The 50,395-nt window shown below is 59.3% G+C and carries 48 protein-coding genes, 2 rRNA genes and 1 riboswitch (2 of these 51 only partly in view); of the genes, 26 read left to right on the forward strand and 24 right to left on the reverse strand.

Annotated features, from left to right (window positions below; all coding sequences use genetic code 11):
- Positions 1 to 53, forward strand: partial view of a short chain dehydrogenase gene (locus I6L41_RS12790; RefSeq protein WP_216959277.1) — the 3' end only. It extends 550 nt beyond the left edge of the window; only the last 53 of its 603 coding nucleotides appear in the window; its start codon lies off the left edge, out of view; its stop codon occupies positions 51 to 53.
- A 127-nt stretch (positions 54 to 180) separates the two neighbouring features.
- Here the strand turns inward: I6L41_RS12790 and I6L41_RS12795 are convergent, their stop codons facing one another.
- From I6L41_RS12795 to dapA, 3 genes are all read right to left on the reverse strand, one after another.
- Positions 181 to 1,284, reverse strand: a complete 1,104-nt coding sequence (locus I6L41_RS12795) for a phosphoribosylaminoimidazolesuccinocarboxamide synthase (RefSeq protein ID WP_040065098.1) — start codon at positions 1,282 to 1,284, stop codon at positions 181 to 183.
- A gap of 167 nt (positions 1,285 to 1,451) precedes the next feature.
- Complete coding sequence (gene bamC / locus I6L41_RS12800; RefSeq protein WP_042080542.1) at positions 1,452 to 2,579, reverse strand: outer membrane protein assembly factor BamC; 1,128 nt, start codon at positions 2,577 to 2,579, stop codon at positions 1,452 to 1,454.
- Complete coding sequence (dapA, locus tag I6L41_RS12805) at positions 2,572 to 3,459, reverse strand: 4-hydroxy-tetrahydrodipicolinate synthase (RefSeq protein ID WP_005339106.1); 888 nt, start codon at positions 3,457 to 3,459, stop codon at positions 2,572 to 2,574. The genes bamC and dapA overlap by 8 nt, the downstream gene beginning before the upstream one ends.
- A gap of 205 nt (positions 3,460 to 3,664) precedes the next feature.
- Between dapA and I6L41_RS12810 the strand changes: the two genes are divergently transcribed.
- The 3 genes from I6L41_RS12810 (at position 3,665) to I6L41_RS12820 (ending at position 5,351) form a co-directional block, all read left to right on the forward strand.
- Entirely contained in the window at positions 3,665 to 4,198 is a 534-nt protein-coding gene (locus I6L41_RS12810) for a glycine cleavage system protein R (protein ID WP_064337273.1), read from the forward strand.
- Between the two features lie 24 nt (positions 4,199 to 4,222).
- Positions 4,223 to 4,687, forward strand: coding sequence for a thioredoxin-dependent thiol peroxidase (bcp, locus tag I6L41_RS12815; protein ID WP_216959280.1), 465 nt, complete (start codon positions 4,223 to 4,225; stop codon positions 4,685 to 4,687).
- A gap of 163 nt (positions 4,688 to 4,850) precedes the next feature.
- On the forward strand, positions 4,851 to 5,351 hold the full coding sequence (locus I6L41_RS12820) for a YfbU family protein (protein WP_216959284.1): 501 nt from the start codon (positions 4,851 to 4,853) through the stop codon (positions 5,349 to 5,351).
- Between the two features lie 58 nt (positions 5,352 to 5,409).
- Here I6L41_RS12820 and yfbV read toward each other — a convergent pair whose 3' ends face one another.
- Positions 5,410 to 5,850, reverse strand: coding sequence for a terminus macrodomain insulation protein YfbV (gene yfbV / locus I6L41_RS12825; protein WP_005339116.1), 441 nt, complete (start codon positions 5,848 to 5,850; stop codon positions 5,410 to 5,412).
- A 304-nt stretch (positions 5,851 to 6,154) separates the two neighbouring features.
- Here yfbV and I6L41_RS12830 point away from each other — a divergent pair, with 304 nt between their 5' ends.
- The 5 genes from I6L41_RS12830 to I6L41_RS12850 all read left to right on the forward strand — a co-directional run bounded on the left by I6L41_RS12830 (position 6,155) and on the right by I6L41_RS12850 (position 12,908).
- Entirely contained in the window at positions 6,155 to 7,357 is a 1,203-nt protein-coding gene (locus I6L41_RS12830; protein WP_216959287.1) for an acetate kinase, read from the forward strand.
- A 54-nt stretch (positions 7,358 to 7,411) separates the two neighbouring features.
- Positions 7,412 to 9,592 (forward strand): phosphate acetyltransferase, encoded by a 2,181-nt coding sequence (gene pta / locus I6L41_RS12835; protein ID WP_005339119.1) that lies wholly within the window; start codon positions 7,412 to 7,414, stop codon positions 9,590 to 9,592.
- Between the two features lie 377 nt (positions 9,593 to 9,969).
- Positions 9,970 to 10,290, forward strand: a complete 321-nt coding sequence (locus I6L41_RS12840) for a ComEA family DNA-binding protein (RefSeq protein WP_111900685.1) — start codon at positions 9,970 to 9,972, stop codon at positions 10,288 to 10,290.
- 95 nt (positions 10,291 to 10,385) lie between these two features.
- Complete coding sequence (gene galU / locus I6L41_RS12845; RefSeq protein ID WP_139405564.1) at positions 10,386 to 11,297, forward strand: UTP--glucose-1-phosphate uridylyltransferase GalU; 912 nt, start codon at positions 10,386 to 10,388, stop codon at positions 11,295 to 11,297.
- A 213-nt stretch (positions 11,298 to 11,510) separates the two neighbouring features.
- Positions 11,511 to 12,908 carry a peptide MFS transporter gene (locus tag I6L41_RS12850; RefSeq protein ID WP_040065012.1) on the forward strand — a complete coding sequence of 466 codons (1,398 nt, stop codon included), beginning with the start codon at positions 11,511 to 11,513 and terminating at the stop codon, positions 12,906 to 12,908.
- Positions 12,909 to 12,982: 74 nt separating this feature from the next.
- Here I6L41_RS12850 and I6L41_RS12855 read toward each other — a convergent pair whose 3' ends face one another.
- Positions 12,983 to 13,954 (reverse strand): response regulator, encoded by a 972-nt coding sequence (locus I6L41_RS12855; RefSeq protein ID WP_204484104.1) that lies wholly within the window; start codon positions 13,952 to 13,954, stop codon positions 12,983 to 12,985.
- A 240-nt stretch (positions 13,955 to 14,194) separates the two neighbouring features.
- Between I6L41_RS12855 and I6L41_RS12860 the strand changes: the two genes are divergently transcribed.
- The 3 genes from I6L41_RS12860 to I6L41_RS12870 all read left to right on the forward strand — a co-directional run bounded on the left by I6L41_RS12860 (position 14,195) and on the right by I6L41_RS12870 (position 16,590).
- On the forward strand, positions 14,195 to 14,893 hold the full coding sequence (locus I6L41_RS12860) for a DnaT-like ssDNA-binding domain-containing protein (RefSeq protein WP_216959290.1): 699 nt from the start codon (positions 14,195 to 14,197) through the stop codon (positions 14,891 to 14,893).
- Between the two features lie 71 nt (positions 14,894 to 14,964).
- Positions 14,965 to 15,819 (forward strand): DnaA/Hda family protein, encoded by an 855-nt coding sequence (locus I6L41_RS12865; RefSeq protein ID WP_216959293.1) that lies wholly within the window; start codon positions 14,965 to 14,967, stop codon positions 15,817 to 15,819.
- Between the two features lie 135 nt (positions 15,820 to 15,954).
- On the forward strand, positions 15,955 to 16,590 hold the full coding sequence (locus tag I6L41_RS12870) for an SDR family oxidoreductase (protein WP_216959297.1): 636 nt from the start codon (positions 15,955 to 15,957) through the stop codon (positions 16,588 to 16,590).
- A gap of 109 nt (positions 16,591 to 16,699) precedes the next feature.
- Here the strand turns inward: I6L41_RS12870 and I6L41_RS12875 are convergent, their stop codons facing one another.
- The 4 genes from I6L41_RS12875 to I6L41_RS12890 all read right to left on the reverse strand — a co-directional run bounded on the left by I6L41_RS12875 (position 16,700) and on the right by I6L41_RS12890 (position 21,525).
- Positions 16,700 to 17,896: an ABC transporter permease gene (locus I6L41_RS12875; protein WP_216959299.1), complete on the reverse strand. Its 1,197-nt coding sequence runs from the start codon at positions 17,894 to 17,896 to the stop codon at positions 16,700 to 16,702.
- On the reverse strand, positions 17,896 to 19,050 hold the full coding sequence (locus I6L41_RS12880) for an ABC transporter permease (RefSeq protein ID WP_216959303.1): 1,155 nt from the start codon (positions 19,048 to 19,050) through the stop codon (positions 17,896 to 17,898). The genes I6L41_RS12875 and I6L41_RS12880 overlap by 1 nt, the downstream gene beginning before the upstream one ends.
- Positions 19,050 to 20,054: an HlyD family secretion protein gene (locus I6L41_RS12885; RefSeq protein ID WP_081849386.1), complete on the reverse strand. Its 1,005-nt coding sequence runs from the start codon at positions 20,052 to 20,054 to the stop codon at positions 19,050 to 19,052. The genes I6L41_RS12880 and I6L41_RS12885 overlap by 1 nt, the downstream gene beginning before the upstream one ends.
- Before the next feature lie 73 nt (positions 20,055 to 20,127).
- A complete protein-coding gene (locus I6L41_RS12890) occupies positions 20,128 to 21,525 on the reverse strand; it encodes a TolC family protein (protein ID WP_216959306.1) in 1,398 nt (465 codons plus the stop codon).
- 290 nt (positions 21,526 to 21,815) lie between these two features.
- Between I6L41_RS12890 and dusB the strand changes: the two genes are divergently transcribed.
- The 6 genes from dusB to I6L41_RS12920 all read left to right on the forward strand — a co-directional run bounded on the left by dusB (position 21,816) and on the right by I6L41_RS12920 (position 26,800).
- Positions 21,816 to 22,781, forward strand: a complete 966-nt coding sequence (dusB, locus tag I6L41_RS12895) for a tRNA dihydrouridine synthase DusB (RefSeq protein WP_216959310.1) — start codon at positions 21,816 to 21,818, stop codon at positions 22,779 to 22,781.
- 25 nt (positions 22,782 to 22,806) lie between these two features.
- A complete protein-coding gene (fis, locus tag I6L41_RS12900; protein ID WP_005309538.1) occupies positions 22,807 to 23,103 on the forward strand; it encodes a DNA-binding transcriptional regulator Fis in 297 nt (98 codons plus the stop codon).
- A gap of 111 nt (positions 23,104 to 23,214) precedes the next feature.
- Positions 23,215 to 24,096, forward strand: coding sequence for a DMT family transporter (locus tag I6L41_RS12905; RefSeq protein WP_108572035.1), 882 nt, complete (start codon positions 23,215 to 23,217; stop codon positions 24,094 to 24,096).
- A gap of 258 nt (positions 24,097 to 24,354) precedes the next feature.
- Positions 24,355 to 25,173: a DUF3100 domain-containing protein gene (locus tag I6L41_RS12910; protein WP_104015728.1), complete on the forward strand. Its 819-nt coding sequence runs from the start codon at positions 24,355 to 24,357 to the stop codon at positions 25,171 to 25,173.
- The gene (locus I6L41_RS12915) at positions 25,170 to 25,619 is read left to right on the forward strand and encodes a hypothetical protein (protein ID WP_033114935.1); all 450 of its coding nucleotides are present in this window, start codon (positions 25,170 to 25,172) and stop codon (positions 25,617 to 25,619) included. The genes I6L41_RS12910 and I6L41_RS12915 overlap by 4 nt, the downstream gene beginning before the upstream one ends.
- Positions 25,619 to 26,800, forward strand: coding sequence for a M20 family metallopeptidase (locus I6L41_RS12920; RefSeq protein ID WP_041210385.1), 1,182 nt, complete (start codon positions 25,619 to 25,621; stop codon positions 26,798 to 26,800). Before I6L41_RS12915 ends, I6L41_RS12920 begins: the two co-directional genes overlap by 1 nt.
- A gap of 90 nt (positions 26,801 to 26,890) precedes the next feature.
- Here I6L41_RS12920 and I6L41_RS12925 read toward each other — a convergent pair whose 3' ends face one another.
- From I6L41_RS12925 to I6L41_RS12960, 8 genes are all read right to left on the reverse strand, one after another.
- Positions 26,891 to 27,850, reverse strand: coding sequence for a LysR substrate-binding domain-containing protein (locus tag I6L41_RS12925; protein WP_156852564.1), 960 nt, complete (start codon positions 27,848 to 27,850; stop codon positions 26,891 to 26,893).
- A 135-nt stretch (positions 27,851 to 27,985) separates the two neighbouring features.
- Entirely contained in the window at positions 27,986 to 28,612 is a 627-nt protein-coding gene (locus tag I6L41_RS12930) for a LysE family translocator (protein WP_216963959.1), read from the reverse strand.
- 104 nt (positions 28,613 to 28,716) lie between these two features.
- On the reverse strand, positions 28,717 to 29,211 hold the full coding sequence (gene ilvN / locus I6L41_RS12935) for an acetolactate synthase small subunit (protein ID WP_216959314.1): 495 nt from the start codon (positions 29,209 to 29,211) through the stop codon (positions 28,717 to 28,719).
- Positions 29,211 to 30,929 (reverse strand): acetolactate synthase 3 large subunit, encoded by a 1,719-nt coding sequence (locus tag I6L41_RS12940; protein WP_216959318.1) that lies wholly within the window; start codon positions 30,927 to 30,929, stop codon positions 29,211 to 29,213. The genes ilvN and I6L41_RS12940 overlap by 1 nt, the downstream gene beginning before the upstream one ends.
- A gap of 390 nt (positions 30,930 to 31,319) precedes the next feature.
- Positions 31,320 to 31,472 carry a hypothetical protein gene (locus tag I6L41_RS12945; RefSeq protein ID WP_005341188.1) on the reverse strand — a complete coding sequence of 51 codons (153 nt, stop codon included), beginning with the start codon at positions 31,470 to 31,472 and terminating at the stop codon, positions 31,320 to 31,322.
- 37 nt (positions 31,473 to 31,509) lie between these two features.
- Positions 31,510 to 32,619, reverse strand: a complete 1,110-nt coding sequence (locus I6L41_RS12950; RefSeq protein WP_005349173.1) for an MJ1255/VC2487 family glycosyltransferase — start codon at positions 32,617 to 32,619, stop codon at positions 31,510 to 31,512.
- Positions 32,616 to 33,119: a phosphatase PAP2 family protein gene (locus I6L41_RS12955; protein WP_005339149.1), complete on the reverse strand. Its 504-nt coding sequence runs from the start codon at positions 33,117 to 33,119 to the stop codon at positions 32,616 to 32,618. The genes I6L41_RS12950 and I6L41_RS12955 overlap by 4 nt, the downstream gene beginning before the upstream one ends.
- A gap of 126 nt (positions 33,120 to 33,245) precedes the next feature.
- Complete coding sequence (locus I6L41_RS12960) at positions 33,246 to 33,866, reverse strand: TetR/AcrR family transcriptional regulator (RefSeq protein ID WP_005349170.1); 621 nt, start codon at positions 33,864 to 33,866, stop codon at positions 33,246 to 33,248.
- Positions 33,867 to 34,274: 408 nt separating this feature from the next.
- On the opposite strand from I6L41_RS12960, the gene leuA reads away from it, so the two are divergent.
- From leuA to I6L41_RS12985, 5 genes are all read left to right on the forward strand, one after another.
- Positions 34,275 to 35,837 carry a 2-isopropylmalate synthase gene (gene leuA / locus I6L41_RS12965; protein WP_216959322.1) on the forward strand — a complete coding sequence of 521 codons (1,563 nt, stop codon included), beginning with the start codon at positions 34,275 to 34,277 and terminating at the stop codon, positions 35,835 to 35,837.
- 56 nt (positions 35,838 to 35,893) lie between these two features.
- Positions 35,894 to 36,979 carry a 3-isopropylmalate dehydrogenase gene (leuB, locus tag I6L41_RS12970; protein ID WP_216959325.1) on the forward strand — a complete coding sequence of 362 codons (1,086 nt, stop codon included), beginning with the start codon at positions 35,894 to 35,896 and terminating at the stop codon, positions 36,977 to 36,979.
- A 33-nt stretch (positions 36,980 to 37,012) separates the two neighbouring features.
- Positions 37,013 to 38,410: a 3-isopropylmalate dehydratase large subunit gene (gene leuC / locus I6L41_RS12975; RefSeq protein WP_167558462.1), complete on the forward strand. Its 1,398-nt coding sequence runs from the start codon at positions 37,013 to 37,015 to the stop codon at positions 38,408 to 38,410.
- Between the two features lie 12 nt (positions 38,411 to 38,422).
- The gene (leuD, locus tag I6L41_RS12980; RefSeq protein ID WP_128815263.1) at positions 38,423 to 39,022 is read left to right on the forward strand and encodes a 3-isopropylmalate dehydratase small subunit; all 600 of its coding nucleotides are present in this window, start codon (positions 38,423 to 38,425) and stop codon (positions 39,020 to 39,022) included.
- Positions 39,023 to 39,139: 117 nt separating this feature from the next.
- A complete protein-coding gene (locus I6L41_RS12985; protein ID WP_216963962.1) occupies positions 39,140 to 40,069 on the forward strand; it encodes a transglutaminase domain-containing protein in 930 nt (309 codons plus the stop codon).
- 30 nt (positions 40,070 to 40,099) lie between these two features.
- Here I6L41_RS12985 and I6L41_RS12990 read toward each other — a convergent pair whose 3' ends face one another.
- Positions 40,100 to 40,390 carry a PilZ domain-containing protein gene (locus I6L41_RS12990; protein WP_108540907.1) on the reverse strand — a complete coding sequence of 97 codons (291 nt, stop codon included), beginning with the start codon at positions 40,388 to 40,390 and terminating at the stop codon, positions 40,100 to 40,102.
- 89 nt (positions 40,391 to 40,479) lie between these two features.
- Positions 40,480 to 40,570, forward strand: a riboswitch (TPP riboswitch).
- A gap of 60 nt (positions 40,571 to 40,630) precedes the next feature.
- Here I6L41_RS12990 and thiB point away from each other — a divergent pair.
- Genes thiB through thiQ form a run of 3 tightly spaced genes read left to right on the forward strand, consistent with a single transcriptional unit; the run spans position 40,631 to position 43,909 of the window.
- Positions 40,631 to 41,611 (forward strand): thiamine ABC transporter substrate binding subunit, encoded by a 981-nt coding sequence (gene thiB / locus I6L41_RS12995; protein ID WP_216959331.1) that lies wholly within the window; start codon positions 40,631 to 40,633, stop codon positions 41,609 to 41,611.
- Positions 41,608 to 43,227: a thiamine/thiamine pyrophosphate ABC transporter permease gene (thiP, locus tag I6L41_RS13000; RefSeq protein ID WP_216959334.1), complete on the forward strand. Its 1,620-nt coding sequence runs from the start codon at positions 41,608 to 41,610 to the stop codon at positions 43,225 to 43,227. The genes thiB and thiP overlap by 4 nt, the downstream gene beginning before the upstream one ends.
- Positions 43,214 to 43,909 (forward strand): thiamine ABC transporter ATP-binding protein, encoded by a 696-nt coding sequence (gene thiQ / locus I6L41_RS13005; protein ID WP_216959337.1) that lies wholly within the window; start codon positions 43,214 to 43,216, stop codon positions 43,907 to 43,909. The genes thiP and thiQ overlap by 14 nt, the downstream gene beginning before the upstream one ends.
- 82 nt (positions 43,910 to 43,991) lie before the next feature.
- Here the strand turns inward: thiQ and I6L41_RS13010 are convergent, their stop codons facing one another.
- The 6 genes from I6L41_RS13010 to I6L41_RS13035 all read right to left on the reverse strand — a co-directional run.
- Positions 43,992 to 45,362, reverse strand: a complete 1,371-nt coding sequence (locus I6L41_RS13010) for a PhoH family protein (protein ID WP_005339173.1) — start codon at positions 45,360 to 45,362, stop codon at positions 43,992 to 43,994.
- A 220-nt stretch (positions 45,363 to 45,582) separates the two neighbouring features.
- Complete coding sequence (locus tag I6L41_RS13015) at positions 45,583 to 46,266, reverse strand: hypothetical protein (protein ID WP_064337293.1); 684 nt, start codon at positions 46,264 to 46,266, stop codon at positions 45,583 to 45,585.
- A gap of 10 nt (positions 46,267 to 46,276) precedes the next feature.
- Complete coding sequence (locus I6L41_RS13020; RefSeq protein ID WP_216959340.1) at positions 46,277 to 48,424, reverse strand: adenosylcobalamin-dependent ribonucleoside-diphosphate reductase; 2,148 nt, start codon at positions 48,422 to 48,424, stop codon at positions 46,277 to 46,279.
- Positions 48,425 to 48,635: 211 nt separating this feature from the next.
- Positions 48,636 to 49,088: a pullulanase gene (locus I6L41_RS13025; protein WP_123173750.1), complete on the reverse strand. Its 453-nt coding sequence runs from the start codon at positions 49,086 to 49,088 to the stop codon at positions 48,636 to 48,638.
- Positions 49,089 to 49,372: 284 nt separating this feature from the next.
- Positions 49,373 to 49,487: ribosomal RNA gene (rrf, locus tag I6L41_RS13030) — 5S ribosomal RNA — on the reverse strand.
- A 125-nt stretch (positions 49,488 to 49,612) separates the two neighbouring features.
- Positions 49,613 to 50,395: ribosomal RNA gene (locus I6L41_RS13035) — 23S ribosomal RNA — on the reverse strand (it continues 2,107 nt past the right edge of the window).

The raw sequence follows: 50,395 nt of genomic DNA on the forward strand, positions 1-50,395 counted from the left end.
AGAAGTCGGTGTTGGGCATCCAGACCGGTCAGGTGTTCAGAGTAAACGGTTGAGCGCAGCTCGCTTGCCGCCAGACCAGCAATAAAAACGGGCCCCGCAATGGGGCCCGTCTGTTTATTTGCTTCTATCTTCCGCCACCAGCAAACGTTTGTTTCTAGGCAACAAAAAAGAGAGCAACCCTTAGTCGATCAGACCGTACTGATCGCGCAGCACCTCGATGATCTCCTGCTTGGGATTGGCAGAACGCGCCAGCTTGTGGCCGATAATCTTTTCGGCGATCCCGACGTAGGTGTTGGAGATATCCATCATCACTTCGGTCGGCAGCTTGTTGTCGCGGGCCAGGGCGAAACGTTCCGGCATGCGGTTCTTGTTGAGCAGGATGTCCGGATCCGGGAAGTGGTTGAGCAGCCACTGACGGAAACCCTCTTTGGACTTCTCGACAATCTGGCCGTCGCGCAGGGCCGCGCCATCCCAGATACGGGAGCTGTCGGGGGTGCCCACTTCATCCATGTAGATCAGCTTTTCGTTGCCAGCGGCATCGTGGACATAGCCAAACTCGAACTTGGTATCGACGAAGATCTGATCCAGCCCGGCCAGCGCGTCGCTAATGACGTTGAAGCCCTCTTTGAGCAGCACTTCGTAGCGGTCGATGTCGGCCGGCTTGCTGAAGTTGAAGCCCTTATAATGGCGCTCGATATCGGCACGGGAGACGTTGACGTCATCGGCTTCCGGCACGCCATCCAGCCCTTTCAGCACGCCCTTGGTGGAAGGGGTGATGAGGATTTCCGGCAGCTTCTGATCCTTTTTAAGCCCTTCCGGCAGGGTGATGCCGCAGAACTCGCGCTCGCCATCCTTGTAGGCACGCCACATGGAGCCGGTGATGTATTGGCGGGCTATCGCCTCGATCATCACCGGACGGGCTTTTTGCACGATCCAGACGAAGGGGTGCGGAATATCCAGAATGTGGCTGTCGGCCAGTCCCTTCTCCTTGAACAGCTTGAACCAGTGGCTGGAGATGGCGTTGAGCGCCGCCCCTTTGCCCGGCACGCCGTTCAGGCCATCCACACCTTGCCAGATGCAATCAAAGGCCGAGATGCGATCGCTGATCACCATGAGGGCGAGGGGCGCATCGGCCGGCACATCATAGCCTTTCTCTTTTATGAGCCGGGCACTGTCTTCGGGGGTCAACCAGTAGACGCTGCGCACTTTGCCGGAATGGACAGGTTTATCGGTACGGATCGGCAAATCGTCATTCACCGCCAATACTTGATCTGCAAGACTCATGGCTAATAACACTTCCTGTTTGTGGGGGGTAAACATCGCGAGTTCCTCACCTGCGCGCTCTGTTTGCAAGCATGCTGGCAAGGGGCTCGCATCATCGAAAACCGCTCGGAATCCCCGCGTTTTCAGGGGGATTTTGATAACAAAACAGGGGCACAAGGCCCCTGTATTTATTCTGCTTTTGCTGCTGCCTGATCGGCCAGCCCCTTGGCGAACGCCTCGGACAGGCTGATATACATCTGGGAGATAACCCCGGACGATACCGGCTTCTTGTCCTTGTCGAACAGGGTGATGGAGGTCTTGCCTCCCGCCATTTCGCCAAGCTGGAAGCGGTATTTCTCCTCCTCCAGTTTGAACGGCTCGCTCCCTTTCGCCTTCCAGAACTCGGCGCCCGGCTCTTCGTATTCAACGTCGATCCAGCCCAGTGACTGCTGGGTATCCTTGATGGTGAAACCGTAAGCGGGCAGTACCTGGTTGAGGCGACGCCACACCTGATCAAAGGAGCCTTCGGCAATCCAGGCGCTCAGTTCGTTGTTGTCCAGACCCAGTTGCAGACCCATGCCATCGTTGGACTTGTGCTGCTCGCGGGCTTTCAGCTGGCTGTCGTAATAGAGAGAGAACTGGTTCAGCACTCGCGCGGCATAGCGCTGAGCATCGGCAGGGGTCAGCTTGTTGCTGGTCTCGCCGTCGATAGTCTCTTCGTGATCCAGCACCCGGACCGACATGTTGACGGCGTGGCGCTGGGCGTCGTTGCGCACGGTGAACTGGTAACGCTGACGGATTTTGAAGTCTTCGTCATCTTCACCCCAGCCATCGAGAGCGACCGTGTTGTCAAACCAGCCGGTCTGCAATACGCCATCCTGCTGATCCAGCTTCTCGGTGGTGACTTTGTACTTGGCCAGGAAGTTCATCAGGAACGACCAGGTATCGCGCTCCACGCTCTGGCTGGTGCTCAGGGCATAGAAGGCAACGGTCGGTTCGGTTGCGGTCTGCACCACCTGACTGCCCGGTACCACGGTCAGCAGCTGGGCGGGTGGGCGCACATCAACCTGGGCGCCGAGGGCACCTTCACGGCTGCTCTCAGGAAGCGGCGGAATATCGTACTGGCTGTTGAAGGTGGGGGCACTCAATCCTGCGGGGATCAAGAACGCGCGGCCCTCGAGGCGGGCATCTTCATAACCGAAGTCGCGGTTGGCCATTTTGCGATCCTGGGGGGTGCTGCAACCGGCCAAGACGGCCACAGTCGCAACGCTCAGCACCAGACGGGCTCTATTTCCCTTTCCATTAGATTTAAACACTCGCCATCAACTCCGCTGTGGTCAGTGCTCGCGCCATCAGCTGTTCGCCCTCGGGAGTGAGGTCAACCAACGGCAGGCGCAAGGTGGCTGTTGCAATCAACCCCAGTTGGGCACAGGCCCATTTCACCGGGGTGGGGCTCGGTTCGCAGAACAGAGTCTTGTGCAACGGCATCAAGAGATTGTTGATGTCATGCGCCTGTCCGGCATCACCGGCCAGCGCAGCACGACACATGTCGGCCATCTGGGCCGCTGCAATGTTGGTGGTGACCGAAATCACGCCATCGCCACCTTGCAGCATAAAATCACAACCAGTGGCATCGTCGCCACTGTAGAGAGCAAACTCCGGCCCGCACAGCTCGCGCAGCCGCGGGGTGCGGCTCAAATCGCCGGTTGCCTCTTTCAAACCGATAATGCCGGGAACCTTGGCCAGACGGGCCACGGTCTCCGGTTTGAGATCGCAACAGGTGCGACCGGGCACATTATAAAGAATTTGGGGCAGACCACTAGCCTCGGCGATCGCACAATAGTGGCGATAGAGACCTTCCTGAGTGGGCTTGTTGTAGTAAGGAGTCACCGAGAGGCCCGCCACCACGCCGGTTTTGGCCAGTCGCTTTGCCAATTCAATGGCATGGGCGGTATTGTTGGAGCCGCAACCGGCGATGACGGGAATGCGTCCGGCGGCATACTCAACGGTCTTTTCAACGACGGCGATATGCTCCTGCTCGCTCAGGGTCACCGATTCCCCTGTGGTACCCACCGCAACAATGGCGCTGGTCCCGGCGCTGACATGATAGTCGACCAGCTTGGCCAGACTGGCCCAATCGACTTCACCTGAAGCCAGCATGGGGGTAACGAGCGCAACAATACTACCGCGTAACATGGACTTTTCTCCCGATTTTCAGGGGCGTAATGGTAAAGCTGACCCCTTTGAAAAACAAGGGAGAGAGGGGGCAAGCCGTGATACCATCCGGAACAAAAAGTAATGGACGAAAGTCGGCAGCGTCCCTCAGGGAGTGGTCATCAGGGCCGGAGGGTTGGCTTGCCAGCGCGGCTTTCGCAACGAAATAACGGACGAGAGAAGATTTATGACTCACTACCTGGTCGTAACGGCCATCGGCACGGACAGGCCTGGCATCGTCAATGAAGTGACCCGCCACGTCAGTGGCTGTGGTTGCAACATTGTGGACAGCCGCCTTGGCATCTTCGGCAATGAATTTACCTTTATCATGCTGCTCTCGGGCGACTGGAACAGCATGATGCAACTCGAAATCAGCCTGCCCCTGCGTAGTCAGGAGTGGGATCTCATCACCATGATGAAACGCACCGAGCGCCACCAGTCCCTGCAGTATGACATCCGCGCTAGTGCCGACCTGTTGATCCGCGACGAGCCCGGCATCGTAAGCCAGTGCACCCAGTTCTTCAGCGAACATGGCTGGAACATTCAGGCGATGCAATCCATGACCCTGGAGCAACAGCCGTTCAACCTGCTGAAGATCAGTTTTCAGCTCAATCTGGCCAGAGAGGGTGAAGTGGAAGGTTCGCAAACCGCCTTCGCCGAATTCTGTCGTCAACTGGGTGCCGAATCGTTCGAGTTTATCGTCAATCGCAAACACGCCTGAGGGCGTTTTACCCGAGGAGACCCCATGCAACCACCACAAGCTGGCAGCCCCGCCCCCGATTTCTCCCTGCCCGACCAGAATGGCAATCAGGTCAGCCTCGCTGGCCTGCGCGGCAAGAAGGTGCTGGTCTATTTCTACCCCAAGGCGATGACTCCCGGCTGCACCACCCAGGCCTGCAGCCTGCGCGATGTGAACGCCGAGCTGGCCGCCCTCAATGTGGTGGTGCTTGGCATCAGTCCGGATCCGGCCAAACGTCTGAAAAAGTTCGAAGAGCGGGACCAGCTCAACTTCACCCTGCTGGCCGATGAAGACCACGCCGTCGCCGATGCCTTTGGCGTCTGGGGCCCGAAGAAGTTCATGGGCAAGGAGTATGACGGCATTCACCGTCAGAGCTTCCTGATCGATGAAGAGGGCAAGATTGCCCACCACTTCGACAAGTTCAAAACCAGCGATCACCATCAGGTGGTACTGGATTTCCTCAAGGGATAATCCTCCCCTGCGTCATTGAAAGGCCTGCCATGCAGGCCTTTTTCGTCTGCTCAGCCGCCCCTTGCCAGCGGATTTTTCTCACCAACTCCCCCGCCCAGATCAAAAAATTCATTTTATATATGGGTTAACGTGACCCCAGAATCATCTTCCAGCGAGATATCCCATGAACATGAGCAACACTGAGCGTTTGATCCTGAGCAACCAGTACGAAATTCTGGCGAAACTCAATCCGGAGAAAGCGGACGTCTACCAACGCGCCAGCACCATCATCGAGCGCGGCTACTGCCTGCAGATCCTCGAGCTGGAGAAGAGCTTCGGCCATCTGGATCTGGCGACTTGCCAGGAGGTAATCGACACCCTGGAGCTGCACCACGCACTGGCCATCTCATGGGGCAATTTGGATGTAGCCGATCAGGGCGAGATCAACGCCAGTCGGCTGGAGTTCAACGGCTACAGCCGCAGCCAGGAGCGTGAGCTGGCCGACTACGTCTGCTTCCTGCTGGAGGTGGACAAGCGCTTCCCCGAGCTCAAGTGCCCGTGCGACGAGCTCTCCAGCGACATCGCCATGCGTGACAAGTACCAGCGGATGCTGCAGGTGTGGCGTCAGTGCCCCCGTCAGTACAAGCTCTCCATCCAGGAGATCCGCAAAGTGCTGGCTGCCTGATGGCAGGGCACCAGACAACAAAAAGGCGCCACTGGCGCCTTTTTGCATCTGAAACGGGTTATTCGTAGAGAAAGGATTTATCGAGCTGCTGGAAGGCGGCCTTGAGGGTATCGGCCAGCTCTTCATAGCGCGGCTGAGACACCAGCTGACGACGGCCACCCTGCTCATTCATCTTGCCGTTGATCTCCCGATACCAGCTCGCCAGCGACGGGGGTAAACGGGTGTCGGCACGCTGGCCGAGCCAGTAGTAACCTTGCAGCGGCAAACTGAGCAGAAACAGCACCGAGGTGATGACGGAAGGCCAGTAGTGCAGCTCGCCAAACTGGAACTGCAGCATCACGCTCAACACCGCCAGCGCGGGGATCACCTTGAGGGCGAACTCGGTCGCCTTGATCACCCGATTTTCAGGAAACATCGAATTGAGCTCGGGACGGCGCGGCCAAAGCGTCATATAATGGCGGCCTTGCTGTAACTTAGTTCCAAAAATGTTCATGCTCATACTACCTCCGAGCGCTTTTTGAACGTACTAACGGCAAAACCTCGACAAAATTTGATGCAAAGTAACAAAGGTTGAGGATGACTTTGTTATTTTTCAACAATCGGGTTATCCTTTGTACGCCCATTTTTGCGTCAAAAGCTTCTTGCTATTGACCTGTCAGGGACGTCTGGATTTCGGGTCTTGTATCACTATACAAGGGGCAAGCAACAGATTGCCAACCCTCATAAGGATAAGTTGAAAGTTTTTGGCCGCACCGCGTCCAACGCATCCGCCTACACAACCCAATCTGCGATAGGATTTATTCATGAGTAAGCTGGTTCTTGTTCTTAACTGTGGCAGCTCTTCCCTGAAGTTTGCCGTCATTGACGCAACCACCGGTGATGACCTGCTGTCCGGCCTGGCCGAGTGCTTCAACCTCGACGACGCCCGCATCAAGTGGAAACTGAATGGCGAGAAAGGCAGTGCCGATCTGGGCGCGGGTGCCGCTCACCAGGAAGCGCTGGACTTCATCGTCAACAAGATCCTGCCGCTCAATCCGGAACTGTCCAAGAACCTGATCGCCATCGGTCACCGTGTTGTTCACGGCGGCGAGCGCTTCACCTCTTCCGTTGTCATCTGCGAAGACGTGATTGCTGGCATTGAAGCCGCTGTTCCGTACGCACCGCTGCACAACCCGGCTCACCTGATCGGTATCCGTGAAGCTCGCCGCGTATTCCCGGCGCTGGCTGACAAGAACGTGGCCGTATTCGATACCGCGTTCCACCAGACCATGCCGGAAGAAGCCTTCCTGTACGCCCTGCCGTACAAACTCTACAAAGAGAACGGCATCCGTCGCTACGGCGCTCACGGCACCAGCCACTACTACATCAGCCTGGAAGCTGCCAAGCAGCTGAACAAGCCGGTTGAAGAGCTGAACATCATCAACTGCCACCTGGGCAACGGCGGTTCCGTCTGCGCCATCAAGAACGGCAAATCCGTTGATACCTCCATGGGCCTGACTCCGCTGGAAGGTCTGGTGATGGGTACCCGTTCCGGCGATCTGGACCCGGCCATCATCTTCTTCCTGCACGACAAGCTGGGCATGAGCGTGGCCGATATCAACACCATGCTGACCAAAGAGTCCGGCCTGCTGGGTCTGACCGAAGTAACCTCCGACTGCCGTTTTGTTGAAGACAACTACGACAGCAAAGAAGAAGCCAAGCGTGCTATGGACGTTTACTGCTATCGCCTGGCCAAGTACATCGGCGCCTACGCTGCCGCCATGGACGGTCGTCTGGACGCCGTTGTTTTCACCGGTGGTATCGGTGAAAACTCTGCCCCGATCCGTGAAATCACCCTGAACAAGCTGGGTCTGCTGGGCTTTGACGTTGATCACGACGCCAACCTGAAGGCTCGTTTTGGCAAGGGTGGCGAGATCACCAAGGCTGGTTCTACCAAGGCCCTGGTTATCCCGACCAACGAAGAGTGGGTTATCGCCCACGACGCGCTGGAACTGGTCGGCGCTTAATTGACGCAGTAACTCGAGGCCGCCCACAGGGCGGCCTTTTCCTGATCCCAAAAAATGAACAAGGGGTATAAAGTGGCACGCACTATTATGCTTATCCCGGTCGGCACTGGTGTCGGCGTAACTTCCGTGAGTCTGGGCGTTGTTCGCGCCATGGAACGTCACGGTGTCAATGTCAGCTTCTTCAAACCGGTTGCCCAGCCGCGTCCGGGTGAAACCGGTGCCGAGCGCTCAACCGCCGTTATCCGCGCTGCTGCCAACATCAACCCGCCCGAGCCGTTCACCCTCTCCTACGCCGAGAACATGATCAGCTCCAGCAACACCGACATCCTGCTGGAAGAGATCGTTGCCCGCTTCGAAGAGCACGTGAAATCCAGTGGTGCCGAAGTGCTGGTTGTCGAAGGTATGGTGCCGACCGACAAGCAGCCCTTTGCCAACAAGCTGAACTACGACGTCGCTAAAGCTCTGGATGCCGACATGGTATTCGTGACCCATCCGGGCCATGACTCCAGCCAGAAGCTGAAAGAGCGCATCGAACTGGCTTGCTCCAACTTCGGTGGTGTCAACAACCCCCGTATCGTTGGCTGCGTGATCAACAAGGTTGGCGCGCCGGTTGACGAGCATGGCGTAACCCGCCCTGACCTGACCGAGATGTTCGAAGCCCATCACCACGCTTCCGACGCGGCTCACAACCTGGAAGTGCTGCAAGTGTTTGGCAAGAGCCCGCTGCGCATCCTGGGTTGCATCCCCTGGAACACCCAGCTGATCGCCCCGCGCGCCAAGGATCTCGCCAAGCATCTGGCCGCCAAGATCCTGCACAAGGGTGAGCTGGACAGCCGCCGTTTGCAGACCGTGACCTTCTGCGCCCGCTCCATCCACAACATGGTCGAGCACTTCCGTCCGGGCAGCCTGCTGGTGACCTCCGGCGACCGCTCTGACGTCATCGTCTCTGCCTGCCTCTCCGCCATGAACGGCGTCAAGCTGGGCGCCCTGCTGCTGACCGGTAACTATCATCCGGAGCCGCAGGTAATGGCGCTGTGCCAACAGGCCATGGCCACCGGCCTGCCGATCATGATGACCGGTACCAACACCTGGCAGACCGCCGTCAGCCTGCAGAACTTCAACGTCGACATTCCGGAAGATGACCGCGAGCGTATCGAGCTGGTACAGGACTACGTCGCTGGCCACATCGACAAGCACTGGATCGAGTCACTGACTGTCAGCTCTACCCGTTCCCGTCGCCTGAGCCCGCCGGCGTTCCGTTATCAGCTGACCGAGCTGGCCCGTCAGGCCAACAAGCGTGTCGTGCTGCCGGAAGGCGACGAGCCGCGCACCATCAAGGCTGCCGCCATCTGTGCCGAGCGTGGCATAGCCCGTCCGGTGCTGCTGGGTAACCCGGAAGAGATCCGTCGCGTTGCCGAGCAGCAGGGTGTAGTTCTGACCGATCGCGTCGAGATCATCGATCCGGCCGTTGTGCGCGAGCGCTATGTGCCGCGTCTGGTCGAGCTGCGCAAGAACAAGGGCATGACCGAAGTGGTTGCCCGCGAGCAGCTGGAAGACAACGTGGTACTGGGTACCATGATGCTGGAACGCAACGAAGTTGACGGCCTGGTATCCGGCGCGGTGCACACCACTGCCAACACCATCCGTCCGCCGATGCAGATCATCAAGACCGCTCCGGGCTCTTCCCTGATCTCCTCCATCTTCTTCATGCTGCTGCCTGACCAGGTGCTGGTCTACGGTGACTGCGCGATCAACCCGGATCCGACTGCCGAGCAGCTGGCCGAGATCGCCATCCAGTCCGCTGACTCCGCTGCCGCTTTCGGCATCGAGCCGCGCGTCGCCATGATCTCCTACTCCACCGGTACCTCTGGCGCCGGTGCCGATGTAGAGAAAGTGCGTGAAGCGACCGAGCTGGCCAAGGCCAAGCGCCCCGACCTCATCATCGACGGCCCCCTGCAGTACGACGCGGCCATCATGGAGAACGTGGCCAAGTCCAAGGCACCGAACTCACCGGTTGCCGGTAAAGCCACCGTGTTCGTGTTCCCGGATCTGAACACAGGTAACACCACCTACAAGGCGGTGCAGCGTTCCGCTGACCTGGTCTCCATCGGCCCGATGCTGCAAGGCATGCGCAAGCCGGTCAACGACCTCTCCCGTGGTGCCCTGGTTGACGACATCGTCTACACCATCGCCCTGACCGGTATCCAGGCTGCCCAGGCTGACGAACAAGCTTAATCAGCTCTAGCCTGAAAAAACCGATCACAAAGGCTGCTCACCCCAGGTGAGCAGCCTTTTTTCTTAGTTCTCTTTTGAAGACCAGTGAAACATGCCATCAGCGCAGTGTTGCACAGAATAATGCCATGTGATGTGCCAGAAATGTCTCGAGCGTAGCGCCGCGGGAAAGCGTGCCTGCCACCTTAAAGATGTATCTAAAATAGATTCAAGATCATAAGGTTGGATATATGAGGGCATTCATAGCTAAGCGCTTATAGCAAATTTTTCGCCATCGGCATGAGGATTTGACCTGTTAGAAATAACAGTGAAAAAGACCCGTTCGATACGCTATTCATCAATGTGCCACTCGGCAATATCCACATCATGGAGGAATGGAAATGCTGATGAAGAAGCTCTCTGCTGTCATGCTGCTGGCCTGCTTGCCCCTGTTCAGCCAACCTGTGCTGGCCGTAGATAAGGCAGCGCCCAAGCAAACAACCACGACCGCGGTTGCCAAGGAGTCCGGCAAGCTGAATATCAATACCGCCACCCTTGCCGAACTCACCAGCCTGAAAGGGATTGGCGACAAGAAGGCACAAGCCATCGTCGACTATCGGGAAAAACAGGGAAAGTTCACCTCGGTCGATCAGCTGGCAGATGTCAATGGCATTGGCCCGGCCACGCTGGAAGCCAACAGGGACATGATAATAGTCAAATAAAGTCGAATGGATCAGTTGCAAATGGGGCAGCCTGTGGCTGCCCCATTTTTCTTGGGGTATGATTGCCGCACTTTAATCCCGCTGGATAGTTTTCCATGAAAAAGACTCCTCTTGTTGTTCGTAAGGCCGTGCTCCCGGTAGCCGGTCTGGGTACCCGTATGCTGCCAGCCACCAAGGCCATCCCGAAAGAGATGTTGCCGGTGGTCGACAAACCACTGATCCAGTACGTAGTGCGCGAAGCCATCGCCGCCGGTATCAAAGAGATCGTGCTGGTCACCCACTCGAGCAAGAACTCCATCGAAAACCACTTCGACAAGAGTTTCGAATTGGAAGCGACCCTCGAGAAGCGAGTCAAGCGTCAGCTGCTGGAAGAGGTGCAACAGATCTGCCCGAAAGACGTCACCATCATGCACGTCCGTCAGGGGGAGGCCAAAGGTCTGGGCCACGCGGTGTTGTGTGCCCGTCCGCTGATCGGTGACAACCCCTTCGCCGTGCTGCTGCCGGATGTGCTGATCGACGACGTTGCCAGCAACCCCAAGCAGGACAACTTGGCCGAGATGGTGCACATGTACGAAGAGAACCAGATCAGCCAGATCATGGTGGAAGCGGTTCCCGAGAGCGAAGTGGACAAGTACGGCATCGCCGACATCAAGGGCGAGGCCCTGAGCGAGGGGATGTCCCTGCCGATGCAGGCCATTGTCGAGAAGCCGCCCCGTGACGAAGCCCCCTCCAATCTGGCGGTGGTGGGTCGTTACGTCCTCTCCTCCAATATCTGGCCGCTGCTGGAGAAGACCCCGGCCGGTGCCGGTGACGAGATCCAGCTGACTGACGCCATCGCCATGCTGATGGAGCAGGAGCAGGTCAACGCCTACTTCATGAAGGGCAAGAGCCACGATTGCGGCAGCAAGCTGGGCTACATGAAAGCCAATGTGGAATATGGTGTGCGCCATCACGAGCTGAATGGTGAATTCATCGGCTGGCTGAAGCAGTTCGTCAAGCAGTTGTAATCGCTGATAAATCTGTTTTTTATAGACGTATTCAAGGGGCATCAAATGATGCTCCTTTTTCATTTTTGCAACAAAAAATCAATCAAGAGTAAATAAACTCTCAGCAAATCATAATGTTGTAATTTATTCACACATGCTCTATAAGGATTGAGGCGTGTTTCTCGCCCTTGCATAAAAAACTCAAAAAAATATAAGACACAGGTGGAAGTTCCAATGAATAACCCGTCAAAAGGGACCTTTTTAGGTCACCCTAAAGGGCTTTTTTTGCTCTTTAGTACCGAACTGTGGGAGAGATTCTCCTATTACGGCATGCGTGCCGTGCTGGTGCTCTATCTGACCGACCTGACTGCCAACGGCGGTCTGGGCTGGAGTCAGGCAGATGCCCTCAAACTCTACGGTATCTATACCGGCCTGGTTTATATCACTCCGCTGATCGGCGGCTGGCTGGCTGACACCTTCTTGGGTCAACGTCGTGCCATCCTGATCGGTGCCGTGCTGATGGCCGCAGGTCAGTTCACTCTGGCACTGCCCCACGCCATGTTCCCGGATATGGTCAACACCATGTTCTACGCGGGCCTCGCGTTGCTGATCGTGGGTAACGGCCTGTTCAAACCGAACATCTCCACCATGGTGGGTGACCTCTATGAAGAGGGCGATCACCGCCGTGATGGTGCTTTCACCATCTTCTACATGGGTATCAACCTGGGCTCCCTGCTGGCAGGCGTGATCTGTGGTGCTGCTGCCACCGCCTACGGCTGGCAAGCCGCCTTCGTCGGCGCCGGTATCGGTATGCTGCTCTCTCTGGTAATCCAGGCCACCATGGCCCAGCGTTTCCTAGGTGACATCGGTCGCGTCACTGCCGCCCAGCGTGCAGCCGCCCTGCGTACTACCGAGCAGAAAGCACCGCTGACCAAGCAGGAAGTGGATCGCATCAAGGTTATTCTGGTACTGGGTCTGTTCACCATCATCTTCTGGGCCGGTTTCGAGCAGGCCGGTGGTCTGATGAACCTCTACACCCAGGAGTATACCGACCGCATGATCGGCAGCTTCGAAGTGCCGACCGCCTGGTTCCAGTCCCTGAACCCCTTCTTCATTATCACCCTGGCACCGGTCGTTGCGGCCATCTGGATCAAGCTCGGCAAGAAAGAGCCGAACTCTCCGGTGAAATTCGCCATGGGTCTGCTGTTCCTGGCTATCGGCTTCCTGTTCATGGTCGGTGCCGTGCTGCAGCAGGGTGGTGACAACACCGTCAAGACCTCCATGTTCTGGCTGGTAGGTGCTTACCTGTTCCACACCCTGGGCGAGCTCTGCCTCTCCCCGATCGGCCTCTCCATGGTGACCAAACTGGCTCCGCTGCGTCTGGCTTCCCTGATGATGGGTGCCTGGTTTGGCTTCGTTGCCCTGGCCAACTACGCTGCGGGCTTTATCGGCTCCTTCGTAGGTGAAGCCGGTCCGATCGCCATCTTCGGTGGCATCGCCCTGGCTGCGATACTGAGCGCCCTGATCCTGCTGACCATGGCCAACCGCCTGGTTTACTGGATGCACGGTGCCGAAGGCCCGGCCAAAGAGCCGCAAGCGCAAGAGAAGAAACTGCAATCCGCCACCGTCTAAACGGTCAGGATTGTAAACAACAAACAGGGCGCCCATCGGCGCCCTGTTTGTTTTGGCCTGTTTATCAGGCGGCATCAGTGATGACGAACCTGCACATCCAGTGAGCCGCCGCTGTCGCTGCGAAACTGCAGGGCGAACGGTTCATGCCAGCTACGTTTGTGCAGGGCGTAGTGGCTACTGCGCATCAGGCCAAGGGGCAAGCCACCGGAGCGCATCAGCCAGTGGGGAGAGGTGAGCCCTGCGTTGGCAAACACCAGTCCATCATGCTGATCAAACAGCAGCGCCGCCATGGCAAAAGAGTGGCGAAGCCCGGACGCCATCAACTGATGGTTGAGGTAGTCGAGCAACCGGTGCGGCTGGCTCAGCAACCGGCTCTCGTTCTGCTGAAACTGGCGGTAGGGGACATTCATCAAGGATCGCACCAGCGCACCACAAAATGCCGCATCCGTCCCCATGATCGGCAGCTCCATCACCAGCACCAGCAGCTTGTCTTCCACCTTGAAGGTATCGGGAATAAACAGCTGCCCCAGCCCCTTGAACGTGACCTGCCAGGGGCCCCACTCCTGCAAGCCCGGCGGCTTGAGCCCCGCCAGCAGACGGCTGGCCGCCTTGTCGTGGGCACTGAAATAGTCGATGTGATCCATCAGCTCCAGTTGCTGCGCCCGGCTGGCGCTGCCGTTGAGACACTGTTCGATGCTGCGCTCGACCAGCGCGTAATCCTCGAGGGGTTTGAGCAGATAGTCCCGCGCACCGGCACGCAAGGCGCTGGCGACTGCCTCCATGGTGCTCTGGGCCGAAATGACGATAACCGGAATATGGGGATAGCGTGCAGAGAGGCAGGCGATCACCTCGTGGCCATCCATATTGGGCATATTGAGATCGCAGAGCACCACATCGGGATGGTAGAGGGCCGCCGCCGATAGCCCCTCAATACCATCTTCGGCCTGAAACACCGTTGCCCCGTCCCGTGCGAGGTAACTCACTAACGAGTGGCGAAAAACGGCCTCGTCCTCCACCACCAGGATCCGTAGCCCGGCTTTTGACATCTTGATAAAGCTCTTATTAGTCAATTGGTTATTTAGGTATTAAGACTAGCTCAAAAGTACGGTCAGCGCGGAAACCCTGCGTCAAAAGTAGACCTCGATCATACGATGGCATCAAGAGAATCCTATCTGCCCGCGCAGCTCTATTCGCTCGGGTGGCCCCACGACTACGACCGCCATCCGAATTGTGCAAGTGGGCGCCATAAGGGATAATGCCCCCCACTCCAGCTCATAAAGAAGACCATGACCCCAGCCGAATACAGTGCCCTTGCCCACCCAAGATTGTCCCATCCGGCCCGCAGTCTCTATACCCTGCAGCTGCGCCGACTGGTGCTGGAAAATCAGGCGGCAAGGCTCAACTATCCCGAGCTAGGTCGGGCGCTGGCAGTGGTCGATCCGGGAGATCCCTGCGGCTTTTCGTTTCAGGTCAATGCCCGCCAGCTCACCGAGCTGTTTGATGAACTGATGGAGGCGGGCCTGCTGCAAGTCGAGGCTCAGCCCGAGAGTGAGCACTACCATCAGTGCCCGTTCCAGTTGCCGCTACTGACCCAGAAATTGCGCAGCCCGCTGCCGGAACGCCCCTTCCAGATGCATCTGCAATGGCGCCCGGACGAAGAGTTGCCCGCCCTCGCCCGTCTGTGCGGGGTGATCGATGCCAGCTATAGCGAAGAGGATCTGGGAGAATTTATCGCCTACTGGCTGGGGCGCCCCGAGGTATTCGACTCCCAGCATCAATGGATGCTCAAGTTTATTCGCGCCCTCAAGACCCGCCGCTATACCCGTCGCAAGCCGATGGAGGTGCAGGGCTACCAGCAGGTGACGCCGGCCCCGGCAGAGTCGGGCCCCAGCAAACGGGCCCAACAGATGATTGAAGAGGCCAAGCGACTGGCCCAACAGCAGACGCAAGAACCCGCAGCGCAGCAGGAGTCGGATAATGATTGATAGCGGCCCCCGCCTGCAGGCAGAATCAACCCCTTGTCTACCCATCCCTGATCGAGCAGAAGGAGCATTCCATGACTGACCCGCAAGATCCCCTGCGCCAGGAGCTGGAAGAGATCGAAGCCAAGCGCCAGAAGATCGCCAAGGCCAAGCAGGATCACCGTATTCACGACCCGGAATTGAGCCGTCATGTAGGTGGCCTGCTGGAGCGCATTCGTCGCCTGCAACAAGAGACCGGTGGCGGCCAGTATGACTACGAGACCCTGCGCAAGGAGTACGACGCCAAGGCCAACGCCGAAGTGCGCGAGCTACAGAAGGCGGCCCGTCAGGAGCGGATCCAGAAGCTGATCGCCCAGGCCGACCTCAACCCTGACTGGGTATTTGACAAGATGGATGCCGGTGACCCGGCGCTGCAATACCCCATCGAAACAGCCCGTTACTTTATCAGCGGTTTCGAGCACTGGGAGAAGAGTGGTGGCGGCTGCATGCTGATCTACGGCGACTACGGCACCGGCAAGTCAACGCTGGCTGGGGCGGTTGCGCACGAGCTGATCGAGCGTCACCAGAAATCGGTGATCTTCCAGCAGTGGGCCTCCATCGTCGATCGCCTCTTCTTCAACGTGATCCCCGATCAGGACGAGCGCAACCAGTACCGCCGCGCGCTGGAAGAGGTGGATCTGCTGATCATCGACGAGGTATCGGCCAACCGCGCCAAGATGGCGGAGAGCCAGTCCAGTTTCCTCGGCCACCTGCTGCGCCGCCGTCGCAACCTGTCAAAAAGCGTCATCATCATCACCAACCACACGCCCCAGACCCTGCATCAGGCGATCGGTGATTTCAGCTATGAGGCTATCAAGGCGTTCAATCCGGTGGATATCCACCTGAGCGGTCCAAGCCGGCGCCCCAGCATCGGCAACTACAACGGCTGATCCCCTCTCAAAAGAGTGCGAGTCACTGGCGGCTCGCACTTTCTCATCCTTGTCGACGCACAAATAGAAACAACTCTCATTTACAGCAGACAAACAAGCCACTAGGCTAGCCCCTTTTGCCAAGGGAGCTCAGCTATGCCAACCACACTGATTTTCGGAGCCAGCCGCGGGCTGGGCCGCGCCTTTACTCACCACGCCCTGAACAAGGGTCACCGGGTGGTTGCGCTGGTACGCAGCCCCGAGATGGCTACGGAACTGGAGGCGCTGGGAGTTGAGGTGATCGAGGGGGATGCGCTGGATCCGGCAGCGGTGCAGCAGGCCTGCATTGCTGCAGGGCAAGATGCCCAAGTCGTCTCTACCCTCGGTAGCTTCCGTCAGGCAGCTCCGGTGGACTATCAGGGCAACCGTCATGTGATCGATGCCATGGAGCAGGCAGGCCTGAAACGGCTGCTGCTGGTCACCTCTCTCGGCTGTGGCGACAGCTGGTCATATTTGCCGCAGCGGGCCCGCGCCGCCTTCGGCCACGAGGTGCGTCTCAAGAGTCTGGCGGAGAGCTGGCTGCAGACAAGCTCCCTCGCATGGACCATTCTTCGCCCGGCGGGCCTTCAGGATGGCGACGCCACCGGCCGCGCCGAACTGAGTCAGGGCAAGGAGGTGCACGGACTGGTACGCCGCGCTGATGTGGCCGCCCAAGGGCTGCGCCTGCTGGCGGATGATGCGGCGGTGGGGCAGATCTACGCCATCGGCGATCCCACGCTCCAGCGCGGCTAAAGCAGCAGTAAAACTGCTCATACCCACCACGTAGCAAAACGGTCAGCCCAAGGGCTGACCGCTTTCGCTATACCGCACAAGCTATCTCACGGGCGCTTGCACCATCCCGCTAACCGGCGGTCGTTTCACTCTGCACGACTGACGGGCGAGCAACCGGCAACGACTGCTGCCGCCAACGCAGCAGCAGGCAGGCCAGCACGCCGTAGAGCAGCGCCAATCCCCACAACTGCCACCAGTAGCGGGCAACCTGCGCAAAGTCGGCCCCCATCTGGTTGAGGCGCAGAAAACCCTCGATGGCGGGGATAGTGGGCACCCACTGAGCCAGCCAGTTGAGGGGGGCCGGGATCAGCTCGAGCGGCCAGATAAAGCCCGCCAGAAAGACCAGCGGCAGGGAGGAGATCAGCACCACCTGAGTGGGCAGATCCCGCCGGGTAAATATCGCGCCGAGCACCACGCCAAACCAGCAGGTCGCCAGCAGGAACGGCAGGGCGAACAGCCAAAGCTGCACCGGGTCGGCATGACGAGCGATATTGTAGTGATCGAAGCAAAAGCCGAGGAAGTAGCTCACCGGCAGCAGGAACAACCCCGCCAGCACCAGAGTTCTGGCCAGCAGCAGCGGCAACACCGGCGCGCTTTGCCAGTACCCCTGCTCGCCGCGACAGCTACGCTGGTTCTGGGTCGCCCCCAGGATCCCCGCCCCCATCAGCAGCACCTGATGGAGGATCAGCACGAACACCGCCGGTACTACGTAGTTGACGTAGCCCATGGTGGGGTTGAAGACCGGCACCACGTTGAGGGCCACCGCATTCCAGCCCATGGCCGCTTGTGGCAGCGCCTCGCCGTGGCTCAGCAGCCGCGCCACCTTCACCTGCGCGGCGAGAGTGCCGCCGGCCTGCGCCAGCCCCTCGGCAATGGTACCATAGACCAGAAAGTAGGAGGCATCACCGGCATAGCTCAGGGTCACGCTCTTGCCCAGCATCAGATCCCGATAGAAGTGGTTGGGGATATGCAGGATCCCGCTCGCCTTCCCGGCCATCATCAGCTGCCGCGCTTCATCCAGCGAATTGGCCCGCGCTACCAGCTTCACCTGCGGCGTGGCATCGGCCATAAACTCCAGCTGGCGCGATAGCTGACTGCCATCTTCATTGACCACCACCACCGCCTCTTCCCGCGGTAGTTGATGCAGATAGGGTTGGGGGTAGAGGAAGGAGTAGAAGAACACCCCGCCAAACAGGGTGAGCATGATGGCGCGATCCGCCAGCAGGGTGCGCAACTCGAGGCGCAACAGATCGACAAATCCCAGCATCACTCAGGCTCCTTTTCGGCGACTGCCACTGCGGCTGATTGACGGGCCAGCTCGGCCTGCTGCTTGTAACGGCGCACCACCAGCAGCAAGGGGAGCAGGAACAGCAGCAAGGCCCCCAGTTGTGGCAGCGCCGATGCGAGGGGCAGACCGTAGTTGCTCTGACCAATCTGCAGCTCGACATAGTGAGAGACCGGCAGCAGGCTGCGCCAGAAGCGGGCGAAATCCCCCATGGCACTCACCGGAAAGGTGACTCCCATAAAGGCAAAACCGGGCGCAGTGTAAGCCCCCGCCAGCGACAGAGCGCGGGCCGGATCCCGGATGATGCCGTAGAAAAAAGCCCCCATGGTGACGCAGGCGGCCGAGGCGAGCCCCAGCCCCACCAGCAATACCAGCCAGCTACCGTGCATGGGGTAGGAGAAGCCCTTGAACAGCAGCAGCGTCCAGACAATCCCCCAGCCCCAGCCAATCAGCACGTGGGGCAGCAGGGTGCGCCAGAGACCAAACCAGACACCGCGAGTGGTCCAGTCCAGCCCCAGCCGATCGGTACGGGCCAGCGCATTGAGGCCGAACAGCACCACCAGGATCTGCCATACCGCGGGCAGAATGGCGCTCAGCAGAAACTGGGCGTAGCTGGAGTTGAGGTTGTAGAGCGCAGTGACCTGACTGTTGATGGGCACCGACTGCCCAATCGCACCGGGCAGCGCCTTGCCGTCAGCCATCGCCTCCAGCACACCCACCTGACCATTGAGAGTGCCTACCACCTGCGCCAGCGCCGAGTTGACCAGCTTGGCGATGAGGATGAACTGGCCGTTGTTGAACACTGTCACCTGCGGCTGGGTGCCCTGACGGGCATCCCGCTCCAGATGGTTGGGGATCACTACCAGCGCATAGATGTCGCCACCGCGCAGGGCGTGCGCCCCGGCATCGATGGAGTCAAACTGTTGCGCGACCTTGAGCCCGGCCGAACCATCCAGCGAGAAGGTGAGCTGGCGCGAGAGCATGCTGTGGTCGAGATCCACCAGCCCCACCTTGAGGTCGCGGGCCAGCCCCGCCGAGAAGATCCAGCAGAGGATCCCCATCAGCAGCAGAGGCACCCAGCTCATCAGGGCACGGCTGAACGGATCCTGCCACAGCAGCCGAAATTCACGTCCCATCAGAGTTCAACCAGCACACTCATGCCAACCCGCAGCCCCTCAACCGGTTGCAGGGGGCGAGCCTCTACCTGGAAGCTCTTCATGTCGAAGCCCTGACGGGTATCGGTGGCACGCCAGGTGGCGAAATCCCCCATCACGGCCACATGGGTCACCTTGAAGCGCACCATCTGATCGCCAAGGCCCGGGATGCGGGCATCGAACTCGGTACCAACCGGGAAGCGGGGCAGCAGATCTTCGCGCACGTGGAACTGGGCCCAGGCATCGCTCATGTCGAGCAGGGTCACCACGGGGAAGCCTTGCGGCGCCAGCTCGCCGCTGCGCAGCAGCACCTGACTAACCTCACCGGTGTGGGGGCTGACGATACGGGTATCGGCCAGATAGGCCTCAACCTCGGCAACGGAACCAGCCGCCATCTTGGCCTTCTCGCGAGCAGCGATCTTGGTCTCTTCCCGCGCCCCTTCCAAAGCCATCTGGTACTGCTGCCATGCCATCCCTTCGCTGTAGCGGGCGGCTTGCCAGGCGGTCCAGGCCTCATCGCGTTTTTGCAGCGGCATCACGCCGTCGCGGTGCAGGCTGGCCACCCGCTCATAGGTCTTGCCACGCAGGGCTGCAGCGGCCTTGGCTTTTTGCCACTGATCCTTGGCCGCAGCGATCTGCTGGGCACGGGCTCCTTTCTCCGCCTCTTGCGCCAGCGCACCCGCAGCCGCTTCACCCGCCTTTGCCTGGCTCAGCTTGGCTTCAATCTCGGGGCTCGCCAGAGTAAAGACCAGCTGATCCTTGGTCAGCTGATCACCCTTTTTCACCAGCACTTCGTCGATGCGCCCCGGCACCTTGGAGGAGACCGAATACTGCTGTGCTTCAATTTGCCCTTGCAGATGCACCGGCTCCGGCTGATAGGCGAGCCAGAAGCGCCAGCCGAGCCAGACCACCAGGATCACCAGCACCAGCGGCAACAACAGCGGTTTACCCTGGCTCATCTTCTTTTTGATGGGGGGATGGCTCATCACTTCACCTCGACAAACGGGCGACCCTTGGCGGTCGAAACAGAGATAGAAAAAGGCACGGACTGAAGTGCGATCATGAGTTCACCTCGATCACCTGACCGTGCTGATATTGATTGAAACTGTTCATCTGGCCGGAGAGGGCCAGCAGGCGAGCCAGCGACACCACATATTGATAAGCCGCCGCCGCGCGCTGGGTCTTGACCCCCGCCAGCTGGTTCTGGGCATCCACTACATCTAGTGACGTGGAGAGCCCCTGCCCGAAGGCCTTGTCCCGCAGCAGCACGTTCTCCTCGGCCAGCGCCTGAGTGGAAGAGAGGGATTGATACTCCTCCAGCCCCTGCGCAGCTTCACGCCAGGTCTTTTCCACCAGCAGCTTCAGATCATCGCGGGTCTTGGCCTGCAGCAGATTGACCTGCAGCTCGGCACTCTTGGCGGCCTGCACCGTCTCGGAGCGGCCATCGCGGCTCACCAGCGGCATGCTGACGCCAACCCCTACCAGCCAGTCCGGCGCGGTCTTGGAAGCTATCGAATCATCTTCATAGAGGTTGTAGTTACCGAACAGGAACACCTCGGGGGCATATTTGCCCTGCTCGACCCGGATCATCCCCTTGGCCTGCTCTTTCTTGGCGCTGAGCAACTTGAGGCCGGGGTGTACTTCCAGGGTCTGCTGTACCAGCCCATCGAGGCGCGGCAGCTCCTCATTGACGAACAGGCCACTACCCGGCTGGGCATCTGGCAACTTCAGCATGCGGCCAAGGGCCAGTTCGGCGATCTCGAGACTGCGGCGCGCCTTCTGGGTATCAATGCGGGCACGGTCATAGGCCGACTGGGCGGAGAGACGCTCCACCTTGGCAATCTGCCCCTGCGCTTCGAGCTTCCTGGCGTGATCCAGATGACGGGCCAGCCCGTCCTCAATATCCTGCTTGGTCTGCACTACCTGACCTGCCAGCACCACACCGAAATAGGTCTGGGAGAGGCTCTCGAAGGTGGATTGCTGCTTGAGCACCAGCAGCTGTTGCGCCTCGCTCACCTGCGCCTGGCGGATATCCTGCGCCGCATCGATGCGACCGCCGGTAAAGAGTGGCCAGAGCATCTTGACCGAGCTGGTCACGACATTCTGTTTGGTCAGGGGGGTGACAAATGCGTTGGCCCCGACCCCGAACAGGCTGCCGAGTGCCAGGATCAGATCTTTCTGCTTGGCCAGCGGATTGAGATCGAGGGCATCAAGTTCAATCGGCTGATCAAGATGGGTATAGCTGGCCCCCAGATCCACTTTGGGCAGATACATGTCCTTGGCCGCCTCGCGCAGCTGTTTGGCCCGATCGACCCCGGCCTGCTCGGCAGCCAACCCTTCATCCTGCTGGATGACCCGGGTCCAGGCCTCGCTGAAACTGATGGTCTGTGCCTGCGCCGACCCCAGCACTGCACCCAGCAGACACGGCCAGAGTGATGTAATGAACCTTGACGTCATAGATCCCCAATCCGCATTGTTGCAAAAATGTTTGGAGCTTTTGCTCGCATAAGCCTGCCATCATAACGCAAACGAGGCCGACAAGTGGACAGACAATTATGCAAGGGGCTGGCCCGAATGGTACAGCACTCACTGACGGTCAATCTGGCCGTTTTTCAATAACTCCAGAATTTGCAAGCCTTGGCGCGACGTTTTTTTCAGAAAAAAATGGCTGACGCTCAAATACTAACCTTTTCTCCTGCCTAAAAAATGCGTAATATACGCCGCCCTAAGCCGATGGTAACCGTGGAATGCAGATAGGTCCCCACACGCTTGAAACTCCCTTGATCGTGGCTCCCATGGCCGGTGTAACTGACCGACCATTCCGTGAACTTTGTTTGCGACTGGGGGCCGGCATGGCCGTTTCCGAGATGCTGCTGGCCAACCCGGATGTCTGGGATACCCAGAAAACCCGGATGAGGATGGATCACTCTGCAGAAGGCGGTTTGCGATCGGTCCAGATTGCCGGAGCCGACCCCGAGATGATGGCGTTTGCTGCCCGCTACAACGTGGAGCAGGGCGCACAGATCGTCGACATCAACATGGGATGTCCGGCAAAAAAAGTGAATAAGAAGCTGGCAGGTTCAGCCCTGCTGCGATACCCCGATCAGGTCAAAGCAATTTGCCGGGCCGTGGTGGATGCAGTGGAGGTGCCTGTCACCTTGAAGATCCGCACAGGATGGGATCCGGATAACCGCAATGGCGTGGAGATCGCCCGAATCGCCGAAGATTGCGGTATCGCGGCCCTCGCCGTGCATGGTCGTACCCGTGCCTGCCTCTACAAGGGCGAAGCGGAGTACGACACTATCAGGGCGATTAAGCAGGCCGTATCGATTCCTGTTGTCGCCAATGGCGACATCAACAGCCCGGAAAAGGCCCGGTATGTCCTCGACTATACCGGCGTCGACGCCGTGATGATCGGCCGCGCTGCGCAAGGACGACCCTGGATTTTCCGGGAAATCCGTCATTTTCTTGAGACGGGCACCAAGCTGCCGCCTCCCGAAAGGGAAGAGGTTCGCACCCTGATGAACGAGCATGTAACCAACCTGCACCAGTTTTATGGTGCATATCTGGGAGCGCGCATAGCCCGTAAACACGTGGGCTGGTATCTGGATGAAGAAGAGACGGGCCGAGAATTCCGTAAGCACTTCAATGCCCTGGATTGTGCAAACGCACAACTTGAGGCACTCGAAGCGTATTTCGATGGATTAGGTTAACGCATAACTAAAGAGCCGACCGAATATGTTCGAACAAACCCTGACTTCTGATGCATTGGTAACAACTACTCACAATCACGCTGCCGAGCCGACCCAGCGCCCCCTGCGTGACTCTGTGCAACAGGCCCTGCGTAACTACCTGGCCCAGTTGAACGGTCAGGAAGTGATTGATCTGTACGATATGGTTCTTTCCGAAGTCGAAGCGCCGATGCTGGACGTGATCATGCAGTACACCCGCGGTAACCAGACTCGCGCCGCCGTGATGATGGGCATCAACCGTGGTACCCTGCGCAAGAAGCTCAAGCGTTACGGCATGAACTGATTGCTGGCCTGATGCCGCGCAAGCGGAACAGGGCAAAGATGAAAGGCGCCGGGTAGCAATACCCGGCGCCTTTCTTTATGCTCCCCTTCCCACTTCCCCACTACAAGCGCTATGAACCGCACGCCCCTGCTGCTGATGGTACTGGTCACCCTGCTGGCCGCCGCCGGCTGGCTCTTCTCGAAAGAGGCGATCCGCGAACTGCCGCCCGCCGCCTTTATCGGCAGCCGCTTTCTGCTGGCAGCCCTGCTTTTGCTCCCCCTGGCCTGGTTGCGCGAGCCACCGCCGAGCCGAGCCCAGATGGTGCGCGCCGCCGGTTGTGGCACCCTGCTCGGCGCCAGCCTGCTACTGTGGGTCACCGCCATCAGCCAGAGCGATGCGCTCGGCAGCGGCGCCTTTATCATGAGCGTTGCGACCCTGATGGCCCCGCTGGCCGCATGGGCAGCCTTTCGGGCCAAACCCGGCCGCCACTACTGGCTCACCCTGCCCATCGCTATCGCCGGTTTGCTGCTGCTCTCCAGCAGTACCCACTGGGGCGTGTCGCTCTCGCTGTTCTGGTTTCTGGCGGCGGCCACCACTCTCGGTATCCAGCTTGCCGTCCATCGCCACTTTGCCCAATCCATCGCCCCCACCTGGCTCACTTGCATCCAGCTGGCGATGACCGGTCTGCTCGGCACCCTGCTCTCCCTGCTGACCGAACAGTGGCCCGAGGCTGGAGTCAGCCACGGCATCTGGGGCTGGTTTGCGGCGAGCGTCTTGATCGCCACCACCCTGCGCTACTGGCTGCTCACTCATGCGTTGAGCAAGATGACCACCGCCCACGCCGCCCTGATGATGCTGCTGGAACCGGTCTGGACCCTGATCCTGAGCACCCTCTTCTATAGCGAACCGCTCGGTGGTGCCAAACTGGCTGGAGCCGGACTGGTGCTCGGCGCCCTGGTGCTCTACCAACTGCCCCTGCTGCTGCGCAGTGCACGGCTCAAAACGCCCGTCTGATACGCGTCACCGCCCTGCAGGGCGGTGTCACCATCTCCCTTCTGTTTGCCTATCTTGTCCTGCCAATGCTGACGTTCTGTTAACGGCATTTAACCCTTGGTATCCATAGGGTTAAAGGGCATACCCCATGAAAAAATGCCATATGGCCAGCTTGATGAAGGTCACATTCCTCCCCCGCGACCCTCCCTATCATGCCCCCATCATCGGTCTGGACAATCCTGACGATGGCCACACATGGGAATAACAAGAGAAAAAACTATGCAGCAAACCAGCCCCCTCAAGACGGTCACGGTCAGCATATTGGCAACCGCCATGCTGATCTTTGTGGCCCAGTACCTGATAGGCAAACAGGAGATCAAGATCGGCATCGCCATCATCCCGATCCTGCCGATGCTCTTTGCCGTCATCATCGGCATGATTGTCTCCGCCAAACCGGTCAAGGAACGCATCCCCGGCTGGAAGCAGCTCTTCACCGAGAAAGAAGAGGGCTTCTGCGGCAAGATGGTGGGCTTCAGCCTGCTGATCCTGGGTACCCAGTATGCGGGGATGATCATCCCCAACCTGAAGATGATCCTGAGCGTCGGCGTGCCGCTGTTCCTGCAGGAGATTGGCAACCTGCTGCCGATCCTGATCGCCATCCCGCTGGCGGTGAAGTTCGGCTTTGGCCGCCGCGCCATCGGGGCCTGCTCCTCCATCAGCCGTGAGCCGTCCGTCGCGGTCATTCAGGGCAAGTTCGGCACCGGCTCCCAAGAGTACATCGGTGTGCTGGCCATCTACCTGTGCGGCTCCGTCATCGGCACCCTCTGGTTCAGCGTGCTGGGCAGTATCGCCCCGCTCACCGGTCTGCACCCGCTGGCGCTGGCTGCCGGTTCCGGCGTGGGTTCAGGCTCCATGCTGAGTGCTGCTTCCGGCGCCCTGATCAACGGTCTCGACGAAGCACTGGCTCAGCAGGTGCTGAGTATCGCGGCAGCCTCGAACCTGCTCTCGTCTGCCCTCGGCGCCCTCTCCCTCACCTATCTGGGTCTGCCGCTCGCTGAAAAAATCTATGCCCTGACTGCCAAAGGAGAGAAAGCATGAAAAGCATCGTAATGGATATGCGGTTCGTCTTTCTGGCGATCCTGCTGGCCATGTTTACCCAGACCCTGACCACCGGCACTCCGCTCTGGCTGATGGGTGACAGCTTTATCGCCATGTCGCTGGTGGTGTTCGCTTCGCTAATTGCCAAGCGCTATCTGCCCTCCTCCCTGCCGGCGTTTGCCTATGCCACCATCATCGGCATTCTCATCTGCCTGCCGGAGACCCCGGTGCGCGGCCTCTTCATTGACGCCGTAGCCAAGATCTCCTTCCTCTCCTGCTGCGTACCGCTGCTGGCCTTCGCCGGTCTCTCGGTGGGCGGTCAGCTGGAAGAGCTGAAGAAGATGTCCTGGAAAGTGATCCTGATCTTCATGATCGTCTCCACCTGCTGCTTCTTCGGCGCCTCGCTGGTGGCCCAGCTCGGCTTCTCCATTCAAGGGATCATCTGATGAACAACATCCACATTGAACCGGCCCTGCTGGCCCTGCGCGACTTCAGTCAGGAAGTGCGCCACCATCTGCACACCATTCCGGAAGCCTCCGGCGTCGAGTTCAAGACCTCGGCCTACTGCCGCGAGCTGATGGCAGGCTTTGGCTACCGTCTCACCGACTACCCGGGCTTCACCGGTTTCCACGGCGATCTGGTGGTTGACCCGGTGCTGCCGACCATCGCCTTCCGTGCCGATATGGATGGCCTCGAGATGCACGACATGAGCGACGTTGCGTTCAAATCGACCCACGAGGGAATGGCCCATAACTGCGGTCACGACTCCCATATGGCGATCGCCCTGACTGCGGCCAAGTTTCTGGCCGCCAACCGCGATCGCCTGCAGTACAACGTCCGCTTTATCTTCCAGATGGCGGAAGAGGATATGCGGGTGCCGGGCGCCGAGAAGATGGTCGAACTGGGCTGCATGAAGGGGGTGGACGAGGTCTATGCCCTCCATAACGACGGCGCCATGGAGACCGGCACCATCAAGTTCAACAACGGTGTCATGTCCTCCTGGGGCTCCGCCTGGACGCTGGATGTGCACGGTATCTCCGCCCACGGCTCCACCCCCCACAAGGGGCTGGATGCCATCCGTGAAGCGGTGCGGATCATCGAGGACATGGACTACATCGTCGCCAAGCGCACCAGTCCGTTCAGCCCGGCGGTATTTGGCTGCGGCATGATCAACGGCGGCACCATCCCCAACGCCATCGCCGACCATGTGCAGGCGCGCGGCACCATCCGTGCCATGGATGCCGAGACCGACCAGATCCTGAAGAACAGCTTCAAGGAGATCGTGGCCCAGAGCGAACTGCGCGGCTTCAAGACCAAGATGGTCTATGCCGGGTATCCGGCGGTCGAGAACCACGCCGATGCCTGCGCCCGTCTGCTGCAAGCAGCCGCCGACGTATTGCCCTCCGAGGGGATCAACGCTCAGGGTCAGCCGATGACCGGCAGCGAGGATTTCAGCTATATGGTCAACGCCTGCCGTGGCCGCAAGGGGGCCATGTTCTTCCTCGGCAGCGGCTGTCAGGCCAAGGGGATCTGCAACTACCTGCATGCCAACCCCTACTACCTCGATGACGACTGCCTGCTGGTCGGAGCCCAGATCTTTATCAATCTGGCGACCCGCAGCGCTTAATCCCGCATACCGATAAAACCAGAAGAGAGGCCAAGGCCTCTCTTTTTTTGTCTCTGTATTTTTGCTCTGTGTACGACAAACAACCTGCGGCTAGAGCCACGGCAACTCTGCCATATTGGCTGTCGGCGGCTGGTTGATAAGGTGCAGCTGCACCGTCTCCCGGCTGATATGGGGGGCGTAGAGGTGGATAAAGTCGTACATGTAGTCACGCAAATGGGCATGCTTGCGCAGGCAGATGTGGGTGGCGCTCGAGGCGATCAGGTGGTCGATGTTGAGGCTCACCAGATCCTCCCTGTCCCCCTCGTCGAAGGCCACGCTGGCGATCACCCCGACCCCCATCCCGAGCCGGACGTAGTGCTTGATCACATCGGTGTCGGTGGCGGTCAGCACGGTTTTCGGCGAGAGGCCGTGGCGGCTAAAGGCCTTGTCCATCTTGGATCGGCCGGTAAAGCCGAATACATAGGTGATGAGGGGATAGCGAGCCAGATCCGCCATCGACAGCGGCTGGCAGTCGAGCAGCGGATGACCGTGGGGTACCACCACGCTGCGCCCCCAACGATAGCAGGGCACCGCGGCCAGCTCGTCGAACAGATACATGGACTCGGTGGCGATCGCCATATCCACATCGCCGCTTTGCACCATCTGGGCCAGTTGGGCAGGTGCCCCCTGATGGAGCTGGATCGCCACATCGGGATAACGACGGCTGAACTCGGTGATCACCGCGGGCAGCTTGTAGCGCGCCTGGGTGTGGGTGGTGGCGATACGCAGCACCCCGCTGGTGGCCAGCTGCTCACCCAGCGAGAGCTGGTTGATCTGCTCCACCTGCGCCACCACCCCCTTGGCCAACTCCATCACCTGCTCGCCTGCGCTGGTCAAGCCGACCAGATTCTTCCCCTTGCGGGTAAAGAGGGCGAGTCCCAGCTCATCTTCCAGCATCTTCATCTGCTTGCTGAGGGTGGGCTGGGAGGTGTAAAGCTTCTCCGCCGTCGCCGAAATGTTGAAGTTGTTCTTCACAATCTCGGTAAAGTTCTTGAGCCGGGCGATGTTCATCTGGGCAAGGGATCTCGCTGCTGCGGCCAGTGGGGCTGACCAGAAAAAGAGAGAGCGGGGCTGGCCCCGCAGCTGACTGCCGACCATACCACAGCACGGCGCACGATAATCTGCCCCAGGTCAGAAAGCCGCGCGCTAGTCGCAGGCGAGCTTGATCCCGAGTCCGACAAACAGGGTGCCGATGCCCCGGTTGAGCCAGCGGCCGAGACGCTGTGACAGCCGTACCCGGTGGCTGGCATAGACGGTGGTAAAGACCAGCAGGTGACACCAGATGATACCGCCCAGATTGAAGATGCAGCCGAGCAGGATAAAGGCGAGCGCCTTGTCGGGGGCATCCGGCGCGATGAACTGGGGCACGAAGGCGAGGAAAAAGAGCGCCACCTTGGGGTTGAGCACATTGGTCAGCACCCCCTGCCGGTAAATCTGGCTATAGGAGAGGGCAGGCAGAGTGGTCCCTCTCTCCATGGCACCCGTTGCTTGCTGGCGCAGCAGGGAGAACCCCAGATAGATGAGGTAGATGGCGCCAGCCAGCTTGATAAGGGCAAACAACTCGGCCGACGCGCTGAGCAGGGCAGACAGACCGAGGGCCGCCGCCAGCACATGCACCATGACACCGGTGCCGATGCCCAACGTCGCGACCGAACCGGCACGCCACCCTTGCGAGCCACTGCGCAGCATGACCAGCAGGGAATCGGGGCCCGGCATGATGTTGAGCAGCAGCCCCGAGACCATAAACAGTGCAAGATCATGAATACCGAACATCATCCCTCCCCTCGTAAAGCAAAACCAAACAAAGAGGGCTCCGCAGAGCCCTCTTTACTTTCACTCTGCGGCAACTGACGAGTCATCCGCTGTCCCGCCAGCCATCAGGGCCGCATCGCCTTGTCAGCCCGCGAGATACCGCAGACGCCGGAGCGCACCACTTCGATGATCTCGTTGGTCTGGGCGGCAGTCTTGATAAAGGCATCCAGCTTCTCGCTGGTGCCCACCAGCTGTACCGTGTACTGCTCGGGGGTGACGTCGACGATCTGGCCACGGAAGATATCCGCCAACCGTTTCAGCTCATCACGGGCCCCACCGGCGGCGCGCGCCTTGACCAGCGCGATCTCCCGCTCGATATGCTCCCCTTCACTCAGGTCGCACACCTTGAGCACATCCACCAGCTTGTGCAGCTGCTTCTGGATCTGCTCCAGCACCCGCTCGTCACCCATGGTGACTATGGTCATGCGTGACAGGGTGGGATCCTCGGTCGGCGCCACCGTCAGAGTCTCGATGTTGTAGCCGCGCTGGGAGAAGAGACCCACCACGCGGCTCAGGGCGCCGGATTCGTTCTCCAGCAGAACGGAAATTATATGTCTCATCAGGTTCTCTCCGTCTTGCTCAGCCACATCTCATCCATGGCACCAAACTTGATCTGCATCGGATAGACATGCTCGTCCGGGTCGACCGAGATATCCATGAACACCAGCCGATCCTTCATGGCGAAGGCCTTCTCCATGGCGCTCTCCAGCTCGGCCGGATCACTCACCGCGATGCCGACGTGGCCGTAGGCTTCCGCCAGTTTGACGAAGTCCGGCAGGGACTCCATGTAGGAGTGGCTGTGACGACCGCCGTAGAACATCTTCTGCCACTGCTTGACCATGCCCAGCGCACGGTTGTTGATGGAGATGATCTTGATGGGCACCCCGTACTGCATACAGGTCGAGAGCTCCTGAATGTTCATCTGCACCGAGCCATCGCCGGTGACGCAGCAGACCACCGCATCCGGGTTGGCAAACTGGGCCCCCATGGCGGCCGGAATACCGAAGCCCATGGTGCCGAGGCCACCAGAGTTGATCCACTGGCGCGGTTTGGCAAACGGGTAGTAGAGCGCGGCAAACATCTGGTGCTGGCCCACGTCGGAGGCAACGAACGCCTCACCCTGAGTCACCTTGTAGAGGGTCTCGATCACCTGCTGCGGCTTGATCTGGGTGGCCGACTTTTCGTAGGCAAGGCAGTGACGGGAACGCCACTGGTTGATCTGGCTCCACCAGTCCGCCAGCGCCTCCTTGTCGTTATCGAAGCCACACTCGCGGATCACCTCCAGCATCTGCTCCAGCACGGTCTCCACCGAGCCGACGATGGGCACATGGGCCTGCACCGTCTTGGAGATGGAGGTGGGGTCGATATCGATATGAACCACGGTCGCATTGGGGCAGAACTTGGCCACGTTGTTGGTGACGCGGTCATCGAAGCGTGCACCGACGGCGAAGATGAGATCCGCGTTGTGCATGGTCTTGTTGGCTTCGAAGGTGCCGTGCATCCCCAGCATACCGATAAATTGCGGATGGACACCGGAGAAGGCCCCCAGCCCCATCAGGGTGGTGGTCACCGGCAGATTCAGCAGCTCCGCCAGCTTGGTCACCAGATGGTCCGCATTGGCGTTGATGGCGCCGCCGCCCACGTACATCACCGGGCGCTGGGCTTCTACCAGCAGCTTGGCTGCCCGCTTGATCTGCCCTTTATGGCCAGACTTGGTCGGGTTGTAGGAACGCAGGGAGACCGTCTCGGGATACTGGTAGGGGAATTTTTCTTTCGGGTTCTGCACATCTTTGGGCAGATCCACCACCACCGGCCCCGGGCGGCCGCTGGCGGCAATGTAGTAGGCCTTCTTGATGGCCTCGGGGATATCGCTCGCCTTCTTGCACAGGAAGCTGTGCTTCACCACCGGGCGGGAGATACCGATCATGTCGGTCTCCTGGAACGCATCCTCACCGATCATGCTGGTCGGCACCTGGCCGGAGAGGATCACCAGCGGAATGGAATCCATATAGGCGGTGGCAATACCGGTAATGCAGTTGGTCGCTCCCGGGCCTGACGTTACCAGCACTGTCCCCACCTTGCCGGTGGAACGGGCGTAACCGTCAGCCATGTGAACCGCGGCTTGCTCGTGCCGCACCAAGACATGCTCCATCTTGCCGTTTTCGAAGAGAGCGTCATAGATGTCGAGCACTGAGCCACCAGGGTAGCCGAAGACGTGCTCAACTCCCTGATCTTCCAGCGCTCTAACCACCATCTGGGCGCCTGATAACATCTCCATGATAAAGCCCTCCAGGCTTTGCTCCGTTTAGCGAATCCCGCCGACGATGCCGTGCTTCCCGGCACAGCCCGATCCGTTTCTTGTTGTTATCTGAATGCAGATCGGTCCAATTCAGCCCCGTCGACAGTAGAAAAAAAGGATTTTTCCGTCATTCACCCGAAAATAGGGTGAAAAACCAACTTAACCCGCTTCATAACGCTTGTCCACGGCTTTATCTGACCAGAACAGTCATACATTTCAACCGGCTATTAACATTCAATGACTTGCCGCAGCGACCATGAGACAAAAGGGAAGGAAGTCGGGGAATGGCCAGCGGATCATTCCGCAGAGGGGAAAAACAGCCACAAAAAAGCCCACCGCTCAGCGATGGGCTTGATGCCAGATGATGATTCAGTTGTCCTGATCCGGCTCCGCCAGCCAGATCTGCTGATCCGGATCGGTCTCTTCACTGACCGAAATGCTGACACCCATATCGAGCAACTCGTGCAGGGTGAGATTGTCAGCCAGGTTCATGACTTCGCCGTTTTCATTGGTAAAGCGCATTTGCTCCGTCCTCTCCTTGGTGGGATCGCCTTTCAGTCTAGTCAACAACGCTCACTTGCGATAACCAGCAACTGGATAAACAGTCGCCCCCATCCAGCTCGCTCAGGCGATCACTCACCTCCTCCGGAAACAGGGTGCGCGCCCAGAGCCGCCGTGACAGAGAGGCTACGCTCTCGTCGGCTCCCGCCGCCAGCCAGCGGGCCAGCTCCCCCGCTACATCGGGGTAGCAAACTGCCCCCGGCGAGGCGCTGTCGAGCCAGGTGCGCACCAGATTGGCATCGAGCACATCCATCAGGGTCGCCAGTCCCATCATCTCGAGGGTCTTGCCGTTGGTCAGCTGCTCGAACTGGCCGCCGAGGGGTTTGACCAGCAGCTTCTTGCCGAGAGTGAGCGCCTCGGAAGCCAGCTCGAAACCTGCGTTGGAGATTACGCCGCGACAACCGGCCAGCACGGCGATAAACCCGTGTCGCGACGGCGGCTCGAAGCGCAGATTGCGCCATTGGCTCGGGGTGCGAATGGCGGGGTGAAAGCAGACGAAGCGCTGCTGACCAAAGCGCGACAACAGGGCAGCGATCGCCTCGGTCTGCTCGAACGGCAGATAGACCAGGATCTCGCCGTTATCCGGCGCAGCGGCGATAGGGTCGATCACCGGCGGCAACAAGGGGTGACCGAAGTGAAACCAGTGCAGCCCGAGCGGTTGATCCACAGGAGCAAAGTGGCGCATCAGCTGGCGGCTGACCCCATCCTCCCCCCAACGCGGTATGGGCCAGTTGAAGCTGGCCTGATGACTGACGGTGAGGCTCGGCTTGCCATAGCGGCGGGCAGCGTGGGCGGTCAGCGGCTCAAAATCGCTCACCACCAGATCGTATTCGCTGCAATCGAGAGACCGCAGATCCCGCCAGAAGGTGAGCGGCGAGGCGGCCTGCAGGGTGCGCCACGGAGAAACTCGCCCCTCGTGACTGACAAAAGTGAGGCCGGGAAAGGCGCGGTAGGCGCCGAACTCCTCCATGTCGAAGTAGCGGTCGGCGGGGCGGCCGCTAAAGAGATAATCCACCTCGACCCCTGCCGTGCGCAGCGCCCGCGCCAAGGTGCGACTGCGACTGATATGACCGTTGCCGGTGCCTTGCACCCCAAACAGTATCCTCATGAGTGGCTCCAGCCGAGCGCCAGCACGGCGCAACCGCCCCCCAGCAGGGCACCGGCCACCAGATCGCTCAGGTAGTGTACCCCGAGCAGCAGCCGGGATGCTCCCACCAGCGCCGCCCAACCAAACAGCAGGGGTGCCCAGAGCGGAAAGCCGGTGGCCAGTATGGTGGCCATCAGAAAAGCGGCGGCGGTGTGGCCGGAGGGGAGGCTGTAACGATCGGAGGGGGTGATAAAGACCGGCAAGCCGACCGGCCGTTGCCGTTTCAGGCTGTTTTTCAGCAGCAGATAGAGGGGTAGTTCGATGGCGAAGGCGAGCAGCGCCAGTCGCACCAGCTCCCGCTCTGCCTCCCCCTGCCACCAGAGCAGGGCGGCCAGCACGGCGTAAAGCGGGCCATCGCCGGTGCGGGAAATGAGACGACTCACCCTCGCCTGCTGCCGGTTGTAGCCGTGAAGCAGGCAGACCCGGCACACCTGCAGGTCCCATTGCTGGATCTTGTTCATATCCCCTCCTTCCCTGAATTCTGCTTGCAGAGTAAGAAAGCGGGATGACGTTACGTTGAACAAGGGATAACAGATTTATGAAAAAAGGGCCGAATGGCCCTTTTTAATCTCGATGTTGCGGCAAAATCAGTGGCTGCCGCGCAGACCGGTCTCCATCAGACGGCAGTTGTGGTCCGCCAGACGGGCCATGAAGTGCTCATCCACTTTCAGGCCAAACACCTGCTCGTAGAGATCTTTCATCACGAATGGCTGCCACATCATGCTGAGGAAGGAGATCTTCAGCATGTCGGGATCCAGATTGTCACCCAGCTCGCCGTTGGACTTCATGGTTTCCAGCAGGGCATCGAACTGCGGCAGCTGGCGTTCCAGCAGGCGGTTCAGCACAAAATCCCGGCCCGGGCTTTTCTCGGTCGACAATGCGCTGGAGATGGCAGAGGTCAGCTCGCTGTTGGGCGCCATCACCTGATAGTAGGTGTTGAGCAGCTCGTTAAGGCTGTGATTGCTGTGTTCATCTTGCCAGGCATGGTCGAGGGGCTCGGCGACATCGCCCAGCACCGCTTTGTAAAGACCCTCTTTACTGCCGAAGTAGTAGTGGATCATTGCCAGATTGGAGCCAGCAAGCTCCGCGATTTCGCGTGTAGTCACCTTGCTATAGGGAGTATTGAGAAAACGCTCACGGGCGGCAGCAAGCAACTTGTCACGAATGTCAGAACGTCCGACCGGACGACCAGGTCTACGTTTTTCCATTTAACACCTCAGATAATTCAGCCAATGCTGATAAGTCGATCTGGTTGTGCAGAGAATAGAGCACAGCAGGAATGACCAGATAATCGGTCATGGGCCGAATATGGGACAAGGAAATTTGCAATCCTTTACAATCCGATTAAATACGTCAGCAGATTGCCCCTGACCTTCCGTGTTGACACAGCATAAAAATCTCGATATTGGTAAAAGCGTTATCGACTGGAAGGAATAACAACGTCATGCGTATCGCCACCCCGCTACTACTAATCTCCCTAATCGCGTTAACTCGCGCGGGATCCTTGTAGCCGGGCTAAGGCATAGCCGGAATTTACAAAAACCCGTGCACCCTGCACGGGTTTTTTTATGCCGCCGCAGGATGCACGTTACCGAACTTAGGAAGAGGGAAGTCACATGTCAGATCGGGTCATCATATTCGACACCACCTTGCGTGATGGTGAGCAGGCCCTGGCGGCCAGTTTGACAGTCAAGGAGAAGCTGCAGATCGCCCAGGCACTGGAACGGCTCGGTGTCGACGTCATGGAGGTGGGCTTCCCGGTCTCTTCTCCCGGCGATTTTCAATCGGTGCAGACCATCGCCCGCCACATCAAAAACAGCCGGGTCTGCGCCCTCGCCCGCGCCCTGCCCAAGGATATCGACGCCGCTGGCGAAGCCTTGCGGGTCGCCGAGGCGTTTCGCATCCACACCTTTATCTCCACCTCCTCCATCCATGTGGAGAGCAAGCTGAAAAAGAGCTTCGAGGATGTGCTGGAGATGGGGGTCGGCGCCATCAAGCACGCCCTGCGCTACACCGATGATGTGGAGTTCTCCTGCGAGGATGCGGGCCGCACCCCCATCGATAACCTCTGCCGCATGGTGGAGGCCGCCATCAAGGCGGGGGCCCGCACCATCAATATCCCCGATACCGTGGGCTACACGGTACCGACCGAGTTCTCCGGCATCATCCACACCCTGTTCAACCGGGTACCCAACATCGACAAGGCGATCATCTCGGTCCACTGCCACGATGATCTGGGGCTCTCGGTGGCCAACTCCATCGGCGCGGTGCAGATGGGGGCCCGCCAGATTGAGTGCACCATCAACGGCATCGGCGAGCGGGCGGGCAACTGCTCGCTGGAAGAGGTGGCGATGATCCTCAAAACCCGCGCCGACCTGCTCGGGGTGCAAACCAATATCCGCCACAACGAAATTCATCGCACCAGCACACTGGTCAGCCAGCTCTGCAACATGCCGGTGCAGCCCAACAAGGCGATCGTCGGGGCCAACGCCTTCTCCCACAGCTCCGGCATCCATCAGGATGGGGTGCTCAAGGCGAAAAATACCTACGAAATCATCACTCCCGAGAGCATCGGCCTGACCCAGAACAACCTCAACATGACCTCCCGCTCCGGCCGCCACGTTATCAAGCACCGGATGGAGTCCATGGGCTACGCCGAGAGCAGCTACGACCTCGACCACCTCTACGGCAAGTTCCTGACCCTGGCCGATAAGAAGGGGCAGGTATTCGACTACGACCTCGAAGCGCTGGCCTTCTTCAGCCAGATCCACGAAGAGCCGGAGCACTTCAAGCTGGAGTACCTCGGGGTCCAGAGCGGCAGCTCGGTGCTGGCCACCGCCTCGGTCAAATTGAAGGTGGGACAGGATCTGATCTGCGAAGCGGCTACCGGCAATGGCCCGGTGGATGCGGTCTACCAGTGCATCAACCGCATCACCGACTATGAGATCCGCATCGACAAATATGCCCTCAAGAGCAAGGGCGAAGGGGAAGATGCCCTCGGTCAGGTCGATATCGTCGCCGAGTACAAGGGGCGCAAATTCCACGGCATGGGGCTGGCCACCGACATCATCGAATCCTCAGCCCACGCCCTGCTCCATGTGATCAACAGCATCTGGCGCGCCGATCAGGTGGCCGAGCAGATGGAACGCAATAACAGCATCAAATCAGAAACCGTCTGAACAGGGCTCGGAACCAAACAGACGGCATGGAATGACAATATCAGGATGGAGAGTGTATGAGCAGTTATCGGATCGCAGTATTGCCGGGTGACGGCATTGGCCCTGAAGTGATGGCCGAGGCAATCAAGGTGCTGGAGAAGGTGCAGGCCCGGTTCGGCCTCGCCTTCGAGTATGATCACCACGACGTGGGCGGCATCGCTATCGACAACCACGGCACCCCGCTGCCGCAAAGCACCATCAAAGGTTGTGAAGCAGCCGATGCCGTGCTGTTTGGCTCGGTGGGCGGCCCGAAATGGGAACATCTGCCCCCCAACGATCAACCGGAACGTGGCGCCCTGCTGCCCCTGCGTGCCCACTTCAAGCTGTTCTGCAACCTGCGTCCGGCCCGCATCTACACCGGTCTGGAACAGTTCTCCCCGCTGCGCGCCGATATCTCCGATCGCGGTTTTGACATCGCCTGCGTGCGCGAGCTGACCGGTGGCATCTACTTCGGCCAGCCCAAGGGGCGTGAGGGAGAAGGGGCGAACGAGAAGGCATTCGACACAGAGGTGTACCATCGCTTCGAGATTGAGCGCATCGCCAAGATTGCCTTTGAGTCGGCTCGTGTGCGCCGTGGCAAGGTCACCGCCATCGACAAGGCTAATGTGCTCGCCTCTTCCATTCTGTGGCGCGAGGTGGTGACGCAAGTCGCCAAGTCCTATCCGGACGTAACCCTCAACCATATGTATATCGACAACGCCACCATGCAGCTCATCAAGGATCCGTCCCAGTTCGATGTGCTGCTCTGCTCCAACCTGTTCGGTGACATCCTCTCCGACGAGTGCGCCATGATCACCGGTTCCATGGGACTGCTCCCCTCCGCCAGCCTCAACGAATCAGGTTTCGGCCTGTTCGAACCGGCCGGTGGTTCGGCCCCGGATATCGCCGGCAAAGGGATTGCCAACCCCATCGCCCAGATCCTCTCCGCCGCCCTGATGCTGCGCTACAGCCTGGGCCAGGAAGACGCTGCTCAAGCCATCGAGCAGGCCGTGGCCCAGACCCTGGCCGAGGGTTACTTCACCGCCGACCTGCATCAGGCCAGCGCCCGCCATCCGGTGCAGAGCACGTCCGAGATGGGTAGCCAGATCGCCGCCCGGATCTGAACCGCATAACAGAGAACAAGGAAGAGAGAAGCAATGGCCAAGACCCTCTATCAGAAAGTATTCGACGCCCACGTGGTACGGGAAGTGGAAGGGGAGACCCCCCTCATCTACATCGACCGCCATCTGGTGCATGAAGTGACCAGCCCACAGGCATTCGACGGCCTGCGCGCCATGAACCGCCAGCTGCGCCGCCCGGATCTGACCTGGGCCACCATGGATCACAACGTCTCCACCACCACCAAGGACATCGCCGCCTCCGGCGAGATGGCCCGCATCCAGATGGAAACGCTGGCCGACAACTGCAAGGAGTTCGGGGTTCGCCTCTACGATCTCAACCACAAATATCAGGGGATCGTCCATGTGATGGGCCCCGAGCTCGGCATTACCCTGCCCGGCACCACCATCGTCTGCGGCGACTCTCACACCGCCACCCACGGCGCCTTCGGCTCACTGGCGTTCGGCATCGGCACTTCCGAAGTGGAACATGTGATGGCGACCCAGACCCTGAAACAGGGCCGCGCCAAGACCATGCGCATTTCGGTCAACGGCAAGCTGGCGGAGGGCATCAGCGCCAAGGACGTGGTGCTGGCCATTATCGGCAAGGTCGGCCATGCCGGTGGTACCGGCTACGTGGTGGAGTTTGCTGGCGAGGCCATTGCGAGCCTCTCTATGGAAGGGCGGATGACGGTGTGCAATATGGCCATCGAGCTGGGCGCCAAGGCCGGCATGATAGCCCCCGACCAGACCACCATAGACTACATCCGTGGCAAGGAGTTTGCCCCCAAGGGCGAGGTACTGGAGCAGGCCATCGCCTACTGGCAGAGCCTCAAGAGCGATGAAGGTGCCCACTTCGATGCCGAAGTAGTGCTGGATGCAGCCGATATCGCCCCGCAGGTCACCTGGGGGACCAACCCGGGCCAGGTGATCGCCGTCAATGAGCCGATTCCGGCACCGGAATCCTTCAGCGATCTGATGGAACAGCAATCCGCCCGCAAGGCGCTCGCCTACATGGACTTGCAACCGGGCCAGAAGCTCTCCGACGTTGCCATCGACAAGGTGTTTATCGGGTCGTGCACCAACAGCCGCATCGAGGATCTGCGCGCCGCCGCCGCCATCGCTCGCGGTCGCAAGGTAGCCGCTGGCGTGCAGGCGCTGGTGGTGCCGGGTTCCGAGCAGGTGAAGGCGCAGGCCGAAGCCGAGGGTCTGGACAAGATCTTCATCGAGGCCGGTTTTGAGTGGCGCCTGCCCGGCTGCTCCATGTGTCTGGCCATGAACAACGACCGGCTGCAACCGGGAGAGCGCTGCGCCTCCACCAGCAACCGCAACTTCGAAGGGCGTCAGGGCCGCGCCGGCCGCACCCATCTGGTGAGCCCGGCCATGGCCGCCGCTGCCGCCGTCACCGGCCGCTTCGCCGACATTCGCGCACTGTAAGAGGACATTTAGATGACAGGATTCAAACAGCATAAAGGGATCGTCGTCCCCCTCGACAGCGCCAACGTCGACACCGACGCCATTATTCCGAAGCAGTTTTTGCAAAAAGTAAACCGCATCGGTTTTGGCAAGCACCTGTTCCACGACTGGCGCTTCCTCGACGATGCCGGCCAGCAGCCCAACCCCGAGTTCGTGCTCAACCAACCGCAATTCGCCGGTGCCAGCATCCTGTTGGCCCGCGAGAACTTCGGCTGCGGGTCGAGTCGCGAGCACGCCCCCTGGGCGCTGGCCGACTACGGCTTCAAGACCATCATAGCCCCGAGCTTTGCCGACATTTTCTACGGCAACGCCATCAACAATGGCATGGTGCCGGTGCGCCTGAAGGAGGAGGAGGTCGACGCCCTGTTCCAGCTGGTGGCCGCTAAACCGGGCATCCAGATTGAAGTGGATCTGGAAGCGAATCAGGTGCGCGCCGGTGAGTTCAGCTTCGGTTTCGAGATCGACGAGTTCCGCCGTTACTGCCTGCTCAACGGCCTGGATGCCATCGGTCTGACCCTGCAGCACGAGGCCGCCATCAGCGCTTTTGAAGCGAAGCAGCCGAGCTGGATTTAACGCGCCAGTTGCAAAAAAACGAGTAGAATCAACAGGGAGCTTCGGCTCCCTGTTTTACTGTCCGCTACGCTTCCCACTTTAGGCCACCGGAACTGGCCCGTGCCACAGGAAAGGATGATGAAGAGACCGACGGCAATTCCTCTGCTCTGTGCCCTGCTGCTTGCCCTGCCTGCGGGAGCCAATCAAACCAGCTTCAACAACAGCCTCGGCCAGATCAGCGTCGGCTGGCAGGATAGCGAAGGCAAACCCCAACAACTCACCTACCGGCTCGAACAGGGCAAGTTGCCGCCTCTCATCGCCTATCGCCCGGCCAGAATGCAGGAGGAGGTCCTGCAGGTGTTGTTGCGGGAGGTGCGCCAGAACTACCCCGAGGTGCAGTTCACCCTCGCCCGTCCCTCGCTGGAGCTGCATCTGAAAAGCCGCAATCAGGACAAGGCGCGCGAGGCGATGGCCTTTCTGCAGTCCAAGCGGAGCAAAGAGGAGCAGGCGTGGCTGACCAAACACTATTTCCAGTACTTCAACACCCCAGACGGGCAGCTGGCGGTGAAGCAGGATCATGTGCGCATCGCGCTGGAGAGTCGCAGCGGGCTGGCTCCACTGGCGGATCAACTCAAACAGCAGGGCAGTACCGAAACAGAAGCGCGCCAGAAAACCGTGGCCCATATGCTCACCTTTATCCAGAGCATCCCCTATCAGCAGCTCGACAGCCTGAATGGAAGACAGGGCAAGGGCTTTCTATCTCCCCGTCAGGTGCTGGAGCAGAACCGGGGTGATTGCGACAGCAAGGTAACCCTGATGGCCGCCATGCTGGCTCAGCTCTTTCCGGAGCTGAAACAGGCCATGGTGTTCGTCCCCGGCCATGCCCTGCTGGCCGTTGACCTGCCCGCCAAGCCGGGGGATATGACCCTCAACTGGCAGGGGCAGAACTACCTGCTGCTCGAACCCACCGGTCCCGCCACCTTGCCTGCGGGCCAAATAGCATCGACCAGCAAAACGCTGGTCGATAGCAAGCAGTTGAGTGTGCAGCCGGTTCAGGAAAAAGGGTAATCCCCTCCCTCTGCCGATGGGGAGAGAGGATTAACCCTGAGGCAGAAACTCTACCGCCAGCAGCAACCCGATCTCCTCCTCCAGCACCCGGATAATACGGGCATGGGCTTCAAAGGGGGGCAACAGATTGTTGTTGGTGGCAAGACTGATCCGGATGGGCTGATTGATGTCGAGCTGGTGTTCAGAGACCGCAATCCCCATGCCGTTGGCACTGAGATCCCGGCAGATCCCCTCCAGCACCAGCTGCTGCTGATAGACGGTGACCGGAGCATTGATGACCATGCGCGCAAAGGCACGCCTTTCCTTGGTATTGGTAAGCACGCGAACATCCTCTGTTGGGTGGGCGTCATCTCATGGGTATTGCACAATTGTGCTGGTCTACCCAAAAGAACGTTAATACAATGCGGTTCGTTTCTCAAACGGGGTGCGGTTTACCGCTGAGATTATACCCGTGTACCTGATCCAGATAATGCTGGCGGAGGAATTTGAGGCATGGCGCTCATTTTTTGCGCCCTCACCCGCTGGCACCTCGTTATTAACAAGTAATAGGGAGTGCCACCCATGAAGACCCTGCTGCTGGTCACCACCGGCCTGCTGTCGGCCAATGTGTTCGCCGCCGACACCCTCACCGTCTACACCTACAGCTCCTTCACTGCAGAATGGGGGCCGGGGCCCAAGATCAAACAGGCCTTCGAGAAAGAGTGCGACTGCACCCTCAATCTGGTTCCGCTCGAAGATGGGGTCGCCATCCTCAACCGGCTGCGGCTGGAGGGCAACCACAGCAAGGCCGATCTGGTGCTGGGGCTCGACGATGCCCTCATCAGCGAAGCCAAGCAGAGCGGCCTGTTCGCCCCCCATCCTGCCAAGCTGGATGGCATCAAGGTGCCGGGCGGCTGGCAGGATGACACCTTCGTCCCCTACGACTACGGCTACTTCGCCTTCGTCTATGACAAGGAGAAACTCAAGCAGCCGCCAAAAAGCCTGAAAGATCTGGTGGAGCGCCCCGACCTCAAAGTGATCTATCAGGATCCCCGCACCTCCACCCCGGGGCAGGGGCTGATGCTGTGGATGAAGTCTGTTTATGGCGACAAGGCGCCTGCCGCCTGGGCCGAGCTTGCCAAAAAGACGGTCACCGTCACCAAGGGGTGGTCAGAGGCCTATGGCATGTTCCTCGATGGTGAAGCGGACATGGTGCTCTCCTACACCACCTCTCCGGCCTATCACCTGATTGCCGAGAACAAGCCCCAGTATCAGGCTGCCGCCTTCGAGGAGGGTCACTACCGCCAAGTAGAAGTGGCCGCCAAGCTGAAGAGCGCCAAACAGGAGAAGCTGGCTGACCAGTTCCTGCAATTTATGGTGAGCCCCGCCTTCCAGCAGGAAATCCCGACCGGCAACTGGATGTATCCGGTGATCGACACGCCGCTACCCAAGGGTTTCGAGCAGATGATCACCGTAGCCAAGCCGCTCGCCTTCAGCAGCGATGAGGTGGCCGCCAATCGCAAAGGGTGGATCCGCGAGTGGCTGCAAGCTGTCACCCAGTGAGCCGTTATCTGAAACTACAGGCTCGCCCCCTCTGGTGGTTGCCGGGCAGTGCAGCCACCCTGTTGATCCTGCTGTTATCCCTCGGGCCGCTGGTGGCCCTGTTGTGGCAGGCCGGTTCGCTGGCACCCCGCACCCTGCTCGCAGATCCTTATCTGCGTCATGTGCTGGGGTTCAGCCTGGGGCAGGCACTGCTCTCCACCCTGCTCAGTCTCGGGCTGGCCATTCCGGTGGCCCGCGCGCTGGCGCGGCGCCGTTTCATTGGCCGAACCCTGCTAATCAAGTTGTTTGGCCTCTCGCTGGTACTACCGGTCATCATCGCCATCTTCGGCATAGTAGCGGTACACGGTAAGCAAGGGTGGCTGCCGCAGCTACTGCGATCACTGGGGCTGGATCCCGGCAATTATCTCTACGGCCTGTTCGGTATCCTGCTGGCCCACGTCTTCTTCAATATGCCACTGGCGGCACGCCTGATGTTGCAGAGCATAGAGAGCATCCCCGAATCGAGCTGGCGCCTCGCCAGCCAGCTCGGCATGCGCTCATCCCACATCTTCCGGCTGCTGGAGTGGCCGCTTATTCGCGGCATATTGCCGGGGCTGGCTAGTCTCATCTTTATGCTCTGCTTCACCAGCTTCACCACAGTGCTGGCGCTGGGAGGCGGGCCGAAATCCACCACGCTGGAGGTGGCCGTCTATCAGGCGCTGCGCTTTGACTTCGATCTCGCCACCGCGGGCGGACTGGCGCTGGTGCAGCTGATCCTGACCGCCGCCCTGCTCGCCCTGCAACACAAGCTGCAGAGCACCCCGGCCAGTCGGGTGACACCCCGTCGCCCCTGCCTGCGGCCGGATCGCCATCAGCCGGGCGCGGCCGTGGTGGATCTGCTCTCACTCGGTATCGGGCTCGCCATCTTTCTGCCACCGCTGCTGGCTATCGTGGTGGCAGGCCTTCAACCCGACCTGCTGACAGCGCTCACCTCCACCAAACTGTGGCAGGCGAGCGGCCAGTCGCTGCTGATTGCACTGGCGGCAGGCACCCTGGCGACCCTGCTTGGCAGCGGCCTGTTGCTCACCAGCCGTCACCTCAAGGTGCGCACCCGCCAGCGGCGCGCTGCGGCCCTGTGGGAGGCCAGCGGTTCGATGGTCCTGATGATCCCGGCGGTGGTGCTCTCTACCGGTCTCTTCATCCTGTTTATGCCCTTTGCCGACGTGTTCGCCCTCGGCCCCTGGCTGGTGGTGCTGGTCAACGCCCTGATGGCGCTACCCTATGTGCTGCGCACCCTCTCCGCCCCCATGCAGCTGGTGGTACGCCAGTATGACCGGCTGGCGGATAGCCTGGGGATACGTGGCCTGCATCGCCTGCGGCTGGTGGAGTGGCCACTGCTGCGCCGTCCGCTGGCACTGGCGATGGCGCTGTCGATGATCCTCTCGTTGGGGGATCTCGGTGCCATCGCCATGTTTGGCAGCCAGGAGCTCACCACCCTGCCCTGGCTGCTCTACCAGCAGCTCGGCAGTTATCGGCTGACCGAGGCAGCCGCCACCGCCCTGCTGCTGCTGACACTCTGTTTCTCCCTGTTCTGGCTGGTGGAACGGGGGCTTGGAGGAAAACATGCTGAACATTGATACGCTGGTGACCAGCTACCCCGACTGGCGCGTCAGCTTCAGCGCGACCCTGCCCAAGGGGGAGATCACCGCGCTGATTGGCCCAAGCGGCGCAGGTAAGTCGACCCTGCTCGGGATGATCGCCGGCTTCGTGCCGGTGGAATCAGGCCGCCTCAGTTTCGATGGTGAAGACCTGCTGCCACTGGGCCCCGCCGAGCGACCGGTCACCACCCTGTTTCAGGATCACAACCTGTTCCTCCATCTGTCGGTGTTCGACAATATCGCCATCGGCTTGCACCCGGGCCTGCGCCTGAGTGCCGCCCAACGGGCACAGGTGATCGATGCAGCCGGGCGGGTTGGCCTTGGCGAGATGTTAAACCGCCAGCCTGAACAGCTCTCCGGCGGCCAGCAGCAGCGAGTCGGGCTGGCTCGCGCGCTGGTGCGCGGCAAACCGCTGCTGCTGCTGGATGAGCCCTTCTCTGCCCTCGATCCCGCCCTGCGCCGGGAGATGCTGGCGGAAGTGGCGAGGCTAGCCTGCGAACAGGGCATTACCGTACTGATGGTCTCCCACAATCCGGAAGATGCTCAGCTGATTGCCGATCAGGTGCTCTTTGTCGACGAGGGGCGCATCGCCCTGCAAGGCAAGCCGGATATTCTGCAAAACAGCGACCACCCGGGGCTGCTGCGCTACCTTGGACAGTGACCCAAGGACACTGAACTGGTGACGGGATCAAAAAAGGGAAGCCAAGTGGCTTCCCTTTTTCATATGAAGATAGTCAGCTAAATCAGAGATTTTCCTCGGCGAACGAAGCCAGTCGGCTGCGCACCACGCCATTGAGGAAGATGTTGGCACTGCCGTCGAAATCCTTGAAACGCTCGACGATGTAGGTGAGCCCCGAAGTCACCGGGCTCAGGTAGTTGGAGTCGATCTGGGCCAGGTTACCGGAGCAGACGATCTTGGTGCCCTCCCCGCAACGGGTAATGATGGTCTTGATCTGGGATGCGGTCAGGTTCTGACACTCATCCAGCAGCACGAAGGTATTCTGGATGCTGCGCCCGCGCATAAAGTTGACCGATTTGAACTGGATATTGGCCTTCTCCATGATGTAGCTGAGCGAGCCGCTCATGTTCTCGTCCTGCTTGTGCAGCACCTCCAGGGTGTCAGTCACCGCCGCCAGCCAGGGCATCATCTTCTCCTCTTCGGTGCCGGGCAGGAAGCCGATGCTTTCGGCAATTTCCGGGGTATTCCGGGTGACGATCACCTTCTCGTAAATGCCCTTCTCAATCACCAGCTCCAAGGCCGCCGCCATTGCCAGCAAGGTTTTACCGCAACCGGCCGGGCCAGTCAGGATCACCAGATCGATGTGCGGATCGAGCAGTGCATCCAGCGCCATCCCCTGATAGACATTCTTGGGATGGACACCCCACGCCTTGCGGGACATCAGTCGCTCGCGGCCCAGATCCTTGATGCGGATCTTGCTGCCATCGTGGCTGAGCACCCGGGCTGCGAAGAAATTCTCTTCATCCACCAGATACTGGTTTACGTGAACTCCCTCCAGCAGGTTGGCATCAATCACATGGATGGTGTCGCGGCCGTGGGTCTCGCTCTCGCACTCGCCGACGCGCTCCCAGAAGCTGCCGGGCACCACCTGAAAGCCCTTGGCCAGCAGGCGGATATCGTCGATCAGCTGGTCGCTGCGGTAATCTTCAACGTGAGCAAGCCCGGCCCCCTTGGCCTTGAGGCGCATGTTGATGTCTTTGGTGACCAGCACCACCTGACGCTTCAACTCGTGCTTTTGCAGATAGAGGGCCGCGTTGATGATGCGGTTGTCGGCCTCCTTGTCGGTAAAGACCTCGGCATCCTGCGGCAGATGGTGATCGCTGAAGATGCAGATATTGCCGCTCGCTTCGCCAGCCAGCGGCACGCCCTGGGTGATCTGATCCGGGGTTGCATCGCGGAACACATCTTCCAGCGCACGAATGGCCACCCGCGCGTCGCGGCTGACATCCTTGTTGCGATCCTTGATGTTATCGAGCTCTTCCAGCACCGTCATGGGGATGAGCACGTCGTGCTCTTTGAAGGAGTAGATAGCGAGGGGTTCGTGAAGCAGAACGTTGGTATCCAGGATAAACAGCTTTCGGTCCGTATTGTCCATAAGCATCCTCCTTGGCACTGAAGGGCCACGTGTGTGAATCTCAGATGTCATTGAAACCACACGGCCGTGACAGTTTTATTACCCTCAACGCTACGCCCGATTTTACTATCGCGCAACAAATCACTGGGCCGTCTGATTTGATTGCGCATAAAAACAGCAATAAAAAGACCGGCACTGTGGCCGGTCTTTTCTCTATCGTTCAACTACTTGGGCCTGTCTGTCAGCCGCACTTGGAGTCGCCGCAGTTGAGGCAGGTCATGCAGCCATCCTTCAGCACCAGCGCCTTGGTGTGGCACTTGTAGCAGAGCGCGGCATTGGCCGGAAAACCACTGCTCGCCTGCTGCTCTTCAGCCTCCTGAGCGGCTTTCAACTCGGCCTGCTTCTCGGCCAGAAATGCCTGCTGATGCTCGTCCAACCCCGGCGCCTTGAGCATGCCTATCTCGGTGAGATGGCTCTCGATCACGTTGCCAATTTCGGCGATCAGCGACGGCACATACTTGCCCTTGTTCCAGTAACCTCCCTTGGGATCGAATACGGAACGCAGCTCCTCCACCAGGAAGGTGACATCCCCACCCTTGCGGAATACCGCCGAGATGATGCGGGTTAGCGCCACGATCCACTGATAGTGCTCCAGGCTCTTGGAGTTGATGAAAATCTCGAACGGACGGCGAGTTTCGTGAACCGTGCCCTCGTTGAGAATGATGTCGTTGATGGTGATGAACAGTGAGTGCTCGGAGACATGCTCCGGCGTCTTCAACTTGTAGGTGGTTCCCATCAGCCGCTCCGGGCGCAGCACGGTTTCGTGCATATGCACTACGTCATCCTGCACAGAGAGATCTTCTTGCGGCTCATCCTTGGTACGCACCTTGTAGGCGACGATTTTCTTGTCGATCTTCTTGACCATAATGTCGTTCTCAGAATTTACCGTAATAGCCTTCTTTCAAGGCGTCGTAGAGGTTGGCGGCCGTATGCAGCTCGCCATCGTATTCGATCTCTTCGTTCCCCTTGACGGCGATGACGGAGCCATCCTCCAGGGTGAAATCGTACAGGGTGTTCTCCAGATCCTTCTCCTTCACCAGCACGCCCTGGAAGGCCTCCGGATTGAAGCGGAAGGTGGTGCAGCCCTTGAGGCCAGAATCCGAGGCATACATGTAGATGTCCTTGAACTGCTCGAACGGGAAATCGGTTGGCACGTTGGCAGTCTTGGAGATGGAGGAGTCGATCCAGCGCTGGGCCGCAGCCTGAATGTCCACATGCTGCGCCGGGCTGATGTCATCAGCAGTAATGAAGTAGTCCGGCAGACGGCTCGCCTCATCATCGGCATAGGGCATGGCGGACGGATTAACCAGCTCACGATAGGCCAGCAGCTCGAAGGAGTAGACATCCACGCTCTCCTTGCTCTTCTTGCCCGGCTTGATAACGTTGCGGCTGTAGTGGTGGGCAAAGCTCGGCTCGATGCCGTTGCTGGCGTTGTTGGCCAGAGACAGCGAGATAGTGCCGGTGGGTGCAATACTGCTGTGGTGGGTGAAACGCCCACCCACTTCGGCCAGCTCGGCCACCAGCGCAGGATCTACCTCGGCAACCTGCTGCATATAGCGGCTATAACGCGCATGCAGCACCTTGCCCTTCACCTTGTCACCCACCTTGATGCCATCAGCCGCCATTTCCGGGCGCAGACGCAGCATCTTGCCGGTTACTTCGAACTCCTGCTCCATGATGGGGGCAGAGCCCTTCTCCTTGGCTAGACGCAGGGACTCCTGCCAGCCGGTCATCGCCAGCTCCTGGGATACCTGCTCGGTAAAGGCCACGGATGCCGCAGAGCCGTACTTGATCTGCAGCATGGTGAGGGTCGAACCAAGCCCCAGGAAGCCCATGCCATGCCGGCGCTTGGCAGTGATCTCCTCGCGCTGTTTGGCCAGCGGCAGTTGGTTGATCTCCACCACGTTGTCGAGCATGCGAGTAAAGATGGCCACCACCTTGCGAAACGCCTGCCAATCGAACGCCGCGTTTTCAGTAAAAGGGTCGCGCACAAACTTGGTCAGATTGACCGAGCCCAGCAGACAAGCACCGTAGGGCGGCAACGGCTGCTCACCACAGGGGTTGGTCGCGCGGATCTCTTCACAGAACCAGTTGTTGTTCATCTGGTTGACCTTGTCGATCAGGATGAAGCCGGGCTCTGCATAGTCATAGGTGGAGGTCATGATGACATTCCACAGCTTGCGGGCTGGCATGGTCTTGTAGACCTTGCAGGCGACCTGCCCCAACTCGTTGAATACAACCCCTTCCTTGTTGGGCCAGTCGGCCCATAGCACCTGAGCAGGATCGTCCAGCGCAATGCCATCCTGCTCTACCTCTTTGGCGGTGTAGGGGAAGATCAGCGACCAGGGAGCATCCTCTTTCACCGCCTTGACGAAATCTTCGGTGATGAGCAGAGAGAGGTTGAACTGGCGCAGACGGCCATCTTCGCGCTTGGCCTGAATAAACTCGATCACATCGGGATGACGGATATCCATGGTGCCCATCTGGGCGCCACGACGGCCACCGGCTGACGAGACGGTGAAACACATCTTGTCATAGATATCCATAAAGGAGAGCGGGCCGGAAGTGTAGGCACCGGCACCGGAGACAAAGGCACCGCGCGGGCGCAGGGTCGAGAAGTCATAGCCGATACCGCACCCAGCTTTCAGGGTCAGACCGGCCTCGTGCACCTTGCCGAGGATATCGTCCATCGAATCTTCGATGGTGCCGGAAACAGTACAGTTGATGGTTGAAGTCGCAGGCTTGTGCTCAAACGCCCCGGCGTTGGAGGTGATGCGGCCCGCCGGAATGGCCCCATTGCGCAGCGCCCACAGGAACGGCTCATACCAGGCCTCAGGCTCCAGCTCCTGCTCTGCCAACGCACGGGCTACCCGCTGGTAGGTCTCATCGATAGAGCTGTCGATGGGAGTGCCATCCTTGCTCTTGAGGCGATACTTGCTATCCCAGATCTCGAGGGACGTTTCCTGCATGGGGATAAGGCGGGAGCCAAGCTCACTCTCCAGCACCGGGTTCGATTTAGCCATTTTCAATCAACCTTATGTGAATGCATCGACATCATGACAACAGCAGAAAACACAACTAATGGTGCTATCTAAAATTAATGACACAGCATATAGTAGACCTGATGCCATGAGGGCGCCGATTCTAACCTAAAAAAATGCCCCGGCCAGCAGATTTCTGGGCCGAGGCACTTAACTGATTAATTTACTGAGAGATTTAACACTCAGAGATAGATCAGGGCTTCTTGACGTATACCGTCGGTGTTTCACCCGCCATATTCAGATAGAACTCGTAGACGCCATCGGCATCCGGTGAGAACTTCATGTCCTCATACTTGGAACAGGGGTTGACCGGCACAGCCTCACCACCCAGTACGGCAACACCATCACTCGGGCTCTTGTAGCCAAAGTTGGTACCGCAGCTCCAGCCTGAATCAGCAAACTTGAACTTGTAGGGGGCCCACTCTTTCTTGAGGGTGCCTTTGGCCATATAGAGCTTGTCGGCCACCTTGACTACCTTGCTTTCATCAGTCGCCATCCAGTCGTTCATCTCCCCGCGCAGGTAGATGGACTTGCCACCGAAGTCGCTGTTGTCTGCCGCTGCCTGCTCTGCACCACCATTGGATGCGCAACCGCCTAATACCAGGGTTCCCGCCGCCAGCATCATCGTTACTGTTCTTTTGAACATGGGTCTATTCCTTAAATTATTGTGATTCCTTGGTCCATCCATGTGGACTGAAGAATTAAACCAGAGCGGGCATCACAAGAAAGGTAGAGGCATCACATTCTGTGTTTTTTATATCCAACACATTGAACTAGTGAGCAAATATCGAACAGGAAAAGAGGTCTTTTTGAGGCTTTAGAAGGGTAATCAATGAATGACAAGAAGGGGAAAGTCTAATAATCCGATGACGTGCTGAATTTCAGCCAATAAAAAACCCCGCTCGATGAGCGGGGTTTCTTGTATTGGGTGCCTGGCAGTGTCCTACTCTCGCATGGCGAATGCCACACTACCATCGGCGCTACCGCGTTTCACTTCTGAGTTCGGCATGGGATCAGGTGGTTCCACGGCGCTATGGCCGCCAGGCAAATTCTTCAATCTGAGAAAGCTGACGTGACTAGTGATGTTGCGCCTGGCTTGTCACTATCACTGAATTTTGAGTAGTTCGCTTGGTATTTGCTACAAGCCTTAGAACACTTCTTGGGTGTTGTATGGTTAAGCCTCACGGGTAATTAGTATGGGTTAGCTCAACACATCACTGCGCTTACACACCCCACCTATCAACGTTGTGGTCTCCAACGGCCCTTTAGGACCCTCAAGGGGTCAGGGATGACTCATCTCAGGGCTCGCTTCCCGCTTAGATGCTTTCAGCGGTTATCGATTCCGAACTTAGCTACCGGGCAGTGCCACTGGCGTGACAACCCGAACACCAGAGGTTCGTTCACTCCGGTCCTCTCGTACTAGGAGCAACTCCCTTCAATCATCCAACGCCCACGGCAGATAGGGACCGAACTGTCTCACGACGTTCTGAACCCAGCTCGCGTACCACTTTAAATGGCGAACAGCCATACCCTTGGGACCGACTTCAGCCCCAGGATGTGATGAGCCGACATCGAGGTGCCAAACACCGCCGTCGATATGAACTCTTGGGCGGTATCAGCCTGTTATCCCCGGAGTACCTTTTATCCGTTGAGCGATGGCCCTTCCATTCAGAACCACCGGATCACTATGACCTACTTTCGTACCTGCTCGACCTGTCCGTCTCGCAGTTAAGCTGGCTTATGCCATTGCACTAACCTCCTGATGTCCGACCAGGATTAGCCAACCTTCGTGCTCCTCCGTTACTCTTTGGGAGGAGACCGCCCCAGTCAAACTACCCACCAGGCACTGTCCGCGAGCCCGATTCAGGGCCCTGCGTTAGAACATCAAACATACAAGGGTGGTATTTCAAGGACGGCTCCAGCGCAACTGGCGTCACGCCTTCAAAGCCTCCC

Source organism: Aeromonas sp. FDAARGOS 1411, from assembly GCF_019047125.1.
Lineage (GTDB): Bacteria > Pseudomonadota > Gammaproteobacteria > Enterobacterales > Aeromonadaceae > Aeromonas > Aeromonas veronii.

Coding starts and splice junctions, on each gene's coding strand:
- I6L41_RS12795 (WP_040065098.1), bottom strand. CDS start 1,284: ATGAGTCTTGCAGATCAAGTATTGGCGGTGAATGACGATTTGCCGATC.
- dapA (WP_005339106.1), bottom strand. CDS start 3,459: ATGTTACGCGGTAGTATTGTTGCGCTCGTTACCCCCATGCTGGCTTCA.
- I6L41_RS12810 (WP_064337273.1), top strand. CDS start 3,665: ATGACTCACTACCTGGTCGTAACGGCCATCGGCACGGACAGGCCTGGC.
- bcp (WP_216959280.1), top strand. CDS start 4,223: ATGCAACCACCACAAGCTGGCAGCCCCGCCCCCGATTTCTCCCTGCCC.
- I6L41_RS12820 (WP_216959284.1), top strand. CDS start 4,851: ATGAACATGAGCAACACTGAGCGTTTGATCCTGAGCAACCAGTACGAA.
- yfbV (WP_005339116.1), bottom strand. CDS start 5,850: ATGAGCATGAACATTTTTGGAACTAAGTTACAGCAAGGCCGCCATTAT.
- I6L41_RS12830 (WP_216959287.1), top strand. CDS start 6,155: ATGAGTAAGCTGGTTCTTGTTCTTAACTGTGGCAGCTCTTCCCTGAAG.
- pta (WP_005339119.1), top strand. CDS start 7,412: ATGAACAAGGGGTATAAAGTGGCACGCACTATTATGCTTATCCCGGTC.
- I6L41_RS12840 (WP_111900685.1), top strand. CDS start 9,970: ATGCTGATGAAGAAGCTCTCTGCTGTCATGCTGCTGGCCTGCTTGCCC.
- galU (WP_139405564.1), top strand. CDS start 10,386: ATGAAAAAGACTCCTCTTGTTGTTCGTAAGGCCGTGCTCCCGGTAGCC.
- I6L41_RS12850 (WP_040065012.1), top strand. CDS start 11,511: ATGAATAACCCGTCAAAAGGGACCTTTTTAGGTCACCCTAAAGGGCTT.
- I6L41_RS12855 (WP_204484104.1), bottom strand. CDS start 13,954: ATGTCAAAAGCCGGGCTACGGATCCTGGTGGTGGAGGACGAGGCCGTT.
- I6L41_RS12860 (WP_216959290.1), top strand. CDS start 14,195: ATGACCCCAGCCGAATACAGTGCCCTTGCCCACCCAAGATTGTCCCAT.
- I6L41_RS12865 (WP_216959293.1), top strand. CDS start 14,965: ATGACTGACCCGCAAGATCCCCTGCGCCAGGAGCTGGAAGAGATCGAA.
- I6L41_RS12870 (WP_216959297.1), top strand. CDS start 15,955: ATGCCAACCACACTGATTTTCGGAGCCAGCCGCGGGCTGGGCCGCGCC.
- I6L41_RS12875 (WP_216959299.1), bottom strand. CDS start 17,896: ATGCTGGGATTTGTCGATCTGTTGCGCCTCGAGTTGCGCACCCTGCTG.
- I6L41_RS12880 (WP_216959303.1), bottom strand. CDS start 19,050: ATGGGACGTGAATTTCGGCTGCTGTGGCAGGATCCGTTCAGCCGTGCC.
- I6L41_RS12885 (WP_081849386.1), bottom strand. CDS start 20,054: ATGAGCCATCCCCCCATCAAAAAGAAGATGAGCCAGGGTAAACCGCTG.
- I6L41_RS12890 (WP_216959306.1), bottom strand. CDS start 21,525: ATGACGTCAAGGTTCATTACATCACTCTGGCCGTGTCTGCTGGGTGCA.
- dusB (WP_216959310.1), top strand. CDS start 21,816: ATGCAGATAGGTCCCCACACGCTTGAAACTCCCTTGATCGTGGCTCCC.
- fis (WP_005309538.1), top strand. CDS start 22,807: ATGTTCGAACAAACCCTGACTTCTGATGCATTGGTAACAACTACTCAC.
- I6L41_RS12905 (WP_108572035.1), top strand. CDS start 23,215: ATGAACCGCACGCCCCTGCTGCTGATGGTACTGGTCACCCTGCTGGCC.
- I6L41_RS12910 (WP_104015728.1), top strand. CDS start 24,355: ATGCAGCAAACCAGCCCCCTCAAGACGGTCACGGTCAGCATATTGGCA.
- I6L41_RS12915 (WP_033114935.1), top strand. CDS start 25,170: ATGAAAAGCATCGTAATGGATATGCGGTTCGTCTTTCTGGCGATCCTG.
- I6L41_RS12920 (WP_041210385.1), top strand. CDS start 25,619: ATGAACAACATCCACATTGAACCGGCCCTGCTGGCCCTGCGCGACTTC.
- I6L41_RS12925 (WP_156852564.1), bottom strand. CDS start 27,850: ATGAACATCGCCCGGCTCAAGAACTTTACCGAGATTGTGAAGAACAAC.
- I6L41_RS12930 (WP_216963959.1), bottom strand. CDS start 28,612: ATGTTCGGTATTCATGATCTTGCACTGTTTATGGTCTCGGGGCTGCTG.
- ilvN (WP_216959314.1), bottom strand. CDS start 29,211: ATGAGACATATAATTTCCGTTCTGCTGGAGAACGAATCCGGCGCCCTG.
- I6L41_RS12940 (WP_216959318.1), bottom strand. CDS start 30,929: ATGGAGATGTTATCAGGCGCCCAGATGGTGGTTAGAGCGCTGGAAGAT.
- I6L41_RS12945 (WP_005341188.1), bottom strand. CDS start 31,472: ATGCGCTTTACCAATGAAAACGGCGAAGTCATGAACCTGGCTGACAAT.
- I6L41_RS12950 (WP_005349173.1), bottom strand. CDS start 32,619: ATGAGGATACTGTTTGGGGTGCAAGGCACCGGCAACGGTCATATCAGT.
- I6L41_RS12955 (WP_005339149.1), bottom strand. CDS start 33,119: ATGAACAAGATCCAGCAATGGGACCTGCAGGTGTGCCGGGTCTGCCTG.
- I6L41_RS12960 (WP_005349170.1), bottom strand. CDS start 33,866: ATGGAAAAACGTAGACCTGGTCGTCCGGTCGGACGTTCTGACATTCGT.
- leuA (WP_216959322.1), top strand. CDS start 34,275: ATGTCAGATCGGGTCATCATATTCGACACCACCTTGCGTGATGGTGAG.
- leuB (WP_216959325.1), top strand. CDS start 35,894: ATGAGCAGTTATCGGATCGCAGTATTGCCGGGTGACGGCATTGGCCCT.
- leuC (WP_167558462.1), top strand. CDS start 37,013: ATGGCCAAGACCCTCTATCAGAAAGTATTCGACGCCCACGTGGTACGG.
- leuD (WP_128815263.1), top strand. CDS start 38,423: ATGACAGGATTCAAACAGCATAAAGGGATCGTCGTCCCCCTCGACAGC.
- I6L41_RS12985 (WP_216963962.1), top strand. CDS start 39,140: ATGAAGAGACCGACGGCAATTCCTCTGCTCTGTGCCCTGCTGCTTGCC.
- thiB (WP_216959331.1), top strand. CDS start 40,631: ATGAAGACCCTGCTGCTGGTCACCACCGGCCTGCTGTCGGCCAATGTG.
- thiQ (WP_216959337.1), top strand. CDS start 43,214: ATGCTGAACATTGATACGCTGGTGACCAGCTACCCCGACTGGCGCGTC.
- I6L41_RS13010 (WP_005339173.1), bottom strand. CDS start 45,362: ATGGACAATACGGACCGAAAGCTGTTTATCCTGGATACCAACGTTCTG.
- I6L41_RS13015 (WP_064337293.1), bottom strand. CDS start 46,266: ATGGTCAAGAAGATCGACAAGAAAATCGTCGCCTACAAGGTGCGTACC.
- I6L41_RS13020 (WP_216959340.1), bottom strand. CDS start 48,424: ATGGCTAAATCGAACCCGGTGCTGGAGAGTGAGCTTGGCTCCCGCCTT.
- I6L41_RS13025 (WP_123173750.1), bottom strand. CDS start 49,088: ATGTTCAAAAGAACAGTAACGATGATGCTGGCGGCGGGAACCCTGGTA.